The sequence below is a fragment of the Pseudomonas khorasanensis genome (genome assembly GCF_014268505.2).
Lineage (GTDB): Bacteria > Pseudomonadota > Gammaproteobacteria > Pseudomonadales > Pseudomonadaceae > Aquipseudomonas > Aquipseudomonas khorasanensis.
On the sequence record NZ_JABWQP020000017.1, the window covers coordinates 57,405 to 98,912 of the forward strand.

The window sequence follows — 41,508 nt, forward strand, 5'->3', positions numbered from 1 at the left end:
ACCCGCACGCAGAACTACTGTCGAGAGGCGCTACGCCAAGGGCGCGACCACATTGTCGACTATCGGGTGATCACCGCCGACGGCCGCTGCCTGTGGGTGCGCGATATCGTCAGCCTGATAGAACACGGCCACGAGCCGGTGATGCGCGGCCTGATGATCGACATCAGCGAAATCAAGCGCACGGAGGAGGCGCTGCGACTGTCAGAGCAGAAGTTCGCTTCGGTGTTCCAGCAGTGCCCGGACATCCTCGTGATAGCGCGCCTGTCCGACGGTTGCCTGCTGGAGGTCAATGAGGCTTTTGAAGAACAGATTGGCCTCAGGGCTGACGAAGTGGTTGGACAAACCGCCACCAACCTCAATATTTGGGGCATTCCCGGCGTCGGTCCCGGATTATTGCAGCGCTTGCAGGCCGGCAGCATTCGCAACCTCGAGATGCCTTTTCGCCGCAATAACGGCCAACTGTTTACAGGGCTGATTTCTGCCGAGCCTTTCGACCTCGACACCACCCCGGCGCTGGTGGTCGTCGTGCGCGACATCAGTCAACTCAAGGAAACCCAACAGCAACTGCAGACCTCCGAAGAGAAATTTGCCAAGGCCTTCCATGCCTCACCGGACGGCTTACTGCTGTCGCGCCAGAGCGACGGTCTGTTGCTTGAGGTCAACGAAGGCTTCAGTCGTATCACCGGATTCAACAGCGCCATGTCGGTGGATCGCTCAACGCTGGACCTGGGCATATGGGTCAACCTCAACGAACGCAAACAAATGCTCGACCTGATGCAACGAGACGGCTTCGTTCGCGACTTCACTTGCCATATCCGCCGCAGCGACGGGCAGATTCGCCTGTGCGAAGTCTCCAGTCGCCCGCTACCGATTGGTGATGACGATTGCATGCTGACCATCGCCCGGGACATTACCGAACGCCATTTGATGCAGGAAAAACTGCAACAGGCCGCCACCGTTTTCGAGAGCACTGCCGAAGGTGTATTGATCACCGACACTCAGCAGCACATCAGCGCGGTCAACCGCGCCTTTACTGAAATCACCGGCTACAGCGAAAGCGAAGCGCTGGGCCATACGCCGCGCCTGCTCGCTTCGGGATTGCACGACAGTGCGTTTTACGCGGCGATGTGGCATCAACTGACCGCCGAAGGTCACTGGCAAGGCGAAATCTCCAACCGGCGCAAAAATGGGGAGCTGTATCCGAGCTGGCTGACCATCAGCGCGGTACGCAACCGCGACAAATTCATCACCCACTTTGTCGCGGTGTTCGCCGATATTTCCAGCCTCAAGCATGCGCAGGCCAAGCTCGACTATCAGGCCCACCATGATCCGCTCACCGGTCTGCCCAATCGCACGCTGTTCGAAAGCCGCCTGCAAATGGCCCTGACCAGCCAGCAGGAAAATGGTGGTCAAGGCGCCGTGCTGTTTCTCGACCTCGATCGTTTCAAGCACATCAACGACAGCCTCGGGCATCCGGTCGGCGACCTGTTGCTCAAAGGAATTGCCGTGCGTTTGAAGGAGCAGTTACGCGATATCGACACGGTTGCGCGGTTGGGCGGCGATGAATTCATCATCTTGCTGCCGGGCCTGCAGCAAGCGAGCGACGCGGATAACATCGCCACGAAACTGCTCAATTGCTTCGGCGCGCCCTTCCAGGCCGGCGAACATGAATTCTTCATCAGCGCCAGCATCGGCACCAGCCTTTATCCGCGCGATGGCTGCGACGTCGCTACATTGGTTAAAAACGCCGACGCGGCGATGTATCGCTCCAAAGCCAAAGGGCGCAATCGCGTCGAAAGCTACACCCGTGACCTCACCGCCCAGGCCAGCGAACGCATAGCGCTGGAACACGAACTGCGTCGCGCCATCGAGCGCGACGAGCTGTTTCTGTATTACCAACCCAAAATCAGCCTGGTCGACCACAGCCTGGTGGGCGCGGAAGCGCTGATTCGCTGGCGGCACCCAACCTTTGGCGAAGTACCGCCAGAGCACTTCATCCCGCTGGCAGAAGAGAACGGCATGATCCTGCAGATCGGCGACTGGGTGCTGGAGACCGCTTGCCGGCAGATGTTTGAGTGGAACCAGATCTACGAACCGCTCGGCCCGCTGTCGGTGAACCTCGCCGGTGCGCAACTGCGCCAACCGAATCTGCTTGCGCGCATCGAGCAACTGCTCAAGGACAACGGACTCAGGCCGGATTTACTGCAACTGGAAATTACCGAAAATTTCATCATGAGTCAGGCCGAAGAGGCACTGGCAGTGCTACACCAACTCAAACGCCTCGGCGTACAACTGGCGATCGATGACTTCGGCACCGGCTATTCCTCGCTCAGCTACCTCAAGCGCTTGCCGCTGGACATCCTCAAAATCGACCAGTCTTTCGTCCGTGGACTGCCCGACGACCCCCACGACGCGGCAATAGTGCGAGCCATCATCGCACTGGGGCGCAGCATGCAATTCACCGTGATTGCCGAAGGCGTGGAAACCCAGGCGCAACAACAATTCCTCGCCGCTGAAGGCTGTGAACAGATCCAGGGCTACATCGTCAGCCTGCCACTACCGCCGGATGAGTTCGCGGCAACATTTCTGCAAGTAACCTTATCGGATTTTTCGGATGGCACAGCCGGGAAACCGTCGCTATAATCCGCGGCCTACTGAGGGCCTATAGCTCAGTTGGTTAGAGCAGAGGACTCATAATCCTTTGGTCCACGGTTCGAGTCCGTGTGGGCCCACCAATTCGAAAGCCGCGCATTGCGCGGCTTTTTATTGGCCGAGTGGTCGGGTTTCTTTCTGGCGAGCGCAATGTTCGTTTCAGGCTTTGTTGAAGCCCTTTCGAAAGCCTACCGCTGTTTGCCTGTAAAATGCGCCCCATTCGATCCAATGCCAACGGAGCCAACCCTTGCCAGACACCCGCCAGCCCATCCTCGACGAAATCGACCGCCAGCTAATCGCCGCCCTGCAGATCAACGCCCGCGAAAGCGTCGCCATGCTCGCTCGGCAACTGGGCATTGCGCGTACGACTGTCACTTCGCGCCTGGCCAGGCTGGAAAAGGCCAAAGTGATCACGGGTTACGGCGTGCGGCTCGGTCAGCGCGTGGTTGACGGTGGTTTGCAGGCGTATGTCGGGATCAAGGTACAACCGCGTTCCGGCAAGGAGGTGCTGCGTCGCCTGAGTGCGATGGCGCAGGTGCAGCAGCTTTGCGCGGTGAGTGGCGAGTTTGATTATGTGGCGTGGTTGCGCACGGATTCGCCGGAGCAGCTCGATCAGTTGCTGGATCAGATTGGCAGCGTCGATGGAGTCGAAAAGACCACGACTTCGATTATTTTGAGTAGCAAGATTGATCGGGGGCAGCCAGTCTGAAGCATTGGGTCGGCGCCCTGACTGGGCTCTTCGCGAGCAGGCTCGCTCCTACATTTCTGGTCAGTTTGTAGCCAGCAATCGTCACATTGAATGATCAACCGGCAAAACGACGACACTTTGCGTCTTATTAACGTGTTCGACGCTCCCTAGAATGGCTGGCATCTTTTCCTATACTCAGACGCGTATCTCGCGTCGGGTCGCCAGTAAGGTCAGTCATGAACAAGAACAATCGTCATCCTGCAGACAGTAAGAAACCAGTCACCATTTTCGGCCCGGACTTTCCGTTCGCGTTCGACGACTGGATCGAGCATCCGGCCGGTCTCGGCAGCATTCCTGAGCAGAACCATGGCGCCGAGGTGGCAATTGTCGGTGCGGGCATCGCCGGTCTGGTGGCCGCTTATGAGCTGATGAAACTCGGCTTGAAGCCGGTGGTGTACGAGGCGTCAAAACTGGGAGGTCGTCTGCGTTCACAAGCCTTCAATGGCACGGACGGCATTGTCGCCGAGCTCGGCGGTATGCGTTTTCCGGTGTCCTCCACGGCGTTCTATCACTATGTCGACAAGCTTGGACTTGAGACCAAACCCTTCCCGAACCCGCTGACGTCGGCCTCCGGCAGCACCGTGATCGACCTTGAGGGCACAACTCATTACGCACAAAGCCTGAAGGATCTTCCTGCGTTGTTCCAGGAAGTCGCTGACGCTTGGGCGGACGCGCTGGAAGCCGGCTCGCAGTTCTCCGACATTCAGCAAGCCATCCGCGACCGCGACGTGCCGCGCCTGAAAGAACTGTGGAACAAACTCGTGCCGTTGTGGGACGACCGGACTTTTTACGATTTCGTCGCCACCTCGAAAGCCTTCGCCAAACTTTCTTTTCATCACCGCGAAGTGTTCGGTCAGGTCGGTTTCGGCACTGGCGGCTGGGACTCGGATTTCCCCAATTCGATGCTGGAAATTTTCCGTGTCGTGATGACCAACTGCGACGACCATCAGCACCTGGTGGTCGGCGGCGTCGAGCAGGTGCCGCAAGGCATCTGGCGGCATGTGCCGGAGCGCTGCGTTCATTGGCCAGAAGGCACCAGCCTGAAATCCCTGCACCGTGGCGCGCCGCGTTCGGGGGTGAAGAAAATCGCTCACGCGCCGGACGGCCGCTTCGCCGTCACCGACAATAACGGCGACACCCGCGAATACGCTGCCGTCCTGACCACTTGCCAGAGCTGGCTACTGACCACGCAGATCGAGTGCGACGAAACCCTGTTTTCACAGAAAATGTGGATGGCCCTTGATCGCACCCGCTACATGCAGTCGTCGAAGACTTTCGTGATGGTCGACCGTCCGTTCTGGAAGGACAAGGACCCGGAAACCGGCCGCGATCTGATGAGCATGACCCTCACTGATCGCCTGACCCGTGGCACCTATCTGTTCGACAACGGCGACGACAAACCGGGCGTGATCTGCCTGTCGTACTCATGGATGAGCGACGCGTTGAAAATGCTCCCGCATCCGGTCGAAAAACGCGTTGAGCTGGCGCTGAACGCGCTGAAAAAGATCTACCCGAAAGTCGATATCGCTGCGCGGATCATCGGCGACCCGATTACCGTTTCATGGGAAGCCGACCCGTATTTCCTCGGTGCCTTCAAAGGCGCGCTGCCCGGCCATTACCGCTACAACCAGCGGATGTACGCGCACTTCATGCAGGACGACATGCCGGCCGAGCAGCGCGGGATTTTCATTGCCGGGGACGACGTATCGTGGACACCGGCGTGGGTCGAAGGCGCGGTGCAGACTTCGCTCAATGCGGTGTGGGGCATCATGAAACATTTCGGCGGATCGACACATAAAGAGAACCCGGGCCCGGGTGATGTGTTCAAAGACATCGGCCCTATCGCCCTGCCCGAGTAAGAGGAATCCCTGATGCGTGTAGCCCTTTACCAATGTCCGCCGCTACCACTGGACCCCGCCGCCAACCTTCACCGCCTGCATCAAGTGGCGATGGAGGCCAGGGGCGCCGATCTGTTGGTGCTGCCGGAAATGTACATGACCGGCTACAACATTGGCGCCGAGGCCGTCAGCACTCTGGCTGAGGTGTATAACGGCGAATGGGCGCAGCAGATCGGCCGGATCGCCAAAGCGGCCGGCCTGGCGATTGTGTACGGTTACCCCGAGCGCACCGCCGAAGGCGATATCTTCAACGCGGTGCAGTTGATTGATTGCCACGGCGAGCGCCTGTGCAATTACCGCAAGACGCATCTCTACGGCGATCTTGATCGCTCGATGTTCAGCCCCGGCGACAATGATTTTCCGCTGGTCGAACTCAACGGCTGGAAGCTCGGATTCCTCATCTGCTATGACCTGGAGTTCCCAGAGAACGCCCGGCGACTGGCGCTTGCCGGCGCCGAGCTTATCGTGACGCCAACGGCCAATATGGTTTCGTTCGACTTCGTGGCCGACGTCATGGTCCGCTCGCGCGCCTTCGAAAACCAGTGCTACGTGGCCTACGCCAATTACTGCGGCCATGAACGCGACATTCACTATTGCGGCCAAAGCAGCCTGGCAGCGCCGGACGGCAGTCGTATCGCTCTGGCCGGACTCGACGAAGCCTTGATCGTGGGCGAACTGGATCGCCAGTTGATGAGCGATTCCCGTGAGATCAATCGCTATCTGAATGACCGTCGCCCAGAACTTTACGGCGCGCTCAACCAACGCTAATCCGCTAGCATGGGCACCTCACTGTTCTGGAAGTGCCCATGCCTGCGCCGACCCATCCCCACCCTTATTCTGAAACCCTGGCCAACGGCTTGCGGGTGACCCTGCGCCACGCACCCGGTTTGAAGCGCAGTGCAGCCGCGTTGCGAGTGGCTGCCGGCAGTCATGACGTACCGCTGGCATGGCCGGGGCTGGCGCACTTCCTTGAGCATTTGCTGTTCCTCGGCACCGAACGCTTTCCCGGGAACGAAGGGCTGATGGCCTACGTGCAAGGTCATGGCGGGCAGGTGAATGCCAGCACTCGCGAACGCACCACGGATTTTTTCTTCGAGTTGCCAGTGCCATCGTTCAACGCAGGGCTTGAGCGTCTGTCAGACATGCTCGCCCAACCGCGTATGAATCTGGACGACCAGTTGCGTGAACGGGAAGTTTTGCAGGCAGAATTCGTCGCTTGGTCGCAAGACTCGTCAGCGCAGCAGCAGTTTGCGCTGTACAAAGGTTTACCGGCAGATCATCCGTTGCGCGGGTTTCATGCGGGCAATCGGGACAGCCTGCAGGTGCAGTCGCCTGCGTTTCAGAAGGCGTTAACGGACTTCCACCAGCAGTTTTACCGCACCGGACAAATGACCCTGAGCCTCGTCGGCCCGCAGAGCATGACTGAACTTCGGCAGATGGCGGAGCAGTTCGCAGCGGCGCTGCCACCTGGGGATAAATTCACCCAAACCGCCCCGCCGCCGCTGACCGCGAACAGTTATCAACAGGTCAACGATCAACGCAGCAACCTGTTGTTTGCCTTTGACGCGTTGCCTGCGCCGTCCGCTGAAGCGCTGGCCTTTCTCTGCCATTGGTTGAACAGCGCCAAACCCGGTGGACTGCTTGCGTACTTGCAACAACACAATCTGGCCGACGGCTTGAAAGCAGGGCCGATCTACCAGTTTGCCGGGCAAGCGCTGCTGCATCTGGAACTCGCCACCGCCGGCGAACATCTCCCCGCCATTCGCGAGCTACTGCTCGACTGGTTGAGCTTCTTCGCTCGACAGGACTGGGCACCGCTGCGCGAGGAATACACCGCCCTGCTCCAGCGCCAACAGCAAGTCAGCGGCGCGTTGCAACTGGCGCGCATCGACGTTGAGCAGCAAGCACTGGGCCTGTGCGAATCAGGCGTCGCAGCACTAAAACATGTCCTCCACGAAATTGGTGTTGTGGATAACTTCAGTGATCACTGGCACCTGCCCGCTGCCAACCCATTCCTGCGGGCCAGTGAACCGCTGGCCAATGCCGGTCTGATTCGCGGCCAGACCAGCGCCCACCGTGGTCTGCGCACGTTCGCTCAGGATCGTTCGCGCAGCCGACGGGAACGATCGCCGATGCACTTCAGTCAGGCGCTGCCGGACAATAGCGATGAAGGGGCGATTTATCTGCGCTGGCAAGTCGAGGCTGCGGCGAGCGCGGATCTGCATTCAAGGCTGCAACGCAGTCTGCGACAAACACGACAGGACGCGTCTGATGCCGGTGTCGATTTGTCGTTTAGTGCCGCAGGCAATCAGTGGTTGCTGAAGCTGACCGGCCTGCAAGAGCCCATGCCCACTGTTCTCGAGCACGCGCTGAAACGTCTGACGACGATTGACGCCGACTCCCCGCGTGGCGAAGCGCAAACCCCGTCAATGCCGATCCGCCAATTGCTCGAAGCATTGCCGGGAAAATGCTTGCCGCCCAGTCAAACCAGCGACGACGCCAAGCGCCTGTGGACAACTTCGCGCTGGGACGGCCTCGCTTTGGGTCTCAACCCGCAGACGCAATCGGCCATGGGCCTGGCACTCAGCCGCATTCCCGGCACACCTGACAGTCAGCTGCCGCTTACGCCGCACAGCAACGGCCAATACCGCTGGAGCCAGATTGACACCGCTTCCAGCGAGCACGCCTTGCTGCTCCTCTGCCCGACCGCCAGCTGCGAGATGACTGATGAAGCCGCGTGGCGCTTGCTCGCGCAGCTGTGTCAGACTCCTTTCTACCAGCGCGTGCGGGTTGAATTGCAATTGGGTTACGCCGTGTTCAGCGCGTTGCGTCAGCTGCACGGCACGACTGCCATTGTGTTTGGTGTGCAATCGCCAACGACCTCGGCCGTGATGGTGCTTGAACATATCCAACAGTTCATCAAAGCCATTCCGGATCTGCTCGAAAAGCTCGATGAAGCCAGCTTCACGCAACTGCGCCAGAGCCTCGTTGCGCAATTCGACGAGGCCGCGCTGTCTGTCCGAGACGCTGCAGAACTACTCTGGCAGGGCAAACTCGCCGGCCACTCGTCGGATTATCGCGAGCAACTGGTCGCGGCAATCGGCCAACTGGACCGTCCGGCAGTGCAGGCCGCTGCGCAGCGCCTGATCAATGCCGAGGGCGGCTGCCACTGCCTGGCCAACGAACCGATGCCCGGCGCGCCCTGGCAAGCGACAAACTGATCGTTACCGAGGCTGCAAGGAGCTTTCTCAAAGATTCACGGGTCATTGCGTTGAAATTTTGAGTAACATAGCCGCCTAACTAATTGGAACATCGCCGCGCTGCCGTGGACTATAACTATGGATAGCGCTATCCCAACCCTCAGAAGGAGACACCTCATGGCCTGGACAAAACCTGCTTACACCGACCTGCGTATCGGCTTCGAAGTCACCATGTACTTCGCCAGCCGCTGAGTGCTGGTTACGTAATATGCAGTGCAACGCCTCGGCTCGCCGGGGCGTTTTATTTTCCGCGTTGAAATGATGGAGCGTTCATGTTCGTCCAGATTCTGGGTTCGGCCGCCGGTGGCGGTTTTCCACAGTGGAACTGCAACTGCGTCAACTGCGCAGGCTTTCGCGACGGCAGCCTGAATGCCAAGGCCCGCACCCAATCGTCCATCGCCATTTCCGATGACGGCGTGAACTGGGTGCTGTGCAACGCCTCGCCGGACATTCGCGCGCAACTGCAAAGCTTCGCCCCGATGCAGCCGGGCCGGGCGCTGCGCGACACCGGCATCAGCGCGATCATCCTGATGGACAGCCAGATCGACCACACCACCGGGCTGCTCAGCCTGCGCGAGGGCTGCCCGCACCAGGTCTGGTGCACGGACATGGTTCACGAAGACCTGAGCACCGGTTTCCCGTTGTTCAAGATGCTCACGCACTGGAATGGCGGGCTGGACTGGAACCGCATCGAACTCGACCAGAGTTTCACCGTAGCAGCGTGCCCGAACCTGCGTTTCACGCCATTGCCATTGCGCAGCGCCGCGCCGCCCTATTCGCCACACCGTTTCGACCCGCACCCGGGCGACAACATCGGCTTGATCGTTGAAGACCTGAACACTGGCGGCAAACTGTTTTACGCCCCGGGCCTTGGCAAGGTCGATGCACCGTTGCTGGAGATCATGGCGGGCAGCGATTGCCTGCTGGTCGACGGCACGATGTGGGATGACGATGAAATGCAACGCCGTGGCGTCGGCACCCGCACCGGCCGGGAAATGGGCCATCTGGCGCAAAACGGCCCCGGTGGGATGCTCGAAGTGCTGGAGCAGTTGCCTGAACAGCGCAAAGTACTTATTCACATCAACAACACCAACCCGATTCTCGACGAGGATTCGCCGGAGCGCGCGGAGCTGGCGCGGCGTAACGTTGAGGTGGCGTTTGATGGCATGAGTATTGAGCTTTAAGCAATCGAGACCGCTGCGCGGTCTATCGCGAGCAGGCTCACTCCTACAATGGAATGCGATCAACCTGTGGGAGCGAGCTTGCTCGCGAAGAGGCCAGCACAGAAACCAAAGATTTCCAGGGTTGTTCCCGGAGAACAGACATGACCGACACCCCGCTGTCCCCCACTGAATTCGAAGCGGCCCTGCGCGCCAAGGGCGCCTATTACCACATCTATCACCCGTATCACGTGGCGATGTACGAAGGCCGCGCGACCCGCGAACAGATTCAGGGCTGGGTTGCCAACCGCTTCTACTATCAGGTGAACATTCCCTTGAAAGACGCGGCGATCCTCGCCAACTGCCCGGATCGGGAAATCCGCCGCGAGTGGATTCAGCGGCTGCTCGACCACGACGGAGCGCCCGGCGAAGACGGCGGTATCGAAGCCTGGCTGCGTCTGGGCCAGGCTGTCGGCCTTGATCCGGACCAATTGCGCTCTCAGGAGCTGGTGCTGCCTGGCGTGCGATTCGCCGTCGATGCCTACGTCAACTTTGCCCGCCGCGCCAGTTGGCAGGAGGCCGCGAGCAGCTCGCTGACCGAACTGTTCGCCCCGCAGATTCATCAGTCGCGCCTCGACAGCTGGCCACAGCATTACCCATGGATCGACCCGACCGGCTACGAATACTTCCGCACCCGCCTCGGCCAGGCGCGTCGTGATGTCGAGCATGGCTTGGCGATCACGCTGGAGCATTACAAGACCCGCGAAGGCCAGGAGCGCATGCTGGAAATTCTTCAGTTCAAACTGGACATTCTTTGGAGCATGCTCGATGCCATGAGCATGGCCTATGAACTGAACCGTCCGCCGTATCACAGCGTGACCGAACAACGGGTCTGGCATAAAGGAATCACCGTATGAGTTTCGACCGCAGCTGGACACCGAAATGGCGCCCCGGCTACCGCTTTCAATACGAACCGGCGCAGAAAGGCCATGTATTGCTGTACCCGGAAGGGATGATCAAGCTCAACGAAACGGCCGCGCTGATCGGCGGTTTGATTGATGGCGAACGTGATGTCGCAGCAATCATTGCCAAGCTCGACGAGCAGTTCCCCGGCGTGCCCGAGCTCGGTGATGACATCGAGCAATTCATGGAGGTTGCCCGTGCAGAGCACTGGATCACCCTTGACTGATTCGTCGGTGCAAGTGCCAGCAAAACCTGAAGTCGGCCTGCCGCTGTGGCTGCTCGCCGAGCTGACCTATCGCTGCCCGTTGCAATGCCCGTATTGCTCCAATCCACTGGATTTCGCCGAGCAGGGCAAAGAGCTGAGCACCGAGCAGTGGATCAAGGTTTTCCGCGAAGCGCGGGAGATGGGCGCGGCCCAACTGGGTTTTTCCGGCGGCGAGCCGCTGGTGCGTCAGGATCTGGCCGAGCTGATTCATGAAGCGCGGCAGTTGGGTTTCTATACCAACCTGATCACCTCCGGCATCGGTTTGACCGAGCAGAAAATCAGCGATTTCAAGAAAGCCGGGCTCGATCACATCCAGATCAGTTTCCAGGCCAGCGACGAGCAAGTGAACAACCTGCTCGCCGGCTCGAAAAAAGCCTTCGCGCAGAAGCTGGAAATGGCCCGTGCGGTGAAAGCCCACGGGTACCCGATGGTGCTGAACTTCGTTACCCACCGGCACAACATCGACAAGATCGACCGGATCATCGAGCTGTGCATCGCGCTCGAAGCGGATTTCGTCGAACTCGCCACCTGCCAGTTTTACGGCTGGGCGCAGCTCAATCGTGTCGGCCTGTTGCCGACACAGGAGCAACTGGTGCGTGCCGAGCGCATCACCAATGAATACCGGGCGAAACTGGAAGCCGAAGGGCATCCGTGCAAGCTCATTTTCGTCACCCCGGACTACTACGAAGAGCGCCCTAAAGCCTGCATGAACGGTTGGGGCAGCCTGTTCCTGACGGTCACGCCGGACGGCACCGCCCTGCCCTGCCATGGCGCCCGCCAATTGCCAGTGCAGTTTCCCAACGTCCGCGATCACAGCATGCAACACATCTGGTACGACTCGTTCGGCTTCAACCGCTTCCGCGGTTACGACTGGATGCCCGAGCCGTGCCGCTCTTGCGATGAGAAGGAAAAGGACTTCGGCGGCTGTCGCTGCCAGGCCTTCATGCTCACCGGCGACGCGAGCAATGCCGACCCCGTCTGCAGCAAATCCGAACATCACGGCGTGATTCTCAAGGCCCGCGAAGAAGCCGAGACCGCCACCCAAACCATCGAACAATTGGCCTTTCGCAATGAACGAAACTCGCGCCTCATCGCCAAGAGCTGAGCCTTTCAGCGCCGAGCAAGCCGTCGCTGCCGGAATGGATTTCGCTGAACTGCAGCTCGGCGCCCACGGTTTGTTCTGGAATGAATATCGCCCCGAGGATGCGGCGTGCCGGATCTGGTATTGGCGCGATGGCGTGGCGAAACGCCTGACGCCGGACGGTTTCAGCGTGCGCAGCCGCGTGTACGAATACGGCGGCGGTGCGTTTTGTCTGACGCCTGACGGCGTGGTTTTCGTCAACGAGGCGGATCAGCAGCTGTATCGGCAGACGCTGGAAGGCGAACCCGAAGTGCTGACCTCGACTGACTGTCGTTATGGCGATCTGCATTACGCCGCAGGTCGGGTGTTGGCGGTTGAAGAGCAACAGGATCAGCATCGGCTGGCGGCGATCGATCTCGCGACGGGCGCACGGCAAGTTCTGGCCGAAGGCGCGGATTTTTATGCCGCGCCAACGCTCAGCCCGGACGGCCAACGGCTGGCTTGGATCGAATGGAGCCGACCGCATCAACCGTGGACGTCGACGCGTTTGATGGTCGCTGAGGGTGATTTTTCCGCGCCACGCTGCGTGGCGGGTGACGAAACCGAAGAATCGATCCAGCAGCCTCGATTCGACGCGAATGGTCGTTTGTACTGCCTGACGGATCGTGCCGGATTCTGGCAACCGTGGGGCGAAACGGCCGACGGGCTGCAAGCGCTGCCAAGTGCCGAGGCCGATCACGCCCCCGCTCCCTGGCAGTTGGGCGGCTGCACCTGGCTGCCCGTCGGCGATCACTTTTTAGCCAGCTGGAGCGAGAAGGGTTTCGGTCGTCTGGCCCTCGGAGAAGAAGATTTCAGCGGTGAATACAGCCGCTTCCGTCACTTGGCGATGGATCAACAATTCATCTATTGCATCGCCGCGTCGCCGACCTGCCCTTCGGCAGTGATCGTCATTGATCGCCTTTCCCATGCAGTGAACGTACTGGCCGGCGGCCTCGCACCGTTGCCCGCCGAGCACATCAGCCGCCCGCAAACCTTGCGTTACCCCAGCGGTTCCGGCGAGGCGCACGGTTTCTTCTACCCCGCCATGAGCGGCGAAGCGAAACCGCCGCTGGTGGTGTTTATCCACGGCGGCCCGACGTCGGCCTGCTACCCGATGCTCGACCCGCGAATCCAGTACTGGACGCAGCGCGGCTTCGCCGTTGCCGATCTCAACTATCGCGGCAGCAGCGGTTATGGCCGTCAGTATCGGCAAGCGCTGCATCTGCGCTGGGGCGAGGTGGATGTCGAGGATGCCTGCGCGGTGGTCGGCTACCTCGCCAAACAGGGATTGATCGACGGCGAACGCGCATTCATTCGCGGTGGCAGTGCGGGGGGCTATACCACGCTGTGTGCGTTGGCGTTCAGGCAGGTTTTTCGCGCCGGGGCCAGCCTGTACGGCGTCAGCGATCCGGTCGCTTTAGGCCGCGCAACGCATAAGTTCGAAGGCGATTATCTGGACTGGCTGATTGGCGATCCCGAGCAAGACGCCGAACGCTACGCCGCTCGCACGCCGCTGTTGCATGCCGATAAAATCCGCGTACCGGTGATTTTTTTTCAAGGTGAACTGGACGCCGTCGTTGTGCCGCAACAGACCCGCGACATGGTCGCGGCGCTGGAGCAAAACGGCATTGCGGTCGAAGCGCATTACTACCCCGACGAACGTCACGGCTTTCGCCGCGCGGCCAATCAGGCGCATGCGCTGGAGCAGGAGTGGAAGTTTTATCGGCGGGTGATGGGGCTGGATAGATGAAACACCGAGGCGCCTTGATCGCGAGCAGGCTCACTCCTACAGGGAGTTGTGATCACAACAGATCCCCTGCCCGCGATAGCTATTGATCAGACGCCGCTGGAATCAGCGCTTGGCGATGATATACACCGCATGCACGATGCCCGGAATGTAGCCGCACAACGTCAGCAGAATATTCAACCAGAACGCCCCGCCAAACCCGACTTGCAGAAACACGCCCAGTGGCGGCAACAGAATAGCGATGATGATGCGAATGAAATCCATGGGGCAGCTCCTGAATGGGGGTTGGCTCACTTGAGCCATACAAGCTAATCGACCAGCGCCGTTCGTCAGGGTTCACTACGGTTGCTATTTGATCGCCACCACCACAAAAAAACGCACCACACCAAAAAGAATCAGGCCTAGGCGTGCGTTAGCGCGGCGTGGACGACGGCGGTAGCCCGCCGCCGACCAGGGAGCCATTGAAAGTGGCTTGGTGTGCCGCGATGTGCAACGTCAGCAGCCGTCGTTGGCGCTGCTGCGGACATTGCTTGAAGAAGTGATCGATCGCGAAGTGAAGCCGCCGCTCGATCCGCGGGCCTGAAACTTTTCTTCAGGCAAAAGAAAACCCCGCCGAAGCGGGGCTTTGCAGACTGTTTCCCTGACATCCATTTCACTCCGCCACCCTGGCAGAATCCTACGTGTCCGTGTTGTTTACTTTGCGCTTCCTGCGCGACGTCCATGAAATGTAGATTAGCCGTGGATCCAATTATTGCCTATGGGATAACAGCAGCACGTCACGTAAGCAAATGCTTACATGACGTGCCCGAGATCAGAACTGTGCGGCATCGAGCAGGAACAGAGACTCGCTACCCGCTTTGACCGACGCGCTCAACGAGTGGATACGCGGCAGCAAACGGGCGAAATAGAAGCGTGCGGTGCCGAGCTTGCTGGCGTAGAAATCATCCTGCGATTCTTTGCCAAACGCGGCTTTCGCCATCAATGCCCACATGTAGGCGTAGGCCATGTAGCCGAATGCTTGCAAATATTCAACCGAGGCCGCGCCGATTTCGTTCGGATTGTTTTTCGCCCGGTCCAGCAGCCATGCGGTCAATTCATCCAGCGTGTCGACGGCATCGTTCAGCGGCTTGGTGAATTCACCCAGATCGGCGTTAGCGGTCGCAGTGAAGTGGCGGATCTCATCGGCGAACAACTTGTAAAACGCTCCGCCGCTGCCAACGATCTTGCGACCGACCAGGTCCAGCGCCTGAATGCCGTTGGTGCCTTCGTAGATCTGGGTAATGCGCACGTCACGCACCAGTTGCTCCTGGCCCCACTCGCGGATGTAACCGTGGCCGCCGAAAACCTGCTGGCCGTGCACGGTCGTTTCCAGACCCAGGTCGGTCAGGAACGCTTTCGCCACCGGCGTCAGCAAAGCCACCAGGTCTTCCGCGCGCTTGCGGGTAGTCGCGTCTTCGCTGAACTTGGCAGTGTCGAGTTGCATCGCCACGTAAGTCGAAAAGGCACGGCCGCCTTCGTTCGAGGCTTTCATGGTCAGCAGCATGCGACGCACGTCCGGGTGGACAATGATCGGGTCAGCGACTTTGTCCTTGTTCTGCGCGCCGGTCGGGGAACGGCTTTGCAGACGGTCGCGCGCGTATTCAACGGCGTTCTGGTAGGAGCGCTCGCCGGTGGCCAGGCCTTGAATGCCGACGCCCAGACGCTCGTAGTTCATCATGGTGAACATCGCGGCCAGGCCTTTGTTCGGCTCGCCAACCAGATAACCGACGGCTTCATCGAAGTTCATTACGCAGGTCGCCGAGGCCTGGATGCCCATCTTGTGCTCGATCGAACCGCAGTTGGCCGGGTTGCGCGCGCCCAGACTGCCATCGGCGTTGACCATGAATTTCGGCACCAGAAACAGCGATATGCCTTTGGGCCCCGCCGGGGCGTCCGGCAGCTTGGCCAGCACCAGGTGAATGATGTTTTCGGTGAGATCGTGCTCGCCGCCGGTGATGAAGATCTTGGTGCCGCTGACCTTGTAGGAGCCGTCGGCCTGAGGCTCGGCCTTGGTGCGAATGATGCCCAGGTCGGTGCCGGCATGCGGCTCGGTCAGGCACATCGAGCCGGCCCAGATGCCGGCGTACATATTCGGCAGGTACGCGGCTTTCAGTTCTTCGCTCGCATGGGCGTTGATCGACAGGCATGCACCGGCAGTCAGCATCGGGTACAGACCGAAGGCCAGGCTGGCGGAGTTGACCATTTCTTCGACCTGCGCCGAGACGGCTTTGGGCATGCCCATGCCGCCGTAAGCCGGGTCACCGCCAACGCCAACCCAGCCGCCTTCGGCGTAAGTCTGATAGGCCTGTGGGAAACCGGCCGGCGTGGTGACGGCACCGTCCGCCCAATGGCAACCTTCTTCGTCAGCGGCACGGCTCAACGGCGCGATGCTTTTGCTGGTGACCTTGCCGGCCTCTTCAAGAATGGCTTCAACGGTTTCGGCGTCGACGGTCTCGGCCAGCGCCGGCAGCTCGGCCCAGAGTTTGGCGACTTCGAACACTTCATTGAGGACGAAGCGCATATCGCGCAGCGGCGCTTTGTAGTCAGCCATGGCAAACCTCGCAAGATCTAAACAGGTGGTTCGTGGAATGATGTTTTCGTTGTGCCTGAGTGTACCTCAACAACTTTTGCGACACATAGGGTCAACCGGTGACTGATTTGTTATTTTTGGTCACCGTGGATCTGCCATAAATAAACCCGCACTCGGCGGGCTTATTCATGGGTCGGGAAAAGCGTTACAACGCAAACGACTCCGCTGGTAGATTCATCAAACAATCACTGCCCGCCTCAATCGCAGCCTGATGCGCAGCCGTTCGCGGCAACAAGCGCTTGAAGTAAAATTCGCAGGTTGCCAGTTTGCCCCTCAGGAAATCCGACTCACCCCCGCCGGCGTCCAGCTGTGCCTGCGCGACCAACGCCATGCGCAGCCACAAATAGCCGAGGATGATGTAGCCGCTGTACATCAGGTAATCCACCGACGCGGCACCGACTTCGTCCGGGTTTTTCATCGCGGCCATACCAACCTTCATGGTCAGATCGCCCCATTGCTGATTCAGCGCGTCGAGTTGGGCCACGAAGCTGCCCAACTGAGGGTGATCGGCGTTCGCTGCGCAAAACTTATGAACGATTTTGGTAAAGCCGCGCAACAACTTGCCCTGACTGCCCAGCACCTTGCGCCCGAGCAAATCCAGCGCCTGAATGCCGTTGGTGCCTTCGTAGATCGGCGCGATGCGGCAGTCGCGCACCAACTGCTCCATGCCCCATTCGCGAATGAAACCGTGGCCACCGAACACCTGCATGCCGTGGTTGGTCACCTCAAGACCGGTATCGGTCATGAAGGCCTTGCAGATCGGCGTAAGGAACGCCAACAGGTCTTCGGCCTCCTGACGTGCTCCGGCGTCGCTGCTCAAGTGCGCAGCGTCGAGCAATTGCGCAGTGAAGTAGGTCAGCGCGCGGTTGCCTTCGTTGAAGGCCTTCATGGTCAGCAGCATGCGCCGCACGTCCGGGTGGACAATGATTGGATCGGCGGGTTTATCCGGGGCTTTGGCGCCGGTCAGCGAACGCATCTGCAAGCGGTCGTTGGCGTATTTGACGGCGCCCTGAAAGCTCGCCTCGCCCAGACACAAGCCCTGCATGCCGGTGCCAAGCCGCGCGTGGTTCATCATGGTGAACATGCAGTTCAGGCCCTTGTTCGGCTCGCCGATCAAATAACCTGTGGCTGCATCGAAATTCAACACACAGGTCGCGGAGGCCTTGATGCCCATCTTGTGTTCGATCGAACCGCAGGAAACGCCGTTGCGCTCACCCGCGTCGCCTGCCGTGTCGGGCAGGAACTTCGGCACGATGAACAGGGAAATGCCCTTGGTCCCGGCGGGCGCATCCGGCAGCTTGGCCAACACCAGATGAATGATGTTGTCGCTCAGGTCATGTTCGCCTGCGGAGATGAAAATCTTGCTGCCGGTGATCACGTAGCTGCCATCAGCCCTGGGGACCGCGCGGGTCTTGATGATGCCCAGATCTGTGCCGCAGTGGGCTTCGGTCAGGCACATGGTCCCGGTCCACTGGCCGGCGGTGAGTTTGCTCAGGTAGGTGTCTTTCTGCTCGGCGGTGCCGTGGGTGTGAATCGCTGACATCGCTCCGTGGGTCAGGCCGGGGTACATGCCCCAGGAGGTGTTGCTGGAGCCAATCATCTCGCTGATGACCAGCCCAAGCGAACTCGGCAGCCCTTGACCGCCGTAAGCTGGATCCGCCGCCAGACCGTGCCAGCCGCCTTCTACGTATTGTGCGAAGGCGTGCTTGAAGCCTGTAGGGGTTGTCACCACACCGTTGTCGAAATGGCAGCCCTCTTCGTCGCCGCTGCGATTGAGCGGGGCCAGAACGTTTTCACAGAACTTGGCGCCCTCTTCGAGGATCGCGCTGATCATGTCCGGGCTGGCGTCATGGGCGCCCAGCGCGGCGTAGTTGGCGTGAAAGTCGAAGACATGATCGATCAGAAAGCGCATGTCGCGCAGGGGAGCTTTGTACTCAGGCATGGTGGCTTCTCCGTCAGCAGATTTCTTCAACCTACTGCTGGACACCACCCGCGACAATCATTGTGCGGGCGCTGAATGCGCCGTTATCACTCAACCCGCAGCGGTTTCCATGCGCACCGCGCCACGGCGATTCTGTCCGAATGCCATCACGCAGTTACGGCCGGCGCCCTTGGCGCTGTACAACGCCTGGTCGGCTGATTTGAGAACCTCTTCCGGGGTGCGCTGATCGACGCGCTCGGCGACGCCGATACTCACCGTGACCGACACTGCCGAGGCGCCGGCCCCGCTACGGCGCTGGCGACCTTGCAGATCATCCTGCGGGCGATTTTCCTGATTACGTAGTTGAATACTGTAGGACGCAATGGACTCGCGGATAACCTCCAGGTGCGGCATGCACTCCTCGAGGGTTTTGCCTGCGAATACCAGGGCGAACTCCTCCCCGCCATAACGATACGCCCTGCCGCCGCCGCTGATTTTCGACAGCTTGCTGGCGACCAGACGCAGAACCTGGTCACCGACATCGTGGCCGTGGGTGTCGTTGAATTTCTTGAAGTGGTCAACGTCGCTCATCGCCAGCACGTAATTGCGCCCCAGGCGCTGCAAGCGCTCGTTGAGTGCGCGACGTCCCGGCAGGCCGGTGAGTTCGTCGCGAAAGGCCATTTGGTAAGCCTCATGCGCAACCGCCGCCGCGATCATCAACATCACCTGACTGCACATGATGTTGAGCGTGAACGGCAGAATGAAAGTCTTCGGCAGCATCCAGAACACCCCGAGCAACCCGACCAGTTGCGCCGCGTGCAGCGGGCGCGGGTTGCGCCAGTATTGCCAGGCCAGCAGCAGGAAAGCCGAGATGAATACCGGATAGGACAGCTGAATCAGACTCATCCACGCGCCATGCAGTGCCGGCCAGCGAATCTCCGACAGCCACAGCAGTAACGCTTGCGGGTAACTTTGCTCCAGTCCCAACGCAACGCTGCCAAAGGCCAGCAGCACAGCGAACCGCGCGACCATGTCCTGGAACAGATGTGTTCGTTCCTGCCAGGCCGCGAACAGGCCGAACAATAATGGCAACAGCAGGCAGACCAGATGAAAGACCACGGCAGCGTCTTCGCGCACCTTGCCGTTGTCGCGGTAAAAGTCGGTCTGGGTGTCGAGCAAAAAGTAGGCGATGTACACCGTGAGCATCAGAAACAGTTCGCGCTGACGTCGGTACACTGCGCAATACGCGCCGCCCAAAAGCAGCACCAGGGTGGGCAACACGTTGAACAGGGAAGTGAAAAACACGCTGAGGTCTTTGACGTACGCAGCCGCCAACCCCGCGAGCAATAACAGCAGTGAAGGCAGGAAATGGCTGAAACGTACAGCGGAAGAACGCGGCAAGGGTAAGCTCCGACCCGTAGTATCAAAGAGATAGCATTGTGCCTGCAAAGCGCAGTTAAGCACACATAATGTGATGCAGATCACATGCAGTCTCTTTAACGGCCGATAGCCTGACTATCTGAGCGATGCACAAACAAAAAAACCGCTGCCCCCTAACGGGAGCAGCGGTTTTCATCAGACTGCGGTAAGGCTTAGTAGCCCAGTGCGAAGTCTTCTTCTTTCATGTCCATCAGGTTACTGGCGCCCGACAGCATAGTGGCCACGTGTGTACGGGTACGCGGCAGAATGCGCTGGAAGTAGAAGCGCGCGGTTTGCAGCTTGGCGGTGTAGAACGCCGCGTCGCCGGTGCCTTCTGCCAGCTTTTCAGCAGCCAGACGCGCCATGTCGGCCCAGAAGTAGGCCAGGCAGGCGTAACCCGAATACATCAGGTAGTCCACGGACGCCGCGCCCACTTCTTCGCGATCTTTCATGGCGGCCATACCGACCTTCATGGTCAGCTCGCCCCACTCTTTGTTCAGCGAAGCCAGCGGCGTGACGAACTCTTGAACAGCTTCGTTGCCTTCGTTGGTCTGGCAGAACTTGTGGACGATCTTGGTAAAACCTTTCAGAGCCTCGCCCTGAGTCATCAACACTTTGCGGCCCAGCAGGTCGAGTGCCTGAATGCCGGTGGTGCCTTCGTACAGCATCGAAATGCGGCTGTCGCGAACGTTCTGCTCCATGCCCCACTCAGCGATGAAGCCGTGGCCACCGTAGATCTGCACGCCGTGGTTGGCGGCTTCGAAACCGACTTCGGTCATGAACGCCTTGGCGATCGGCGTCATGAAGGCCAGCAAAGCGTCGGCCTTTTTCTTTTCTTCTTCGTCGACGCCGTATTTGACGATGTCGACCTGCTTGGCGGTGAAGTAGACCATTGCGCGGTTGCCTTCGGCGAACGCTTTCATGGTCAACAGCATACGGCGCACGTCAGGGTGAACGATGATCGGGTCAGCGGCTTTGTCCGGCGCTTTCGGGCCGGTCAGCGAACGCATTTGCAGACGATCGCGAGCGTATTTCAGACCGCCCTGGAAACCGATTTCGGCGTGGGCCAGGCCTTGCAGCGCTGTACCCAGACGGGCCGTGTTCATAAAGGTGAACATGCAGTTCAGGCCTTTGTTCGCCGGGCCGATCAGGTAACCAGTGGCGCCGTCGAAGTTCATTACGCACGTGGCGTTGCCGTGGATGCCCATTTTGTGTTCCAGCGAACCGCAGTTCACTGCGTTGCGCGCGCCGAGGCTGCCATCAGCGTTCGGCAGGAACTTCGGAACGATGAACAGCGAGATGCCTTTGGTGCCGGCCGGTGCGTCCGGGAGGCGGGCCAGTACGATGTGGACGATGTTATCGGCCATGTCGTGCTCACCGGCCGAGATGAAGATCTTGGTGCCGGAGACTTTGTAGGAACCGTCGGCCTGAGGTTCGGCCTTGGTGCGCAGCATGCCCAGGTCGGTGCCGCAGTGCGGTTCGGTCAGGCACATGGTGCCGGTCCATTCGCCGGAAACCAGTTTGGTCAGATAGGCTTCCTGCTGCTCAGGGGTGCCGTGCTCGGAGATGGTGTTCATTGCGCCGTGCGACAGGCCCGGGTACATGCCCCACGACCAGTTGGCTTCGCCAACCATTTCGCTGACCGCCAGGCCCAGCGACTCAGGCAGACCCTGGCCGCCGTGCTCGACGTCATGCGCCAGACTCGGCCAGCCGCCTTCGACGAACTGCTTGTACGCCTCTTTGAAACCGGTCGGAGTTTTCACGCCGGACTCGCTCCAGGTGCAGCCTTCCAGATCGCCCACGCGGTTCAGCGGTGCCAGTACCTGCTCACAAAACTTGGCGCCTTCTTCGAGAATGGCGTCAACCATGTCCGGCGTTGCGTCTGCGCACGCTGGCAGGCTCTGATAGTGCGCTTCGTAGCCGAGCAGTTCGTCACGAACGAAGCGAATATCACGCAAGGGGGCCTTGTAGTCAGGCATAGCGATAAACCTCTGCTGATGTAACCGGGAATGAACGACCGTGTTGAGTTGTTGTGACGGTCAAACAGTTGTTTGAAACATACGTTTACGCCGAAATCTTGTCAAGCATCGATCTTTTGCCGTTCGTCATCGGTTTTTCCAAAAGGCGGGCAGGGAAAATCGCCACCAACGCGAGCAAGCGACGGGTGCTGAAGAAAGATTAGTTGAGCAAGAAGGACTTAAACGAAAAACGCCGCGACAGGGCGCGGCGTTTCGATGTCTACAACAAATTCAATCAGGCGAAGGTGTCGATGATCGTACCCAGCACTTCGTCGGAAGCCTTGGCCACCTTCACGCCTAGCTCTGCCTGGATTTTGCCTTGGGACAGCTCGACGATATTGCTGGCCATATCCGATTCTTGCGCACGATCCACACCCCGCAGGCGATTGACCTGCACTTCGGACGACTGGCTGGTCACCGAGCGTTCAATGGTGTTATTGGCGATCTGGCTGGCGGCCTGATCGACGCGGTTCTGCCCGGACTGAATCGAGCTCAGCCCCGCATAAAAAGCTGTGTTACCGGAGATTTCCATAAGTCGCTCTCATCCTTGCAAAGGATCAATGGTCGCCATTGAAACAGACGCGCCAGAAAAACACCCGTCAAAAACACTAATGGCACAGTGCCTGTCCATAGCTAAAAACTTAGTCCAGCAAATCCAGCTGCAGATGTTCGGCCACCGCTTCCGCACTCAACACCTTGAGCTTCGGCACCCGACCCAGGCACGGCGCCGGAATCCGCTCGGCCAGCGTCGCCAGATTCTCCTCCAGCCGAGAGGTCTTTGGATCGATGATGTTGGCTACCCAACCCGCGAGTTGCAAACCATCCCGGGCGATCGCCTCGGCCGTCAGCAACGCATGGCTGATACAGCCCAAGCGAACCCCTACCACCAGAATCACCGGCAGCTTCAGCGCGATCGCCAGATCCGACAGATTGTCCTGATCCGCCAAAGGCACCCGCCAGCCACCCGCACCCTCAATCAGGGTGAAATCAGCGTTCATCGCCAAAACCCTGCGCATCGGCGCCAGCAACGATTGCACCGTCAGCGCTACACCTGCTTCGCGCGCCGCCAGATGCGGAGCGATCGCCGGCTCGAACGCCACCGGATTGACCTGCTCATAAGTGAGCGGCAAAGAACACTCGGCCAGGAGCGCCAAGGCGTCCGAATTGCGCAAGCCTTTGGCCGTGACCTCACACCCCGACGCCACCGGTTTGCCCGCCGCCGTACTCAACCCTGCCGACCGCGCCGCGTGCAGCAAACCGGCAGCGACGGTGGTCTTGCCGACGTCGGTGTCGGTTCCGGTGATGAAATAGGCTGCGCTCATACGGGTTTCTCCAACACGGCGTACACCACCTGATAAGTCGCCGGCAGTCCCGATGCCTGGCGGAACCGCTCGTACGCGTCAATCAAACCTTGAACCCGCGCCCGGCCGGTCAAACCGCCCGGCCGGCCGGGATTCAGGTTATGCGCGCCCAGTGCCTTGAGTTCATGAGTCAGGCTGCGCACATCCGCGTAGTGCAACACGTGTGGCTGACGCTCCAGACTCAACGTGCGCAGACCACTGCCGGCACATAACTGTTCATAACGCGAGAACTCGCGGAAGCGATTGACATGCGCCATCCCATCGACGTGCTGCCAACTTTCGCGCAACTCGAACAAAGTCCCTGTACACAGACTAGCAAACGCAAAAATCCCACCCGGTGTCAGCACGCGAGAGGCTTCGCGAAGCACCACCTCAAAATCCCCACACCACTGCACCGCGAGGCTGGAGAAAATCAGATCACAGGTCGAATCCTGCAGCGGCAGCCTTTCGGCATCGCCAGCAATGAAATGCTCAGCGCCGCCCAAGGGGCGTGCGTGATTGAGCATGCCCTCGGCAATATCCAGCGCCACACCGTGCCCCTCGGTAAAATGCGAGGCCAGGGCACGGGTGAAATAGCCGGTGCCGCAGCCGAGATCGAGCCACCGCGACGGGGCGAAATTCACGGGCAAACGCTGTAGCAACTGCGTTCCAACGTCGCGCTGTAAACCCGCAACGCTATCGTAGCTGGCTGCCGCGCGGGAAAAAGAAGCCGCCACCTGACGCTTATCGGGCCCGCCAGACAGCACAAGAGACAGATCAGTCATCATCGCACTCACGTAGAAAAGCCTGGATCGCGCCCGCGACTCCGTGCGGGTCTTCCAGCAGAAAAGCATGGCTGGCCTGTTCGATCAGACCCATTTCAATATCCGGCAAGAGCGTAAACAACGCGCCGGCCGCTTCCGCCGGGACCAGGCCATCCTGCCCCGCGAACAGATGAAATTGCGGGCCGCGAAACCTCTGCAACGCGGGGCGCGTATCCAGTTGCGCGAGCAGTTCCAGGCCAGCCATCAGCACCGTCGGCGCGGTTGCCGGCGCGCCGCCGAGCAGTAGCCGCGACAAGCCACGCGGATCCGCCGAGCCCTGCGCGCACAACAAAGCGAAGCGTTTGAGCGTGGTGCGCGGATCGGCATTGCACCCGGCAAGAAACGCGTCGAACGTTTCTCCGGCCATCGCGCTCGGCCATTGCTCATCGGCCACAAAGCAAGGATTGCTCGCCAGCGTCAGCACACCGCAGCATTGCTCGCCACGCCGTGCCGCCAGTTCGCTGGCGAGCATACCGCCCAGCGACCAGCCGCCGAGCCACACCTCTTGAGGGATGCGCTCATCGAGTTCATCGAGCCAATCCTCAAGATCACCGGAGTCGAGTTGCGGCAGTGGCTCGATCTCGACGTGCAGATGCTCATCGAGCCCGCGCAATGCCGCGGCCAGCGGCTCCATCGGCGAAACGCCGAGACCCCAGCCGGGTAACAGGACCAGACGATCACGCATGAGCGGACTCCGATGACAGTTGGGCAAAACAATCGGCCAGCCCTTCTAACAATCGCCGAACCTGCGCCTCGCTGTGCGCCGCCGTCAGGGTCACGCGCAATCGGGCGCTGCCGGCGGGCACGGTCGGCGGGCGGATCGCCGTGACCATCAGCCCGCGCGCGCGCAGCATCTGCGACCACCACACCGCCCGCCCGGCATCGCCAACCATGATTGGTTGAATCGGTGTGAAGCTGTCCATCAGCTCAAGCCCGATCTGCTCGGCGCCCTGGCGGAACTGGCGGATCAGCGTTTGCAAATGCTCACGGCGCCAGTGTTCGATGCGCAGCAGCTCGAGGCTTTTCAACGTCGCGCACGCCAGCGCCGGCGGCTGGCTGGTGGTGTAAATGTACGGGCGAGCAAACTGGATGAGGCTTTCGATCAGGTCGTCGCTGCCGGCCACGAATGCCCCGGCGGTGCCAAAGGCTTTGCCGAGGGTGCCGACCAGCACCGGCACATCGTCCTGACCCAAGCCGAAATGCTCGACGATGCCACCACCCTCTCGACCCAGTGAACCAAAGCCATGGGCATCGTCGACCATCAACCAGGCGCCTTTGGCCTTGACTTTACGGGCCAGCGCCGGCAAGTCGGCAATGTCACCGTCCATGCTGAACACGCCATCGGTGACCACCAGTGTATTGCCGGTGGCTTTCTCCAGGCGCTTGGCCAGGCTCTCGGCGTCGTTGTGCAAGTAACGGCTGAAACGCGCGCCGGACAACAAACCCGCATCCAGCAACGAGGCGTGATTGAGCCGGTCTTCCAGCACGGTATCGCCCTGCCCGACCAGCGCCGTGACCGCGCCGAGGTTGGCCATGTAACCAGTAGTGAACAGCAACGCACGTGGCCGTCCGGTGAGATCGGCCAGCGCTTCTTCCAGCGCGTGATGCGGACCGCTGTGGCCGATGACCAGATGCGACGCGCCGCCCCCCACGCCCCAACGCTCGGCGCCAGCGCGCCAGGCTTCGATCACTTGCGGGTGGTTGGCCAGGCCCAGATAGTCGTTGTTGCAAAAGGCGAGCAACGGCTGACCGTCGACCACCACTTCGGGCCCTTGTGGCGACTCGAGCAGTGGTCGCTGGCGGTAGAGGTTTTCGGCACGACGGGCAGCAAGGCGTGCGGCGAGATCGAAAGACATGCAGGCCTCGGTCAGATCACAAATATCAAAGTGGATGCAGATCCTGTGGGAGCGAGCCTGCTCGCGAATGGGCGCCACATCCAGCATCAATGTCGACGGTCATACCGCGTTCGCGAGCAGGCTCGCTCCCACAGAGGCATCAGATTCCTTCAAAATGAATCGCGCTGTTTTAAACAGCAGCGTTATAGAACTGCTCGCTACTCTTCTGCTCCACCAGCGCCTGTTCAATCGCCGTCTGATGCACTTCATCCGCATGTTCTTCGCGGGCTTCCGGCTGGATACCCAGGCGCGCGAACAATTGCATGTCCTTGTCCGCCTGCGGGTTGGCGGTGGTCAGCAGCTTGTCGCCGTAGAAAATCGAGTTGGCTCCGGCGAAAAATGCCAGGGCCTGCATCTGCTCGTTCATCGCTTCACGGCCGGCGGACAGGCGCACGTGGGATTGCGGCATGAGAATGCGCGCCACGGCGAGCATGCGGATGAAGTCGAACGGATCGATGTCTTCGGCATTTTCCAGCGGCGTGCCGGCGACTTTCACCAGCATGTTGATTGGCACCGACTCCGGATGCTCGGGCAGGTTGGCCAACTGGATCAGCAGGTTGGCGCGGTCATCCAGCGATTCGCCCATGCCGAGAATGCCGCCGGAGCAGATTTTCATGCCCGACTCACGCACATACGCCAGGGTCTGCAGGCGCTCGCTGTAAGTCCGCGTCGTAATGATGCTGCCGTAAAACTCCGGTGAGGTATCGAGGTTGTGGTTGTAGTAATCGAGGCCGGCCCTGGCCAGCGCTTCGGTCTGTTCCTGATCGAGACGACCGAGGGTCATGCAGGTTTCCAGGCCCAGGGCTTTCACCCCTTCCACCATCTTCAGCACGTACGGCATGTCTTTGGCCGATGGATGTTTCCACGCCGCGCCCATGCAGAAACGGGTGGAACCGATGGCTTTGGCGCGGGCCGCTTCTTCGAGGACCTTCTGCACTTCCATCAGCTTTTCTTTTTCCAGCCCGGTGTTGTAGTGACCGGACTGCGGGCAGTACTTGCAGTCTTCCGGGCAGGCACCCGTCTTGATCGACAACAGCGTCGAGACTTGCACGCGGTTGGCGTTGAAATGTGCGCGGTGCACCGTTTGCGCCTGGAACAGCAAGTCGTTGAATGGCTGTACGAAGAGTGCTTTGACTTCGGCCAGGGACCAATCGTGACGCAGGGTGGCAGTGGTGCTCGCGCTCATGGGCAATTCCTTGGTTATGCTTGGCTGGCGCCGGGGAAACGGAATACCCACAGGCGCCACACGGATGTTCGGCATATTTAAGGAAGAGCCATGCGCTGTCAACCACAATACAAAGGACAGGTTTACATCTGTTTAAAAAACATACAGACATGCTTGCTGTGCGACGAGCCTGCAGAAGCGGAAATGCCAATGTGCGTGGCCTGCGAAACCGAGCTGCCCTGGCTCGGCAGCCATTGCCAGACGTGCGCCTTGCCATTAACTGCAGCAGGCATGACCTGCGGCGAGTGCCTGTTGGAGCCGCCAGCGTTTGAACAGGTCGTCGCCCCTTGGGTGTATGGCTTCCCGGTCGACAGCCTGATCACACGGTTTAAACACAACGCGAAATGGCCGTTTGGCCACCTGCTCGCCGACGTTCTCGGCCAATACCTGCAGCATCGCTTCGAAGAAGATTTGCCACGACCCACTGCGTTGTTGCCGGTGCCGCTGGCGAACAAACGTCTGCGGCAGCGGGGTTTTAATCAGGCGGCAATGTTGGCGCGTTGGTTGAGTGTTTCGCTGGGTTTGCCCTGTGAAGAGCAGATCTTGCGGCGGATCATGGACACCGATGCCCAGCAGGATCTTGATGCCAAGGCGCGCAAGCGCAATTTGCGCAACGCGTTCACGCTGGCGTCTGGCGCAGATGTGAAGGGGCGGCACATAGCGTTGGTGGATGATGTGCTGACCACCGGAGCGACGGCTCAGGCACTGGCGCGGTTGTTGATGAACGCAGGCGCGGCGAGGGTTGATGTCTATTGCCTGGCCCGCACGCCGAAACCCGGTACCTGAAGACGAGACATAACCCTTCCTACCCAGGACCGTGTTCGGCTTGACTCTGGCGTTGCAGGCGACCAACGTCCAATTAACCGTTCCGACAGAAGCGCCCTGATATGTCCATGCCGCCCCTGCTCTCTCAACACATCGTTCGCCGTCCGCAGCGCATTGCCCTGTTGCAGCACATCGCCGAACAGGGCTCGATCACCCGTGCGGCGAAAAGTGCGGGGCTGAGTTACAAAGCGGCGTGGGACGCCATCGATGAGCTGAACAACCTGGCGCACAAACCCTTGGTCGAACGCGCGGTAGGCGGCAAGGGTGGTGGCGGTGCCCGGTTGTCCAGCGAAGGCCAACGCGTTTTGCGTCTGTATCAAAAATTGCAGGTGTTGCAGGCGCAGGTGCTGGAAGCGGCGGAGGACGCCAGTGACCTCGACCTGCTCGGACGGCTGATGCTCAGGACCAGTGCGCGCAATCAGTTGCATGGCACCGTCGTGGCGATTCAGGCGCAAGGCCGCAACGATCTGATCCGCCTCGAACTGGCTGAAGGGATCGGCCTTGACGCACAGATCACCCACGACAGCACCCTGCATCTGCAATTGCAGACGGGCACCGAAGTGGTGGCATTGATCAAGGCCGGCTGGCTTGAACTGCTGGGCCATGATCAATCGGCAACGCCCGGACACAACGTCTTGCGTGGCACCCTTGAAGCGATCCTCGATGCCGAGGACGGCCCCAGCGAAGTGCGGATTTCCCTTCCCAACGGTCCTACCCTTTGCGCCCTGGCTGAACCGCTGCACTTGCGCGGCCACGGCCTGGCCGTCGGTCAAACGGTCAAGGTGCAGTGCTCGCCGTCCAACGTGCTGATCGGCACACCGCTCTGATCCAGCCCTGCAACAAAAGCGTCATCGACCCGCATTAAGGTGTTGGCCATAACCTGCAGGGAGCCTGAAATGAGCCTATTAGAAGAAAACCAATCCACTGACCTGGAAAAAATGGTCGGCCTCAGTCGTCGCGGATTCATCAGCGCCGGCGCGTTGTGCGGCGCGGCGATGTTCCTCGGCGGCAACCTTTTGAGCCGCAGCGTCATGGCCGCCAGCGTCAGCGCCGGCAACAGCCGTCTGCTCGGTTTCGAGAGCATCCCGGCCGCAACCACCGACGCCATCAGTCTGCCCAAGGGCTACAAGTCTTCGGTGCTGATCAGTTGGGGCCAGCCCCTGAACAAGAACGGCCCGGCCTTCGACCCGAGCGGTAATGGCACCGCCGCCGCACAGGAAGTGCAGTTTGGCGACAACAACGACGGCATGAGCCTGTTCGCCTTCCCGGACGACAAAAACCGCGCGTTGATGGCGATCAACAACGAGTACACCAATTACCGCTACCTGTATCCGCACGGCGGCATGCCGCAGTCGGCCGAAGACGTGCGCAAGGCACTGGCCTGCGAAGGCGTGTCGGTGATCGAAGTGAAGCGCAAGAACGGCCAGTGGCAGTTCGTTCAGGGCTCGCGCTACAACCGCCGCATCCACGGTAACTCGCCGCTGCGAATCGGTGGCCCGGCTGCCGGTCACGACTTGATGAAAACCGCCGCCGACAAGCACGGCAAGAAAGTCCTCGGCACCTTCCAGAACTGCGCCAACGGCAAGACGCCGTGGGGCACTTATCTGACGTGCGAAGAGAACTTCACCGACTGCTTCGGCAGCAGCAATGCGCAGCAAGCGTTCGACGCGGCGCAGAAACGCTACGGTGTGGTGGCCGCCAGCAAAGACATCAACTGGCACCCGCACGACCCGCGCTTCGACCTTGCGAAAAACCCCAACGAGCTCAACCGTCATGGCTGGGTGGTCGAGATCGATCCGTTCGATCCGCAATCGACCCCGGTCAAACGCACCGCGCTGGGCCGCTTCAAACATGAAAATGCTGCACTGGCCGAGACCGATGACGGTCGCGCCGTGGTGTACATGGGCGACGACGAGCGTGGCGAGTTCATCTACAAATTCGTCAGCCGCGATCGCATCAATCACCGCAATCAGAAAGCCAACCGCAACATCCTCGACCACGGCACCTTGTACGTGGCCAGGTTCGATGCCGGTGACGGCAACCCCGATCATCCGAAAGGTCAGGGCCAGTGGATCGAGCTGACCCATGGCAAGAACGGCATCGACGCCAGCAGCGGTTTCGCCGATCAGGCCGAAGTGCTGATCCATGCACGCCTCGCTGCCAGCGTGGTCGGCGCGACGCGCATGGATCGCCCGGAATGGATCGTGGTCAGCCCCAAGGATGGTCAGGTTTATTGCACGCTGACCAACAACGCCAAGCGCGGCGAAGACGGGCAACCGGTGGGCGGGCCGAACCCGCGCGAGAAGAACGTGTACGGGCAGATTCTGCGTTGGCGCACCGGCCGTGACGATCATGGCGCGACCACCTTCGCCTGGGATCTGTTTGTCGTGGCGGGCAACCCGGGCGTGCATGCCGGCACGCCGAAAGCGGGCTCGTCGAACATCACGCCGCAGAACATGTTCAACAGCCCCGACGGGCTGGGCTTCGATGATGCGGGGCGCTTGTGGATTCTCACCGACGGCGACTCGAGCAACGCCGGCGACTTCGCCGGGATGGGCAATAACCAGATGCTCTGCGCCGATCCCAAGACTGGCGAGATCCGCCGTTTCATGGTCGGGCCGGTGGGTTGTGAAGTGACGGGGATCAGTTTCTCGCCGGACCAGAAAACCCTGTTTGTGGGGATTCAGCATCCGGGCGAGAACGGCGGCTCGACCTTCCCCGAACATCTGCCGAACGGTAAACCGCGTTCGTCGGTGATGGCGATTACTCGAGAGGATGGCGGGGTCGTCGGCGCCTGATAAGCCGCTTTCGCGAGCAGGCTCGCTCCCACAGGGAATAGCATTCCAAGGTGGGAGCGAGCCTGCTCGCGAAGAGGCCCGGGCAGACACCAACACCCTTCGCGCCGCCATCTGCGCTACCATGCCGAGCCGGACGCAGCAGCCTGCTGCGCGCAGGAGTCAGCATGGCCCACCCGTTTGAAACCCTCACCCCCGATCTTGTCCTTGATGCCGTCGAGAGCATCGGTTTTCTCAGCGATGCGCGCATCCTGGCGCTCAACAGCTACGAAAACCGCGTCTATCAGGTTGGCATCGAAGACTGCGAACCGCTGATCGCCAAGTTCTATCGCCCGCAGCGCTGGACCAACGAAGCCATCCTCGAAGAGCACCAATTCACCTTCGAACTGGCCGACATCGACATCCCGGTAGTGGCGCCGCTGATCCACAACGGCGAAACCCTGCACGAGCACGCCGGTTTCCGCTTCACCCTGTTTCCGCGCCGTGGTGGCCGCGCGCCGGAGCCGGGCAATCTCGACCAGCTCTATCGCCTCGGCCAATTGCTTGGGCGCATGCATGCGGTGGGCGGCACCAAGCCCTTCGAGCACCGCGAAGCCCTCGCCGTGCAGAACTTCGGCCACGCCTCGCTGAACACCCTGCTCGACGGTAACTTCATTCCCAAGAGCTTGCTGCCGGCCTACGAGTCGGTTGCCCGCGACCTGCTCAAACGCGTCGAAGACGTCTACGCCGCCACGCCGCACCAGAACATTCGCATGCACGGTGATTGCCACCCGGGCAACATGATGTGCCGTGACGAGATGTTCCACATCGTCGACCTTGACGACTGCCGCATGGGCCCGGCGGTGCAGGACATCTGGATGATGCTGGCCGGTGACCGCCAGGAATGTACGGGGCAGCTGTCGGAGTTAATGGACGGCTATAACGAATTCCATGATTTCGATCCCCGCGAGCTGGCGCTGATCGAACCGCTGCGCGCGCTGCGCCTGATGCACTACAGCGCCTGGCTGGCACGGCGCTGGGATGACCCGGCGTTCCCGCACAGCTTTCCGTGGTTCGGTACGGAACGCTACTGGGGCGATCAGGTGTTGGCATTGCGAGAACAATTGGCCGCGCTCAACGAAGAGCCGCTGAAACTTTTCTGATCAAGATCCAAAATCAAAAGATCGCAGCCTTCGGCAGCTCCTACCCTGGAATACATTTCTCCTGTAGGCGCTGGCGAAGGCTGCGATCTTTTTGCTTTCTGACACGACACATCTATACGACCTCCTTACAATCCCTCTTTTGTCAGCTGCCTGAGCAAGGATTCTGCATGCAAGCCGCCAACCCGCGTCGCGGGTACATTCTGGGCCTGAGCGCCTACATCATCTGGGGCCTGTTCCCGATCTATTTCAAAGCCATCGCCGAAGTCCCCGCCGTCGAGATCATCATTCATCGCGTGCTGTGGTCGGCGCTGTTCGGTGCGCTGTTGCTCATGGTGTGGAAACACCCGGGCTGGCTGCGTGAATTGCTCGACAACCCCAAGCGCCTGGCGATCCTCGCACTCAGCGGCACGCTGATCGCCGCCAACTGGCTGACCTACGTCTGGTCGGTGAACAACGGGCGGATGCTCGAGGCGAGCCTGGGTTATTACATCAACCCGCTGGTCAATGTGCTGTTGGGCATGGTGATTCTCGGTGAGCGTCTGCGAAGAATGCAGTGGGTGGCGGTCGGCCTGGCTGCTGTGGGCGTGGCGCAACAGGTATGGCAGGTCGGCAGCCTGCCCTGGGTGTCGCTGGTCCTGGCATTGACGTTTGGTTTCTACGGACTGATCCGCAAGCAGGCACCGGTCAAGGCGTTGCCGGGCCTGGTGGTGGAAACCTGGATGCTGGTACCGATTGCCATCGCCTGGTTGCTGTTCAACCAGACCGCGACCAGCGTTCAGCCCGAATTCTGGACCACCTCCCAAGCCTGGTGGCTGGTGGCTGCCGGCCCGGTGACGCTGGTGCCGCTGGTGTGTTTCAACGCCGCTACCCGGCATCTGCCCTACACCACCATCGGCTTCCTGCAATACATCGCGCCGACGCTGGTATTGCTGCAGGCAGTGCTGCTGTTTGGCGAGCATCTGTCGTCCAGTACCCTCGTCGCTTTCATGTTTATCTGGGCCGGCCTGGCCGTTTACAGCGTCGATGCGTGGATAAGTCTGCGCCGGCGCAACTGATCAAAAAACGTTCAAAGCTTTGCAGGCCATGATTCCCGTGGCCTGCAACGTTCCTTCCCAAGGTTATCCACAGCGTGATCCCCGCCGATTGTGCGCAAGTCACTGAATGTTGGCGGTTTTTTGATCAACTGCAGCAAAGCCACGGCGGACGTGGCGTGGCGCTCTGTCTCTACAGGTTATCCACAGGCAGGTGCACGTTTAACCTGAATAACCCTGTCAGCGCTTAAACCTCCGTGCGTAGCACCAACTCGACCATCAAGTCATCGGCCAGGGTTTCAAGGCGCGCCTGCAACACATCCAGCGACAGCGTAAGCGGCACCGCCAGAATCGCCTCGGCATGGAACAGCGGATCGCTGCTCATGGGCGCCGGTCGCACTTCGGTCACCAGTCGTTCGAGGTTGACGCCCTGTTCGCTCAACAGCCCTGTGATGTCACGCACGATGCCGGGCCGGTCATTACCGACCAGTTCCATGGCGATCGGCTTCCAGGTGCACGACTCTTCGATGCCGCTTTCGGCAATCAACACGCGGATATCGTGAGCCGACAGGGCGTGCAGGCCTTTGACCAGTTCATCGTAAGCCTCCGCCGGTACGCCGACCCGCAGAATCCCGGCGAACTGCCCCGCCATCCGCGACATGCGGCTTTCCAGCCAGTTGCCGCCATGCTCGGCAATGCACTGGGCGATCCGCTCGACCTGCCCCGGTTTGTCCGGAGCGAAAACGGTGATTACCAGATGGTCCATGGCGCTGCCCTCTTCATGACTTTTGTTATCGAAGGGCAAGTATAGGCAAGGGCTTGTTTTGTGTCGGATGGGCTGGCGCTTTCGCGAACAGGCTCGCTCCCACATTTGAAATGCAATCCCTGTGGGAGCGAGCCTGCTCGCGAATAGTCGCACCAACGGAATGTTAGAAAAACAAATCGTGTACAACTTTCGATATTTAGCTGGAACAATCCAATGCTTTTTTGAGAACATCCTGTTCCGCGACGTGACCGCAATGCGTCATGAGGTCGCAGAACGACGTAATTGGTCTGATTTTCACAAGCGCAACTCATCATGTAGTATGCCGCAGCACGCACTACATAACGCTGGATCGATGTCTGCCCAAGGCCCTCCGCAATCCTGAAAGCCCCGTCAGCAAGGCCCTCAAGCCGTTGATTGGTCCTAGCCCAGCCGCCAGCGATGGCATGTACTGGTCGGCAGGTTTGTGGTTTAAATGGGCCACAGGCTTCATTGTTAAATTGACGAGCTGAAAAGCGAAATAGCTGAGCAGAGTGAGGCAAGCAATGACTGAACACGTTCAAGTCGGTGGCCTGCAGGTCGCCAAAGTCCTGTTCGACTTCGTGAACAACGAAGCCATTCCCGGTACCGGCCTCACCGCCGAACAATTCTGGGAAGGTGCCGACAAGGTCATTCACGACCTGGCACCGAAGAACAAAGCCCTACTCGCCAAACGCGATGATTTCCAGGCGCGCATCGATGCCTGGCATCAGCAGCATGCAGGCCAGGCGCACGACGCCGTGGCCTACAAAGCTTTCCTGCAAGAGATCGGTTATCTGCTGCCAGAAGCGGCTGATTTCCAGGCAACGACGCAAAACGTCGATGATGAAGTCGCCCGTACCGCTGGCCCGCAACTGGTGGTGCCGGTGATGAACGCCCGCTTCGCTCTCAATGCCTCGAACGCCCGCTGGGGTTCGCTGTACGACGCCCTTTACGGCACCGATGCGATCAGCGAAGAAGGTGGCGCGGAGAAAGGCAAAGGCTACAACAAGGTGCGTGGTGACAAGGTCATCGCTTTTGCCCGAGCGTTCCTCGATGAAGCCGCGCCGCTGGCTGCCGGTTCCCATGTCGATTCGACCGGCTACAAGATCGTTGACGGCAAACTGCTGGTCTCCCTCAAGGGCGGCAGCAACACCGGCCTGCGCGACGACGCGCAACTGATCGGCTTCCAGGGCGACGCCAACGCGCCGATTGCGATCCTGCTCAAGCACAACGGCCTGCATTTCGAAATCCAGATCGACGCCAGCACGCCTGTCGGTCAGACCGATGCCGCCGGCGTCAAAGACATCCTGATGGAAGCAGCGCTGACCACCATCATGGACTGCGAAGATTCCGTGGCCGCCGTCGACGCTGACGACAAAGTGGTGATCTACCGTAACTGGCTCGGCCTCATGAAAGGCGATCTGGCGGAAGAAGTCGCCAAGGGTGGCCAGACCTTCACTCGCACCATGAACCCGGATCGCAGTTACACCACGGTGGATGGCGGCGAAGTCACGCTGCATGGCCGCTCGCTGCTGTTCGTGCGTAACGTCGGCCACCTGATGACCATCGACGCGATCCTCGACAGTCAAGGCAACGAAGTGCCGGAAGGCATCCTCGACGGTCTGGTGACTTGCCTGGCGGCGATGCACAACCTCAATGGCAACACCTCGCGCAAAAACACCCGCACCGGTTCGGTCTATATCGTCAAACCGAAGATGCACGGGCCGGAAGAAGCGGCGTTCACCAACGAGCTGTTCGGGCGCATCGAAGATGTCCTGCGCTTGCCGCGCAATACCCTGAAAGTCGGGATCATGGACGAGGAGCGCCGCACCACGGTCAACCTCAAGGCCTGCATCAAGGCTGCCAGCGAGCGCGTGGTGTTCATCAACACCGGCTTCCTCGACCGCACCGGCGATGAAATCCACACCTCCATGGAAGCCGGCCCGGTGGTACGCAAGGCCGACATGAAGGCTGAAAAATGGATCGGCGCCTACGAAAACTGGAACGTCGATATCGGCCTGAGCACCGGCCTGCAAGGCCGTGCGCAAATCGGTAAAGGCATGTGGGCAATGCCGGATCTGATGGCCGCAATGCTTGAGCAGAAAATCGCTCACCCGATGGCCGGCGCCAACACGGCCTGGGTACCTTCGCCGACCGCCGCTGCGCTGCACGCGCTGCACTACCACAAGGTCGACGTGTTCGCCCGTCAGGCCGAACTGGCCAAACGCGCTCGCGCCTCGGTGGACGATATCCTCACCATCCCGCTGGCAGTCAATCCGAACTGGACCCCAGAGCAGATCAAGAACGAACTGGACAACAACGCCCAGGGCATTCTCGGTTACGTGGTGCGCTGGATCGATCAGGGCGTCGGTTGTTCGAAAGTGCCGGACATCAACGACGTCGGCCTGATGGAAGATCGTGCGACGCTGCGTATTTCCAGCCAGCACATCGCCAACTGGTTGCGCCACGGTGTGGTGACCGAGGCGCAAGTGATGGAAAGCCTCAAGCGCATGGCGCCGGTGGTTGACCGTCAGAACGCCAACGACCCGCTCTACCGCCCGCTGGCACCGAACTTCGACAGCAACATCGCCTTCCAGGCGGCGGTCGAACTGGTGATCGAAGGCACCAAACAGCCGAACGGTTACACCGAGCCGGTGCTGCACCGTCGTCGTCGCGAGTTCAAGGCTGCCAATGGCCTGTAACGTGCGTTGATGGTTGATATGAAAAAGGCCCTGATCGAGAGATCGGGCCTTTTTTGTTTATGTGTTCGGCGTCGGGAGGGCCGAGTTGATCGTTCCCACGCTCCTGCGTGGGAATGCAGCCCGGGACGCTCCGCGTCCCACAACAGCGGACGCGGAGCGTCCATTGATGCATTCCCACGCAGAGCGTGGGAACGATCATCTTCTGAGCAGCGGAATTCGCCTTAGGGCTCTATGCCCAACTCATGTTTGACCAGCCCAAGCAGCTTCACCGTATCAATCGGCTTGAGCAGAAAATCCACCACGCTCAAATGCATCGCCTCAATCGCGTCTTTTACGTCGGCATCGCCGGACACAATGATGATCGGCATGGCCGCCCTTACCGACTCGCGCACGTGTCGGATCAGGTCCAGGCCATCGACGTTGCCCATGCGCAGATCGGTGATCACCAGCCCGATCGAAGGTTTCTCCTCAAGCATTTTCAGCGCGGTTTCGCCGCTGGCCGCGGTCATGCAGCGAATTCCGTCCAGGGCGAGAATTTCCGACAACAGCTCGCGGGCGTCCTTGTCGTCATCGACGATCAAGACACGCTGCGGCGGCAGATCGGGTTCGAGCATGACTGCGCTGAGCGCTTCACGCTCGGCATCGCTCAAAATATCGTGGTCGGACATGGCGCTCTCTAAATGTTCAAAATCACCTGGCAAGTGGTCAGACATCGCCAGACAGCGCTTCAATGTGCACTTCGTCGGATTTTTTTCCAAGGGGCAACGGCAAGCTTTTCCTAGGTTTTGCGTAGGGTATTTCCGAAAATTGGCCAATGGTGGCAAAACCTAGACTTACGTCCAATGGGCACCCTGCCCGCCGGGGCCGACCATGGCTGCAGAGATCCGACAACAACAATTCGAAAAAGACTGCGGTAATGGTTATGAGCAAAGCGGACGCCTTCACCCAGGCAGGGAAAACCGCGGTTTTGCAGAACATTCAGGGCACCCTGCAATTCCTTCAGCGCTTCCCGCCCTTCAATCAAATGGAACACGCCCACCTCGCCTATCTGGTGGAGCAATGTCAGCTGCGTTTTTTTGCTCAAGGCGAGAGCATCATCAAACCCGCCGATGGCCCGGTCGAACACTTTCATATCGTCAAACAGGGCCGCGTCGTGGGCGAACGTCCGCACACGGCCAGGGGCGGCACCGAAACCACGTTTGAAATCACCACAGGCGAATGTTTTCCCCTCGCCGCGTTGCTGGGCGAACGTGCAACCCGCACAGAACACCTGGCGGGCGAAGACACCTTCTGCCTGCAACTGAACAAACTGGCGTTCATCAAACTGTTCGCCCTTTCCAGCACCTTCCGCGACTTCGCCTTGCGCGGGGTCAGCAGCCTGCTCGATCAGGTGAATCAACAAGTGCAGCAAAAAGCCGTGGAAACCCTCGGCACGCAATACTCACTGAACACCCGCCTCGGTGAACTGGCCATGCGGCACCCGGTGAGCTGCGGCCCGGATATGCCCCTGCGCGAAGCGGTGAAGCTGATGCACGAGCAACAGGTCGGCAGCATCGTCGCGGTGGATGAGCACAAGGCGCCGCTGGGGATTTTCACCCTGCGCGATCTGCGCCATGTGGTGGCCGAAGGTGTTGGCGATTTTGGTGACCCCATCGAACAGCACATGACCCGCGCACCGTTTTACCTGTCGCCGGATCACAGTGCGTTCGATGCGGCGATTGCCATGACCGAGCGCCATATTGCTCACGTCTGTCTGGTCAAGGATCAACGCTTGTGCGGCGTGGTCTCCGAGCGCGATCTGTTTTCCCTGCAACGGGTCGATCTGGTGCACCTGGCCCGGACCATCCGCAGCGCGCAGCGGGTTGAACAACTGGTGACGCTGCGCGGAGAAATCGGCCAATTGGTCGAACGCATGCTCGCCCACGGCGCCTCCTCGACGCAGATCACCCACATCATTACCTTGCTCAACGATCACACGGTGTGCCGGGTGATCGAACTGACCCTCGCCGAAAAAGGCGATCCGGGCGTGCCGTTCAGTTGGCTGTGTTTCGGCAGCGAAGGCCGGCGCGAACAGACGCTGCACACCGATCAGGACAACGGCATTCTGTTCGAAGCCCGTGATGCGGCACATGCAGCGGAAATTCGCGGCAAACTGCTGCCGATCGCCCAGCAGATCAACCAGAGCCTGGCGCAGTGCGGCTTCACCCTGTGCAAGGGCAACATCATGGCCGGCAATCCCGAGTTGTGTTTGTCGCGGGCCGAATGGGCGCGGCGCTTTGCGGCGTTCATTCGCGAAGCCACGCCGGAGAACCTGCTGGGCTCAAGTATTTATTTCGACCTGCGCGTGGTCTGGGGCGACGAACACAGCTGCGAACAATTGCGCCGGGGCATTCTCGATCAGGTCGGCGACAACCGTTTGTTCCAGCGCATGCTGGCCGAAAATGCGTTGCGCAATCGCCCGCCCGTGGGGCGCTTCCGTGAATTCGTGCTGGCGCGCAAGAATGGCGAGAAGGCCACGCTGGACCTGAAAATCCAGGGCCTGACACCCTTTGTCGATGGCGCACGGTTGCTGGCGCTGGCCAACGGCATCGACGCCAACAATACCCTCGAACGCTTTCGCCAACTGGTCGATAAGGAAGTCATCGAGCCACTCGATGGCGCGGCGTATGAAGAGGCGTATCACTTCATCCAGCAAACGCGCATGCAACAGCATCAGATCCAGACCCGGGAGAATCTGCCCTATTCCAATCGCGTCGATCCCGACAGCCTCAATCATCTCGACCGGCGCATCCTGCGTGAATCACTGCGCCAGGCGCAGCGCCTGCAAAGCAGCCTGACCTTGCGGTATCAGCTATGAGCCTGTTTTCGTGGCTGCGCCCGGCCAGTCCGGTGGTGCCGGCAGCCTTTCAACAGCGACTGGCGACATTGCCGGCGATCACCGAGCTGAGCGAATGCACGCTGCGCGAGCAACGCTGGGTGGTGCTGGACCTGGAAACCACCGGCCTCAACCTCAGCAAGGACCGCGTGTTGTCGATCGGCGCCGTGGTGATCGAAGACGGCGCCATCGACTTCAGCCAGCAGTTCGAGCGCACGCTGCAATGCAGCGAATTGAAGCTCAGTCCCAGCGTGCTGATTCATGGGCTGGGGCCGAATGCGATCGCGGCAGGCAGTGATCCGGCCGAAGCGCTGGTGGAGTTCATGGAGTTTATCGGCGACAGCCCGGTGCTGGCGTTTCATGCGCCGTTCGATCAGCACATGCTCGGGCGGGCGTTGAAGGAGCATTTGGGGCACAAGCTGCAGCATGTGTTTCTTGATGTGGCGGATATCGCGCCGCTGCTGTGTCCACAGGCCCAGATTCGCGAGGCCGGGCTGGACGACTGGATCGACTGGTTCAAGCTTGAAGTGTTCGAACGGCACAACGCGAGTGCCGATGCGCTGGCGACGGCCGAACTGGCGTTGATCCTGTTCAGCCGGGCGCGGGCGCAGCAGATTTACAGTGCGTTGCAGCTGCAGCAGCGGTTGAGTCAGTGGAAGCGGCGGCAACAGACTCACTCTTTCTAGCCCTTCTCCTGTAGGAGCTGCGTCCTGTCACCTGACCAGTGGCCAATTGCTAACCATTCCCACCTCTGCCAGAATCGCGAACAGTTCGCGTTAGTTAATCTTTCCCAATCGGTGATGTCCGGTGTCGTCAGTCCCAAGCCCTCACAGTGAGCTCGTCGGTGCGATGTATCGCGACCATCGCGGTTGGCTGCTGGCGTGGCTGCGGCGCAATGTGGCGTGTCCGCAGCGTGCAGAGGATCTGAGCCAGGACACGTTCGTGCGCTTGCTCAACCGCAACGAGTTGCTGACCCCGCGTGAGCCTCGGGCCTTTCTCGTGGCGATCGCCAAAGGTCTGCTGTTTGACTACTTCCGTCGCGCCGCGCTGGAACAGGCCTACCTCACCGAACTGATGCTCATCCCCGAAGGTGAGCAACCTTCGGTGGAAGAACAGCAAATGATCCTCGACGACCTGAAGGCCATCGACCGCTTGCTTGGCAAACTGTCGACAAAGGCCCGCGCAGCCTTCCTTTATAACCGCCTCGACGGCCTCAGCCATGCGGAAATCGCCGACAAGCTGGGCGTCTCGGTGCCGCGTGTTCGGCAGTACCTGGCGCAGGGGATTCGCCAGTGTTACATCGCGCTATACGGCGAGCCGACATGAGTGCGGTCAGTTCGCGCCCGGTGCCGGCGCACGTACTGGATGCGGCAATTGCCTGGCAGTTGACGCTCGATTCCAGCACCGCCCTTGAGCGCGAAGAGTTCGCCAAATGGCACGCCGCCCACGAGGAACATGCCCGGGCGTGGCGCCAGTTGGGCATGCTCGATCAGCGTTTCAGCGTTGCCAAGGGTCCGGCGCGCAGTGCGTTGCTGCAATCACGCGAGGGCATTCGCCGGCGCGTGCGCAAACTGGGCAGTGGTCTGGCCAGCGTTGTGATGGTGGTTGGCCTGGGCCTGTTTGTCAGTGAGCGTTATCTGCCGCTGGACTACTGGCTCGCCGATCAGCGCACGGCAACGGGTGAACAACGCACCGTGCGTCTGGCCGACGGCACCGTACTCAACCTCAACACCCACAGCGCCGTGGACGTGCGGTTCGATGACAAGCAGCGCCTGATCGTTTTGCAGGAAGGCGAAATACTCGTCGAGACCGGCCATGGCGATGCGCGACCGTTTATCGTCGAAACCCGCGAAGGCAGCATGCGCGCCCTGGGCACACGGTTTCTGGTCAAGCGCGAAGACGAAGGCACACGCCTGAGCGTGCTGAAGTCGGCGGTAGCAGCACACTCGCAAGCAGATGCCGCTGAACAGATTCTGCGCGAAGGCCAGCAAGTGCTGCTGCGCCGCGACGGGCTGGGCTCGATTATTGCGCTCAACCCCGGCGCCGACGCGTGGACGCGCGGCATGCTGGTGGTGGATAACGCGCGGCTGGGCGATCTGGTGCATGAACTCGGGCGCTACCGTCGTGGGCATCTGGGCGTGGCGCCAGAGGTGGCGGACTTGCGCATTACCGGGAGTTTCCCGCTGCATGACACGGATAAAGCCCTGAGCGCATTGCTGCCGACCCTACCGGTGCAGATCGAGCGGCATACGGCGTATTGGGTCACCGTG

General features: G+C 60.3%; 34 protein-coding genes, 1 tRNA gene and 1 pseudogene (1 of these 36 cut by a window edge). 23 read left to right on the plus strand and 13 right to left on the minus strand.

Annotated features, from left to right (window positions below; genetic code table 11):
- The 12 genes from HU727_RS23815 to HU727_RS23870 form a co-directional block, all read left to right on the plus strand.
- On the plus strand, positions 1-2,643 hold the 3' portion of the coding sequence (locus HU727_RS23815) for a bifunctional diguanylate cyclase/phosphodiesterase (RefSeq protein WP_186532915.1). It extends 1,104 nt beyond the left edge of the window; 2,643 of the gene's 3,747 nt are visible here — the last part of the coding sequence; its start codon lies beyond the left edge, outside the window; the stop codon is at positions 2,641-2,643.
- A 15-nt stretch (positions 2,644-2,658) separates the two neighbouring features.
- Positions 2,659-2,735, plus strand: a tRNA-Ile gene (locus HU727_RS23820).
- A gap of 164 nt (positions 2,736-2,899) precedes the next feature.
- Complete coding sequence (locus tag HU727_RS23825; protein ID WP_186532916.1) at positions 2,900-3,361, plus strand: Lrp/AsnC family transcriptional regulator; 462 nt, start codon at positions 2,900-2,902, stop codon at positions 3,359-3,361.
- Between the two features lie 215 nt (positions 3,362-3,576).
- Positions 3,577-5,259, plus strand: a complete 1,683-nt coding sequence (locus tag HU727_RS23830) for a flavin monoamine oxidase family protein (protein ID WP_186532917.1) — start codon at positions 3,577-3,579, stop codon at positions 5,257-5,259.
- A 12-nt stretch (positions 5,260-5,271) separates the two neighbouring features.
- The gene (locus HU727_RS23835) at positions 5,272-6,066 is read left to right on the plus strand and encodes a carbon-nitrogen hydrolase family protein (protein ID WP_186532918.1); all 795 of its coding nucleotides are present in this window, start codon (positions 5,272-5,274) and stop codon (positions 6,064-6,066) included.
- 38 nt (positions 6,067-6,104) lie between these two features.
- Positions 6,105-8,519: a pyrroloquinoline quinone biosynthesis protein PqqF gene (gene pqqF / locus HU727_RS23840; RefSeq protein ID WP_186532919.1), complete on the plus strand. Its 2,415-nt coding sequence runs from the start codon at positions 6,105-6,107 to the stop codon at positions 8,517-8,519.
- Between the two features lie 156 nt (positions 8,520-8,675).
- Complete coding sequence (gene pqqA / locus HU727_RS23845; protein WP_003444522.1) at positions 8,676-8,750, plus strand: pyrroloquinoline quinone precursor peptide PqqA; 75 nt, start codon at positions 8,676-8,678, stop codon at positions 8,748-8,750.
- Between the two features lie 80 nt (positions 8,751-8,830).
- Complete coding sequence (pqqB, locus tag HU727_RS23850; RefSeq protein ID WP_186532920.1) at positions 8,831-9,742, plus strand: pyrroloquinoline quinone biosynthesis protein PqqB; 912 nt, start codon at positions 8,831-8,833, stop codon at positions 9,740-9,742.
- A 140-nt stretch (positions 9,743-9,882) separates the two neighbouring features.
- Positions 9,883-10,635, plus strand: a complete 753-nt coding sequence (gene pqqC / locus HU727_RS23855; RefSeq protein WP_186532921.1) for a pyrroloquinoline-quinone synthase PqqC — start codon at positions 9,883-9,885, stop codon at positions 10,633-10,635.
- A complete protein-coding gene (pqqD, locus tag HU727_RS23860; RefSeq protein WP_186532922.1) occupies positions 10,632-10,907 on the plus strand; it encodes a pyrroloquinoline quinone biosynthesis peptide chaperone PqqD in 276 nt (91 codons plus the stop codon). The genes pqqC and pqqD overlap by 4 nt, the downstream gene beginning before the upstream one ends.
- Positions 10,879-12,051, plus strand: coding sequence for a pyrroloquinoline quinone biosynthesis protein PqqE (gene pqqE / locus HU727_RS23865; RefSeq protein WP_186532923.1), 1,173 nt, complete (start codon positions 10,879-10,881; stop codon positions 12,049-12,051). The genes pqqD and pqqE overlap by 29 nt, the downstream gene beginning before the upstream one ends.
- A complete protein-coding gene (locus HU727_RS23870; RefSeq protein WP_186532924.1) occupies positions 12,017-13,816 on the plus strand; it encodes an alpha/beta hydrolase family protein in 1,800 nt (599 codons plus the stop codon). The genes pqqE and HU727_RS23870 overlap by 35 nt, the downstream gene beginning before the upstream one ends.
- Positions 13,817-13,918: 102 nt before the next feature.
- Here the strand turns inward: HU727_RS23870 and HU727_RS23875 are convergent, their stop codons facing one another.
- Positions 13,919-14,077, minus strand: coding sequence for a YqaE/Pmp3 family membrane protein (locus tag HU727_RS23875; protein ID WP_003228885.1), 159 nt, complete (start codon positions 14,075-14,077; stop codon positions 13,919-13,921).
- 196 nt (positions 14,078-14,273) lie between these two features.
- Between HU727_RS23875 and HU727_RS26200 the strand changes: the two are divergent.
- Positions 14,274-14,396, plus strand: a pseudogene (locus tag HU727_RS26200) (LysR family transcriptional regulator); the annotation flags it as partial.
- A 228-nt stretch (positions 14,397-14,624) separates the two neighbouring features.
- Here the strand turns inward: HU727_RS26200 and HU727_RS23885 are convergent.
- The 10 genes from HU727_RS23885 to bioB all read right to left on the minus strand — a co-directional run bounded on the left by HU727_RS23885 (position 14,625) and on the right by bioB (position 27,045).
- Positions 14,625-16,403 carry an acyl-CoA dehydrogenase C-terminal domain-containing protein gene (locus tag HU727_RS23885; RefSeq protein ID WP_186532925.1) on the minus strand — a complete coding sequence of 593 codons (1,779 nt, stop codon included), beginning with the start codon at positions 16,401-16,403 and terminating at the stop codon, positions 14,625-14,627.
- A gap of 184 nt (positions 16,404-16,587) precedes the next feature.
- Positions 16,588-18,384: an acyl-CoA dehydrogenase C-terminal domain-containing protein gene (locus tag HU727_RS23890; RefSeq protein ID WP_186532926.1), complete on the minus strand. Its 1,797-nt coding sequence runs from the start codon at positions 18,382-18,384 to the stop codon at positions 16,588-16,590.
- Positions 18,385-18,474: 90 nt separating this feature from the next.
- Positions 18,475-19,764 carry a GGDEF domain-containing protein gene (locus tag HU727_RS23895; RefSeq protein WP_186532927.1) on the minus strand — a complete coding sequence of 430 codons (1,290 nt, stop codon included), beginning with the start codon at positions 19,762-19,764 and terminating at the stop codon, positions 18,475-18,477.
- Positions 19,765-19,955: 191 nt separating this feature from the next.
- Positions 19,956-21,761: a phenylacyl-CoA dehydrogenase gene (locus HU727_RS23900; protein WP_186532928.1), complete on the minus strand. Its 1,806-nt coding sequence runs from the start codon at positions 21,759-21,761 to the stop codon at positions 19,956-19,958.
- Between the two features lie 274 nt (positions 21,762-22,035).
- Positions 22,036-22,332 (minus strand): pyrroloquinoline quinone biosynthesis protein PqqE, encoded by a 297-nt coding sequence (locus tag HU727_RS23905; RefSeq protein WP_186532929.1) that lies wholly within the window; start codon positions 22,330-22,332, stop codon positions 22,036-22,038.
- Between the two features lie 109 nt (positions 22,333-22,441).
- The gene (gene bioD, locus HU727_RS23910) at positions 22,442-23,122 is read right to left on the minus strand and encodes a dethiobiotin synthase (RefSeq protein WP_186532930.1); all 681 of its coding nucleotides are present in this window, start codon (positions 23,120-23,122) and stop codon (positions 22,442-22,444) included.
- Complete coding sequence (bioC, locus tag HU727_RS23915) at positions 23,119-23,925, minus strand: malonyl-ACP O-methyltransferase BioC (protein ID WP_186532931.1); 807 nt, start codon at positions 23,923-23,925, stop codon at positions 23,119-23,121. Before bioC ends, bioD begins: the two co-directional genes overlap by 4 nt.
- Positions 23,918-24,649: an alpha/beta fold hydrolase gene (locus tag HU727_RS23920; protein ID WP_186532932.1), complete on the minus strand. Its 732-nt coding sequence runs from the start codon at positions 24,647-24,649 to the stop codon at positions 23,918-23,920. The genes bioC and HU727_RS23920 overlap by 8 nt, the downstream gene beginning before the upstream one ends.
- Positions 24,642-25,820, minus strand: coding sequence for an 8-amino-7-oxononanoate synthase (gene bioF / locus HU727_RS23925; RefSeq protein WP_186532933.1), 1,179 nt, complete (start codon positions 25,818-25,820; stop codon positions 24,642-24,644). The genes HU727_RS23920 and bioF overlap by 8 nt, the downstream gene beginning before the upstream one ends.
- Before the next feature lie 169 nt (positions 25,821-25,989).
- Complete coding sequence (gene bioB, locus HU727_RS23930) at positions 25,990-27,045, minus strand: biotin synthase BioB (protein WP_186532934.1); 1,056 nt, start codon at positions 27,043-27,045, stop codon at positions 25,990-25,992.
- A gap of 90 nt (positions 27,046-27,135) precedes the next feature.
- Here bioB and HU727_RS23935 point away from each other — a divergent pair, with 90 nt between their 5' ends.
- The 5 genes from HU727_RS23935 (at position 27,136) to rarD (ending at position 32,901) form a co-directional block, all read left to right on the plus strand.
- On the plus strand, positions 27,136-27,870 hold the full coding sequence (locus HU727_RS23935) for a ComFC family protein (protein WP_186532935.1): 735 nt from the start codon (positions 27,136-27,138) through the stop codon (positions 27,868-27,870).
- A 101-nt stretch (positions 27,871-27,971) separates the two neighbouring features.
- Positions 27,972-28,736 carry a TOBE domain-containing protein gene (locus HU727_RS23940; protein WP_186532936.1) on the plus strand — a complete coding sequence of 255 codons (765 nt, stop codon included), beginning with the start codon at positions 27,972-27,974 and terminating at the stop codon, positions 28,734-28,736.
- Positions 28,737-28,805: 69 nt separating this feature from the next.
- Positions 28,806-30,707, plus strand: coding sequence for a PhoX family protein (locus tag HU727_RS23945; RefSeq protein WP_186532937.1), 1,902 nt, complete (start codon positions 28,806-28,808; stop codon positions 30,705-30,707).
- Positions 30,708-30,871: 164 nt separating this feature from the next.
- Positions 30,872-31,846: a serine/threonine protein kinase gene (locus HU727_RS23950; RefSeq protein WP_186532938.1), complete on the plus strand. Its 975-nt coding sequence runs from the start codon at positions 30,872-30,874 to the stop codon at positions 31,844-31,846.
- 167 nt (positions 31,847-32,013) lie between these two features.
- Complete coding sequence (gene rarD / locus HU727_RS23955; RefSeq protein WP_186532939.1) at positions 32,014-32,901, plus strand: EamA family transporter RarD; 888 nt, start codon at positions 32,014-32,016, stop codon at positions 32,899-32,901.
- A gap of 223 nt (positions 32,902-33,124) precedes the next feature.
- Here the strand turns inward: rarD and HU727_RS23960 are convergent, their stop codons facing one another.
- A complete protein-coding gene (locus tag HU727_RS23960) occupies positions 33,125-33,643 on the minus strand; it encodes a glycine cleavage system transcriptional repressor (RefSeq protein WP_186532940.1) in 519 nt (172 codons plus the stop codon).
- Between the two features lie 542 nt (positions 33,644-34,185).
- Between HU727_RS23960 and HU727_RS23965 the strand changes: the two genes are divergently transcribed.
- Positions 34,186-36,363 (plus strand): malate synthase G, encoded by a 2,178-nt coding sequence (locus tag HU727_RS23965; RefSeq protein WP_186532941.1) that lies wholly within the window; start codon positions 34,186-34,188, stop codon positions 36,361-36,363.
- 221 nt (positions 36,364-36,584) lie between these two features.
- Here the strand turns inward: HU727_RS23965 and HU727_RS23970 are convergent, their stop codons facing one another.
- A complete protein-coding gene (locus HU727_RS23970; protein WP_186532942.1) occupies positions 36,585-37,031 on the minus strand; it encodes a response regulator in 447 nt (148 codons plus the stop codon).
- A gap of 248 nt (positions 37,032-37,279) precedes the next feature.
- Here HU727_RS23970 and HU727_RS23975 point away from each other — a divergent pair, with 248 nt between their 5' ends.
- From HU727_RS23975 to HU727_RS23990, 4 genes are all read left to right on the plus strand, one after another.
- Positions 37,280-39,220, plus strand: a complete 1,941-nt coding sequence (locus HU727_RS23975; RefSeq protein WP_186532943.1) for a DUF294 nucleotidyltransferase-like domain-containing protein — start codon at positions 37,280-37,282, stop codon at positions 39,218-39,220.
- The gene (locus tag HU727_RS23980) at positions 39,217-39,924 is read left to right on the plus strand and encodes a 3'-5' exonuclease (protein WP_186532944.1); all 708 of its coding nucleotides are present in this window, start codon (positions 39,217-39,219) and stop codon (positions 39,922-39,924) included. The genes HU727_RS23975 and HU727_RS23980 overlap by 4 nt, the downstream gene beginning before the upstream one ends.
- Before the next feature lie 163 nt (positions 39,925-40,087).
- The gene (locus HU727_RS23985) at positions 40,088-40,564 is read left to right on the plus strand and encodes an RNA polymerase sigma factor (RefSeq protein WP_189673840.1); all 477 of its coding nucleotides are present in this window, start codon (positions 40,088-40,090) and stop codon (positions 40,562-40,564) included.
- On the plus strand, positions 40,561-41,508 hold a 948-nt coding region (locus HU727_RS23990; RefSeq protein WP_217847144.1), incomplete at its 3' end, for a FecR domain-containing protein. The genes HU727_RS23985 and HU727_RS23990, both read left to right, overlap by 4 nt.

Bases quoted from the DNA above. Each gene is read 5' to 3' on its own strand.
- HU727_RS23830 (WP_186532917.1), top strand. From the start codon at position 3,577: ATGAACAAGAACAATCGTCATCCTGCAGACAGTAAGAAACCAGTCACC.
- HU727_RS23835 (WP_186532918.1), top strand. From the start codon at position 5,272: ATGCGTGTAGCCCTTTACCAATGTCCGCCGCTACCACTGGACCCCGCC.
- pqqF (WP_186532919.1), top strand. From the start codon at position 6,105: ATGCCTGCGCCGACCCATCCCCACCCTTATTCTGAAACCCTGGCCAAC.
- pqqB (WP_186532920.1), top strand. From the start codon at position 8,831: ATGTTCGTCCAGATTCTGGGTTCGGCCGCCGGTGGCGGTTTTCCACAG.
- pqqC (WP_186532921.1), top strand. From the start codon at position 9,883: ATGACCGACACCCCGCTGTCCCCCACTGAATTCGAAGCGGCCCTGCGC.
- pqqD (WP_186532922.1), top strand. From the start codon at position 10,632: ATGAGTTTCGACCGCAGCTGGACACCGAAATGGCGCCCCGGCTACCGC.
- HU727_RS23870 (WP_186532924.1), top strand. From the start codon at position 12,017: ATGAACGAAACTCGCGCCTCATCGCCAAGAGCTGAGCCTTTCAGCGCC.
- HU727_RS23875 (WP_003228885.1), bottom strand. From the start codon at position 14,077: ATGGATTTCATTCGCATCATCATCGCTATTCTGTTGCCGCCACTGGGC.
- HU727_RS23885 (WP_186532925.1), bottom strand. From the start codon at position 16,403: ATGGCTGACTACAAAGCGCCGCTGCGCGATATGCGCTTCGTCCTCAAT.
- HU727_RS23890 (WP_186532926.1), bottom strand. From the start codon at position 18,384: ATGCCTGAGTACAAAGCTCCCCTGCGCGACATGCGCTTTCTGATCGAT.
- HU727_RS23900 (WP_186532928.1), bottom strand. From the start codon at position 21,761: ATGCCTGACTACAAGGCCCCCTTGCGTGATATTCGCTTCGTTCGTGAC.
- HU727_RS23905 (WP_186532929.1), bottom strand. From the start codon at position 22,332: ATGGAAATCTCCGGTAACACAGCTTTTTATGCGGGGCTGAGCTCGATT.
- bioD (WP_186532930.1), bottom strand. From the start codon at position 23,122: ATGAGCGCAGCCTATTTCATCACCGGAACCGACACCGACGTCGGCAAG.
- bioC (WP_186532931.1), bottom strand. From the start codon at position 23,925: ATGACTGATCTGTCTCTTGTGCTGTCTGGCGGGCCCGATAAGCGTCAG.
- HU727_RS23920 (WP_186532932.1), bottom strand. From the start codon at position 24,649: ATGCGTGATCGTCTGGTCCTGTTACCCGGCTGGGGTCTCGGCGTTTCG.
- bioF (WP_186532933.1), bottom strand. From the start codon at position 25,820: ATGTCTTTCGATCTCGCCGCACGCCTTGCTGCCCGTCGTGCCGAAAAC.
- bioB (WP_186532934.1), bottom strand. From the start codon at position 27,045: ATGAGCGCGAGCACCACTGCCACCCTGCGTCACGATTGGTCCCTGGCC.
- HU727_RS23935 (WP_186532935.1), top strand. From the start codon at position 27,136: ATGCGCTGTCAACCACAATACAAAGGACAGGTTTACATCTGTTTAAAA.
- HU727_RS23940 (WP_186532936.1), top strand. From the start codon at position 27,972: ATGTCCATGCCGCCCCTGCTCTCTCAACACATCGTTCGCCGTCCGCAG.
- HU727_RS23945 (WP_186532937.1), top strand. From the start codon at position 28,806: ATGAGCCTATTAGAAGAAAACCAATCCACTGACCTGGAAAAAATGGTC.
- HU727_RS23950 (WP_186532938.1), top strand. From the start codon at position 30,872: ATGGCCCACCCGTTTGAAACCCTCACCCCCGATCTTGTCCTTGATGCC.
- rarD (WP_186532939.1), top strand. From the start codon at position 32,014: ATGCAAGCCGCCAACCCGCGTCGCGGGTACATTCTGGGCCTGAGCGCC.
- HU727_RS23960 (WP_186532940.1), bottom strand. From the start codon at position 33,643: ATGGACCATCTGGTAATCACCGTTTTCGCTCCGGACAAACCGGGGCAG.
- HU727_RS23965 (WP_186532941.1), top strand. From the start codon at position 34,186: ATGACTGAACACGTTCAAGTCGGTGGCCTGCAGGTCGCCAAAGTCCTG.
- HU727_RS23970 (WP_186532942.1), bottom strand. From the start codon at position 37,031: ATGTCCGACCACGATATTTTGAGCGATGCCGAGCGTGAAGCGCTCAGC.
- HU727_RS23975 (WP_186532943.1), top strand. From the start codon at position 37,280: ATGGTTATGAGCAAAGCGGACGCCTTCACCCAGGCAGGGAAAACCGCG.
- HU727_RS23980 (WP_186532944.1), top strand. From the start codon at position 39,217: ATGAGCCTGTTTTCGTGGCTGCGCCCGGCCAGTCCGGTGGTGCCGGCA.
- HU727_RS23985 (WP_189673840.1), top strand. From the start codon at position 40,088: ATGTATCGCGACCATCGCGGTTGGCTGCTGGCGTGGCTGCGGCGCAAT.